Below are 54,655 nucleotides of genomic sequence, written 5' to 3' on the forward strand. Positions count from 1 at the left end.
ATGGGCGAGTCTTCGGCCGTCAGCAAGCGCATGCAACCGCCGTGCGTGCCCACCGCCAGCTTCACGTCAAAGCCCTGCTCCAGCGGCTTGAGCCACCGCAGCGCCATGCCGATGCCGCCGTCGGCATGGCCGGTGGCGATCGCCTCCAGCAGCTGGTCGGTCGACCCGCTGAAATTGATGCGTTCGACCTTCAACCCATATTTTTCGAAGAAGCCGCGCTCAAGCGCCACCGACACGGGCGATTGGCAGACGGCGGTCTGGCTCCACGCGATCTTGAACGTGCGCGGCGCCGAATCGGCCGCCAGTACGCGAGAGCCCAGCATGCCCAGCGGCGCGGCCAATCCCGCGACGCTTGCCGCGCGCAACAGGGCGCGGCGTGAAACTCCCCGCGCGGTAAGCGCTGGAGCATGGACGTTCGTATTCATCAACCTTCCTTTTGAGCAGACTGTGAATGGCGATGATTGCCATGCGGCATCATCAGCCTGCTGTCAGGGGTTCGACAAATACAAAGTCGGGATAACAATATGGGGTCCGACGCCGGCAATCACCGTTGCCGACCCGACTTCGCCCGCCCTCGCGCGCTATTCGGGCAGGGGGTCCGGTACCCCCTCCTCGTCCACGTTTTTGACGCGATCCAATGCGTTGCGCGCCGCCGACATAGCTTCGATCGTGCTGCGAAAGCGCCGGCTGACGAAGATTTCGAAAGGCTGGCCTTCGGGCTTGTCCGCTTCCGGTTGCGCCGGCTCGGCCGCCTCGGCACCCGCGTCTGCAGGCTTCGCCTTGGGCGCAAGACGCCGCGTCTCCAGAAACGCCCGCGGGGGGATGCGGCCCTCGGGTTGCGTCGCGTACGCAACCACCGAAAATCCGTTGATCGTCTTCTCTAGCATTACGGTTCCCTATCGCCGCGGCCAAGATCGGCGCAGCTCGTTGTTAGCGACAACGGCCCGGCAGAAGAAAACTTAAATGCCCGAAAACCCTGCTGCCACGCCGTTCCCGTCGACGCAGGGCCGCCGCCCCAGGAGCAAGCGCTTGTTCGCTCGGACAAGTGCGCTGGAAAAAATAAACCGGAATTGATCTGCATCAATTCCGGCTTCGGGCACCGCAACACACACGCGAATCTATTTTGTCGACGTAACGGCATTCATGCGCACGCGCACATAGTCCGCCACCTGCTCCAGCACCTGCGACAGATGCCCGCGCAACAGCTCGAATCCTGCGTTGCGCTCGCGCGTGGCCTCGTCCATGTACAAGGGACGCCGGATCTCCACTTGCAGGCTGTGCCGGTTCAGCGCCGGTTGCCCGATCTGCGCGATCAGCTGCACGCCCTTGTAGGGGTCGTTACGCGCCACCGTGTACCCCAGATCGCGCAAGGCCTTCTCGATCAGCGCAATGAACTCAGGCTCGCAGGTCGTGCCGTCGCGATCGCCCAGCACGAAGTCCGCCAGCGGATGCTCGCTTTGCCGGCCCAGGCGCTCGTAGGCGTCATTGGGCATGGAATGCAGGTTCAGGTGCCAGACCGCGCCAAACCGCTCCTCGACCCGGCTGATCGCCTGCGACAGCGCCGCATGGTAAGGCTCGTAATACGCCTGGATGCGGTGCCGTACTTCTTCCAGCGTCAGCTTGCGGTCATAGATCGGCGTGGCCTTGTCCATCCGGCGCCAGATCAGGCCCTTGCCCAAGCGGGTCTTCTCGCCCGGCGCAATCGGCTCGGGCCAAGGCTCGGCCAGCAGTTCCGGGTCCAGGTCCTGCAAGGTCCGGTTCGGGTCGATATACACGCGCGGGAAGTTGGCCGCGATCAGCGTGGCTCCCAGCTGAGGCGCCGCCGACCACAACGCGTCCACGTGCGTGTCTTCGCCCTGGCGCAGCTGCGAACGCGTCGCAGCGGCCCCGAAGTCATCCGGATAGTGCTCTCCGCTATGGGGCGAATCACAGACCAGCGGCAAGGCCGGCCCTTGGGGTTCATGCACGGAAACCGCGTTGAAATCGGCGTGTGTCATTGTCAGTCAGCCTGAATGTTGGCGGCCTTGGCCACCTTGGCGTATCGGGCCAGGGCCTGTTCGATCTGGACCTGGAACTCTTGCGGGGTCGTCGGCATCAGCGTACCACCCACATCCTCGGCCTTCTTGCGGAACTCGGGGTCCTTCATCGCCGCACGCACCGCCTGGTTCAGGCGATCGACCACGGCAGGCGGCGTGCCCGCCGGCGCCACCAGGCCAAACCAGCCGCCCGTGCCCATGTCGGGGTAACCCAGCTCGATATAGGTGGGCACGTCAGGCAGCAGCGGCGAGCGCTCGGCGCCCAGCACGGCCAGCGCACGCAGCTTGCCGCCCAGCACTTGCGGCAAGGTCGACGACAGGTTGTCGGTGATGGCATCCACCTGGCCGCCCATCACGTCGTTCAGGGCCGGCCCCGCGCCGCGGTAAGGCACGTGCAGCAGCTTGATGCCGGACAGCATCATGAAATTCTCGATGTTCACGTGGCCCAGCGATCCCACGCCCGGCGACGCGAAGCTGTACCGGTCAGCCGGCGCCTTCTTGGCCAAGGCCACGAATTCCGCCATGTTCTTGGCCGGCAGGTTCGGATTGATCGCAAGGATGCTGGGCACGGCCAGCACATTCGCCACGGGCACGAAATCCTTGACCGGGTCATAGTTCATCTTGCGGTAGACGGCCGGGTTCGAGCCATGGGTGCTCATCGTGGCCATGCCGATGGTGTAGCCATCCGGCGTGGCCCGGGCCACCTGTTCCATGCCCATCGAACCGCCCGCGCCCGCCTTGTTTTCGACCACGATGGTCTGCTTCAGATCGCGGCCGGCGTATTCCGCCACCAGACGGGCGACGATGTCGGTCGATCCACCGGCGGCGAACGGCACCACCAGCTTGATGGGACGGGACGGATAGTCGGCGGCTTGGGCCAAACCGGCAAAGGACAACGTGGCGAACATGCCGGCAAGCGCGAAACGCGCGGACCGGCCCAACAGGCGGCGGGACATGGGGCTACTCCGAAAGAAAAAAGTCGTTATGGATCTGCAGAGACGGCCGCCAGTGTCCAAACTTTACGATCTCCTTTCAAACGACTATATTGCACTCCTTCATTACCAAAGATCATGCTCAATGCGCCTGCACTCGCCGTCCATGTCGGAGCTGCATGCCTTCATCACGGCAGCGCGCCTGGGCAGCTTCACGCAAGCGGCACAGACGCTGTGCGTGACCCAAGGCGCCATCAGCCGCGCCATCTCCCGCCTGGAAGCGCATTTCGGCCAGCCCCTGATGCACCGGAACGCGCACGGACTGACCCTGACCGACACCGGCCGCAAGCTCTACGACGGGGCGCAGACGCCGTTACAGGCGATTGAAGCGCTCAGCACTGAGCTGCGGGCCGACGAGCGGCGCTTTCGCCTGACGCTGTCCACAGTACCCACGCTGGCCAGCGCCTGGCTGGTGCCCCACCTGCCGGATTTCCACCGGCGCCATCCCGAAATCCAGCTGAGTTTCGCGGCCTACCGCCGCAACGAGGATTTTTCCGGCGCAACGCCCGATGCCAGCATCCTGTCCGGCACGCCCGAACAGTGGCCGGGCTGGCATGCCGACTACGTCATCGGGCGGGAAATGGTGGTGATCTGCCACCCGGGCAGGCTGGCGGCAAGGCAAGCCCAAGGCCTGTGGAACACGCCTCACGGGCTGCTCGGCGAACCGCTGCTCTACCACTCCAACGGCAAGGACAATTGGGCGCAATGGTTCACCGCGGCGGGCGTGCCGCGCGACGACGTAACGCTGTCCAATGGATTCGACCAGGTGTCCATCCTGGTCCGTGCCGTCATGACCGACATGGGGATCGCGGTATTGCAACGCTGCCTGGTGCGTGACGAGCTTCAGTCGGGCCGCGTGGCTGCGCCCTTCCCCCATCTGCCCATCCGGCTACGCCGTGGCTACCACCTGTGCGCGCCGGCCCAGCGCCGCGACCACTACGCGCTGGCCTGCTTCCGGCAATGGCTGCTGGAGACCGCCAGCGCAGATCCGGATGTCGCGGCGGCGGATCCCGCCCGCTAGAACCCGCCGGCAGCAGGATGGATGCACGAAGTTTCAGATGGCGGCCGCAATATATTGCAAAATGAAACGGGCCTCTTTCCAGAGGCCCGCTTTCAATGCGACAACGCAACGCGACTCAGGGCGCCAGCTTGAAGCCCAAGTCCACGCCCCACTTGTCGGTTTCACGCAGCCATTTCGCGCCGCAGTTCAGGCAGCGGAAATGGTCTTCACGGCTTTCCTCACGCCCTTTCTGGGTCGGATTGGTGAAACCTTGATGTCCCAGGTGCGAATGCGGCGCAACGCCCGACAGCCCCGGGTTAATGCGTTGGCAAGCCAAGCACATAACGCTCATTGATGCTTCCCCACAAACAGTGTTAGCAAATTGTAAGGGATTTCACCAATGTTTTTCTATCAATTCATGACAACACAAGGACAATAATTGTTAACGGGGCAATTAAACAACGCCCGGCAACGCCGCTAGACAGGTCGCCAAATGGTAGGGCGACGTCGACGGCATGTCGGCGCGCACCACCGCCCCGCTGGCATCCAGGCACTCGAACCAGCCCCCGTCGTGCAGGAATCGGGCCCGGAAACTGGCCAACCCTGCCGCCAGCGCCGGCCAATCGCCCAGCACCGCCAGGACCCGCAGGTACTCCGTCTGGGCCCAGATCCGCCGCGTATCGTCAATGACCGCGCCGGACTCATCCAACGACGCCAGCACGCCAGCCCCCCCGACATCCGCGCCATGCCGGCGGGACCACTGCACCGCGCGCGGTAGCGACTCCGCCAGATCCAGTCCGTCGAACACCTCGGCCGCGCCGTGCACCAGCGACAGCCACTCGAACTGGTGCCCAGGCTCCAGCCGGTTGTCTGCCGTGCCCTGCAACGCTTCAGAAATGCACTGGGTGGGCGGATGCACGAAGAACTGGCTTATCGCTTGCGCGAGCCCGCGCAAATGTTGGGCGAACAGCGCCGGCTCGGCCACCTGGGCCGCGGCCAGATAGGCCTCGGTCAGATGCATCATGGGATTCTGCGCGGGCGGTCGCAGCGGCTGGCTCAGGTCAGAGCTGAGCGCGGCGTGGTATAGCCCGTCACGGGTCTTGAAGCGCGCCTCGATCGTCGAGGCGGTCGTCAGCATGAGCTTGCGCGCATCGGCGTTGCGGCTGCGCTGGAAATAGGCCGCGCAGGCCAGCACGACGAACGCATGCGTGTACAGATCCTGGGTTTCATCAAGCGGACGCGCATCGGCGTCCACGCTGTATCGCCATCCGCCATGAGCCTCGTCGCGGAACACGCGTCGCAAGGAATCAAACAGGCGGTCGGCATGCTGAGCGCAGGCCGCGCCCGGCGCTTGCGCAAACACATACAACTGGCGTGCGCACGCCATCGCGCGATAGCGCACGGGCGCAAGCGGCGCACCCGTCGCGGCGTCCAGCGATTCATAGGGCAGACCGGTTGCGTCATTGAAGCCCTGCCCCATCCATAAGGGCAGGATGACACCGTCGAAATGCTCGCGCAGCGCGCGGATGTGCTCCGCGAGAGAATGATTGGTCTGTGCGGCAGTCATCTTGGAACGACGCATACCCGAATAGGGCCCCAGGTTTTGGAGCAGCAACGATAACCGAAATTTTCGTCGCAAACTTTCGAGCATTCTCCGCAGCGTCATGCGCGCACAGACCGGTTTGACCGCTTAGCTTCGCCCAGGGCGGAATGCCCTATCGGAAGATATTTTCCTCGACCCAGTTCTGCGCGAAGATTTCCGCGCGATCACGTGCTTCGTCCAAGGAAGCGCAGTTGCCCAAGTGGGAAAATGCGGCATCCACTTCGGTGCCGCCCTCGGCCGTTACCGTCAGCAAAACGCCATATCCGCCGGTATCCATGGCCGCTGTGGAAACGTCGATCAGTACTTCCTGGTCACGATGCTGCATGTGCTACCTCCCAGTCGGTTACCTAAACGCGTGAACCACGCGTGACGTGGCGGGAGCAGAAATCCCGCATGAATGAATAGACCTGAAAGCGTCACGCAAGTTCATCTTACTGGCGACGCAGCATGTGCGATACGTCTGGAAGATGCCAAATCGAACATTCCGTCTCAGGAGATTCCCGTACTGCCCCGCCAATACCCATGAACTCGCGACATACAGCGAAATCATTCGCAAACTATGCGGAAATTCGGGTGTCTGCGCGCAACACGCCGCCTTTGCTGAGAGGATTGATTGGGGGCAGGAATGGGGAGTCGAGTCGCCGGCAATCACTGCCAGCGTCCTATCCCGTCAGCGCACATGTATAGCGCCGGGCTCTTCCATGCGGAGGGCCAGCTTGCCCTTTTCGGTGATCAGCCAGCGGCCATCTGGGCCCGCCTGAACGCAACGCAAGGTCACCAGCGCCTTCGCGACTTCGTCGGGCACGTCGACTTGAGCGGTATCAGGCTCGGAATTGTCAGCGACAAGTCGCAGCCAATGACCCAATTCGCCCTTCTGGAAACGATGCAATGCCATGCGTGATTCTCTCTTGAATGCCTCAACGATAGCATGCCGGCCCAGGCGCTTGCCGCTAGGCCAGCAGCTTAGGCACGGACGAGGCCAGCAAGGCAATGCCCGACAGCGTCAGCAGGCCCAGCACAATCCGGCGAAAGGCAAGATCGCTGATGCCGACGTACAGGCGCGCCCCCAGCAAAGTGGGCACCAGCATCGCGGGCACGATCATGGCGAACAGCGGCAACATGTCCCGCGTGACCACGCCCGTGAACACATAGGTCGCCATCGTCACTGCCAGCATGGACAAATTGAAATTCTGGATCACCGAGCGCTGCACGTCGCGGTCGAACCCCCGCAAGGTGCACCACAACGTCGGGATGACGCCCGTGAACCCGCCGATGCCGCCCATGATGCCGCCCACCGCGCCCGCCACGCCGTCGGCCACTTTGCCGCCAGCGGTGATCTTCGGCAGGCGCGTCGCGAACAACATGACCGGGCACCAGATGCCCAGCAGCGCGCCGATGAAAGCCTTGAATATCAACGGTTCCAGATGCGGCAAGAGCATGACGCCCAGCGGGATGCCCAACAGCCCGCCTGCGATGAAAGGCAGCAGATGCGTCATCGCGAAACCGCGCCGTACCGTGAACGCGGCCAGCAACTGTCCGGTCAACGAGCCGAACACGGCCATCGCGGCCGCCAGCCTGGGGTCAATGGTCCACGCCCAGAACGACATGGCCACCATCCCGAACCCGAATCCCGACAAGCCCTGCACAAACCCTGCGGCCATGGCGCCGACCACGACCAACACATATAGCGAATCCATTTACGCCCTGCACCCAGATCACGTGCCAGGCCCTCCCCGGCGCGAAACCATTCTAGAGCGTTCTAGGATGGACGCAGCACCATCGGCCGCTTCAAGCGCGACGCCACGGCAGACGCAGCCACGCTCGCACCGATCAGCGACAGGCCCAGCGCCAGGTCGGCCGAGATGCGCTCATGGAACACCACCGACGACACGACCAGGCCGATCACCGGTACGCACAGCATTGCGATGGACGTGGCCACGGGCGGCATCTTCTGCGTCATGCCCAGCACGACGATGAAGGTCAGCGCGGTGGCCAGCGGACCCGTGTAGAGGATGATGGGCCAGGCGTCCGGCACCGCCAGAAAGGCTGGCGCGCCGTCGCGCACCCAGGCCAGCACGGCCAACGGCACGGTGGCGATGGCGGTCTGCCACGGAATCATGTCCGCCCCCAGTCGCACATGGCGATTGCCGCGCAGCTGGATGATGTTGCACGCCCACGCGAACGAGGCGCCCAGCAGCATCACCAGCCCGATCACCGTATGCGCCTGCCACGGGCTGAAGGCCGGCGCGACGATCACGCCGATGCCCGCATAGCTCAGTGCGGTGGCCAGCCATTGCCCCGCCGACAGGCGTTCTTTCAGGATCAGCGCCGACAGCGGTATTACCCAGATCGAGGTGGCGTACGCAATGACGGACGCACGCCCGGGCGCCACGTATTGCAGGGCCCACAGCGCCAATGCCGTGAAGGCGCCCATCTGCAGCAACGCCACGCCCGCCACCAGCGGCCATTCCTGGCGCGTCGGCAAGCGCAAGCGCCCCATTGCACCCAGCACCAGCACGCTGATCAGCGCCGCCGATCCGAAGCGGCTGGCGGCCAGCCACAGCGGGCTCATGTGCGCCAGGCCCAACTTCATGACCGGCCAATTACCGCCCCAGACCATGACCGCCCCGATCAATGGCAAAAACTTGCGCAACGTGCTTTGCTGACTCATTACTGCTCGATCTACCGCTTGATTATTCTGCGCTTTGGCCGATTGACCAAAGGAAGAAATAGTCTATAGGGTAAACCCCGGCATATTTCACCTCAATTCACTTCGATACACTACATCCCCAGCACAAATGAACTGTCAATCGATTCCACCTAGGTGACTTATGCCGGAAATTAACCTGGATGCCACTGACATCCGAATTCTGAACGAACTCCAGCGCGATGCGCGCCTGACCAACGTCGAACTTGCCGCGCGCGTAAACCTGTCGGCCTCGCCCTGCCTGGCCCGGGTGCGCCGCCTGGAAACCGAGGGTCTGATCGATCGCCGGGTCACGTTGCTGAACGCGCGCAAGCTGGGGCTGAAAGTCAACGTGTTCATCCAGATCTCATTGGACAAGCAGCGCAAGGCGGCACTCGACGTCTTTGAACGGGAAATCGCGGTGCTGCCGGAAATCATGGAGTGCTATCTGATGTCGGGCGACGCCGACTACCTGATCCGCGCGTTGGTGCCGGACGTGGATGCGTTGGAACGCCTGATCGTCGAACACATCACGCGCATCCCGGGGGTCGCCAGCATCCGCTCAAGCTTCGCGCTCAAGCAGGTGCTGTACACCACCGCCGTTCCGCTCGCCTGATACGGCGCGTCGCTTTCGGAAACTTGCGGGATGCCGCCCGCGCCCGCACAATGAACGCGTCGGCGCGATCGCGCGCCGGCATCCCTCCCATCGCTTAGCAAGGAGCAAACCATGCCCGAAACTGAATGGTTCCCCGGCGGCACGCTACCCGATCGTCAGGGCTACTTTGAAGTGGAATTCGACACAGGCGAAACTGAAATCACGCGCTACGGCATGCTGGGTTGGGAACCCGAGCAAGACCGCGGCCGTATCGTGCGCTGGCGCGGCCTGGACCCGAACATCGAAGAAGCCGAAATGCAACGCGAAAACGCCGTACGCAACAACGGCGACACCCTTCTCGGCTGAAGAGCCACGCAAAACAAAACGCCGCGGAAATTTCCGCGGCGTTTTGTTTTTCAGCGTTGCGCGCTTACCAGTCGAGCTTGGAGATCTTGGTGCCGGCCAGCGACACGCCTGCCATCAAGCCGCCGTTGTTCATCACGAAGCCGACAACGGGCTGCTGCGCCGTATTGGTGTCGATACGGCCGTTCGCGCCGATATTCACAACGGCCACCGTGGCGTCGGCGCCGACGGTCCAACCGCTGCTATTGCGGAACTTGTTCAATGCATCGTCCGTCATGAACAGCAGGACCATGGCCTTGGATTGCGCACCGGCCTGGAAGCCGACGGAACCCGCAGTCGTGCTGTAGTAGCCCGCATTGGCGCCGCCCACGCGCAGCACCCCATTACCATGCTCGGCGCCCACAATGAAGCTGCCGCTCAGGACGTCAGGGAACACCAGCACGCCCCTGGCGCGCGCCACCAGTTCCTTGGATTGCGGCGAGGCCGCGTACAGCTTGGTCAACGTGGCATTGGCCGCGCTGTTCATCGACTCGCGCTTCTCCGATGATGTCGCGGTGTTTTTGGGGGTGTTGGTGGTGCAGCCCGCGAACAGCAGGCCTGCTACACCGATGGTCGCGGCCGCCAGGCCAACACGACGCAGGACAGGAAAAGTATCAAACATGGAACTCTCCTTTATTGTTGTCTTCCACTAGCACTGTACCGGCCAAACTAGTCGGCACAAGGCACACGTTGTGATAAACGAAACAAAACCTACCTGTTGCCGCTTTCCACACGCGGGCAGCAACATTTGGTAGGGCAATTGCCCCGGCCCGCGCAGTTATAGGATGCCATAACGCGGCTCGCCCGTCGCCTCGTCCACCGAAACGATCCCGGAGAGGACCAGTTCGGCATGGCGCCTGGCTACCGCCGCATCTGCGAATGTCACGAATCTGGGTAATGACCAGCGCTGTTGAAAATCGCCATCGCCTGATCGGCGAACCGTGACCTCGATGGCCAGCACCCCGGCATCCAGACTCACGATCTCGCATCCCACTTGAAAGCCATCGATATGGCGCTGCGGCCACGCGCTCATGCTTATTGCTCCTGAAATGGGTGTATCCGGGCGCAATATGCCAAAAAAAAAAGCGCTTGAAAAGTGATCCTTTCAACGGGTCACAGTGCACTAATCGAGGTAGTGCAAACGCATCTTGCAGACGAGAAAAAACAGGTGAAAACGGGCCTTTGAATGCCAACGGACCATTTTTTCGGATTGCCCCAAACCGAGGGAGGATTCCGTTACTTCGCGGACGAACCCTCGTTCGCCGGCCGGATCCACTTTGACTCCCACAGGTCTTCGCCGCGCTCCAACGCCGCGCCCAGCTCTTTGCGGCGGCGCTGCGCGACAGCGGCCAGCAGCGCATTGCATACCGAGAAGGCCGCGGTATAGGAATCGAACGGCGATGCGCTGGAGCTGCGTGCGACCAGCACGTGATGGGCGGACGCGGCCGCGGGCGCGGACGCCGCATCCGTGATCAACACCACTTTACCCCCGCGCTGCCGGAACACCTTCACCGCATTCGCCGTCGCAACCGAATAGCGTCTGAACGTGAATGCCAGCAGCACATCGTTGCTGTCGATCCAGAGCAGTTGGTCTTCCAGGAACATCGGCCCTGCGCCGCCCATCGGCCTGACCGACGGCAGGCACAGGTTCAGGTAGAGCGCCACATGGCTGGCCAGTGGCGCGGCCTGCCGCAAGCCCAGCACATGCACGCGGCCCTTGCGTTGGGTCAGCAGGCGCACGGCGGATTCGAACGCGGCCACATCGATCGCCGCAAAGGTCTCTTGCAGGTTGTGCTGGTCATGCAGCAGCGCGTTCTGCAGACAGGCCCGCGCCGACGGATTGTCGGCGCTGACCGCATCCGCGCGTTCGCCCGGCGAGGCCAGGCGCGCGGTCACCTCCGAGCGCGCTTCCATTTGCGCCTGCGCATAGCTGTCGTAGCCCAGCTTGGCCAGCAAGCGAACAACCGTGGACGCGCTGGTGCCAACCCGCTTGGCCAGCGCGGTAGCGGATTCCAGCAGGCTTTGCGGGTAGCGCGCCTGCATTTCCTCGACCAGCAGGCTTTCCGTCTTGCTGAGTTTCTTGGCGTAGGTGGCGATGCGTTGATTCAGATTCATGATGGCAGCGATTCCGCAAGGGGCAGCTCTAGGTGATAACCCCAAATTCCACAATATTCTTTGCATCTTATATTTGACTCTGCAATGCATATTGCAAAATAGACCAATCTGACCGCCTTCACAAGAGAGCTTCATGAAGCACCACTCCGCTGCGCCGTCCCTGATGCGCCGCAGCCTCGTCCTTGCCGGCCTGGGCGCCGCAGTCCTGCCCCTGGCCGCGCGTGCCAACGCCTATCCTTCCCGCCCCATTACGCTGGTCGTGCCGTTTCCCGCAGGCGGATCCGTCGATCTGATCGGCCGCATCTATGCCGAAGCGCTGGGCAAGGCGCTGGGCACCACGGTCATCATTGAGAACCGCGACGGCGCCGGCGGCGCCATCGGCAGCCAGCGCGTGGCGCGCGCCAAGCCGGACGGCTATACGCTGGTCGCCTCGTCGCAAAGCTCGCATCTGGCCAACCCGCTGATGCGCAGCGACCTGGGCTACGACCCGATCAAGGATTTCACGTCCATTTCGCAGTTGTCGCGCACGCCCAATGTGCTGGTGACCAACATCGACGTGCCCGCCAAGACCTTGGCCGAATTCGTGGCCCTGCTCAAGGCACGGCCCGACGAGTTGCACTACGCCACGGCCGGCATCGGCAGCATGGGCCAGCTCAATGCGGAACTGTTCAAGAACACGCTGCAGGTCCAGGCCATGCACGTGCCCTACCGCGGCGGCGCGCCCTTGATCAATGCCCTGCTATCCAACCAGGCACAGTTCGCGCTGGACAACCTGGCGCCCTTCCTGCCGCACATCCAGGTCGGCAAGATGCGCGCCCTGGCCGTGGCGGCGCCCAAACGCCTGGACGCGCTGCCCGACGTACCCACGTTCGCCGAACTGGGCTACCCGGTGCTCAACGCGATGTCGTGGATCGGGTTGGCCGCCCCAGCCGGCACGCCGGACGACATCATCCAGACCCTGCTGGCCGCGGTGCGCACCGTCGCCAGCCAGGACGGCATGCCGCAAGCCCTGGAGAAGGCCGGCGCCCTGCCCCCTGAAAACCAAACCCCGCAACAGTTCACCACCATGATGAGCGAACGCCTGGCGCTGTATAAAGACCTGATCGACCGCGCCGGCATCCGCCCCGAATAGGCTTCCATCCCATGCAAAACCCCGCTTTCGAACCCGACACCGCCCCCCTTGAAGTCTTGCCCCGCGACCTCTCGGCATACCGCGAGGGCAACACCGGCATCCCGTACGTCCACCGCTTCGAGTCGGGCGTGCCCGGCCCCCACGTGCTGATCAACGCCATCACCCACGGCAACGAGATCTGTGGCATGGTCGCCGCGACCCATCTGCTGGACACCGGCGTGCGACCCAAGATCGGTACGCTGACGGTCAGCTTCGCCCACGTCGAAGCCTACGAGGCCTTCGACATCAACCAGCCCTATGAAAACCGCCAGCTCGTTCACAACCTGAACCGCATCTGGTCGGCCGCCATGCTGGATGGCACTGAAGACAGCCCCGAACTGCGCCGCGCCCGCGAACTGCGCCCGGTGCTGGACGCCGCTGACTTCGTGCTGGACATCCACTCGACCCGCGCGCCCGTACAGCCCTTCTGGGTCTACAACGAGATGGACCGCAATACCGCGCTGGCCTCCGCCGTCGGCGCGCCGCTCGTGCACCTGGTGATGCCGCAGCACAAGTTCCCGGGCACGGGCGTCATGGGCTACGGCCATCACGGCGATCCGCTGTCCGACAGCGGCGGCGCGCTGGTGGTGGAATGCGGCCAGCACTTCGCCAAGTCCGCCGCTGAACTGGCGACCGACGTCACGCTGCGGTTCCTGGCGCACACGGGCCTGATCGATGCCCCGGCCGACGCCACGCCACCGCCCGCGCCGCAGCGGTACCGGCTGCTGGAAGTCCACATGGTGAAGTCCGAAGACTTCCATTTCACCCGCCCGGTCATCGGCTTCGAGACCTTCGACAAGGACGAGCTGATCGCCATGAACGGCACCGAAGAAATCCGCTCGCCGTGCAACAACTGCACGATCTTCATGCCGACCCGCATGCCGATCGTCGGCCGCGAAGCCGTCTACCTGACGGTCGCGATCTAAGCTGAATCGCCGGCAGCGTGCTGCCGCGCACATGAAAAAGTCCGACACCAGCGCGTGCCGGACTTTTTCATTTCAAATATCCGGGATCAAGCGCTTGCCCAGGCTGATCACCTCGTCGCACGAAAAGCCCAGCGATTCGTAAAAGCCTTGCACCGCGACGTTGCCCGAGCGGATCAAGAGGTTGATCTTGGGGCACCCCATCTCCAGCAGCTTGCGCTCCACCGCGCGCATCAGCACGGTGGCATAGCCGCGCCGCTGATGTGCGGGCGATACGGCCAAATAGTTGATCCAGCCGCGGTGGCCGTCATAACCGCCCATCAGCGTGCCCACGATCACGCCGTCCGCTTCACCCACCAGAAACAGGTCGGACTGCACGGTGAGCTTGCGGGCGATGTCTTTTACCGGATCGTTCCACGGCCGCGTCAGGCCGCAATCGCGCCATAGCTGGACGATGGCCGACTCGTCGGCGGGATGGTAGGGCCGGATGGATAGGGCTTGCTGGGTCATGCTTCGTTCCTTGGATGAGGGAAACGAAGGCCTTGCGATACGCCTCGCGAGCGGGAACGGATAAAGCACAAACAAAAAGGCCACGAGGGGTATCGTGGCCTTCAAGGTGAAGCGCCGAAGACTCGGCGCCTGAACGTGACTTGCCACTCAACGTAGTCGTCGAGTGATTCGTCGGTTATCTGCCCGGCACGCCGGCGCAAAGGGGATCGCGTTCATGCGAAAGAGCATACACGAGCCCGCGCGCGGCAGGCAAGATCCGGCTAGTGCCCGTCAGGCGATGGCAGGCGTGGGCAGCGTTCCTTCCATGACGATGACCGCCTGGCCCGCCACCCCCGCCCATACGCCGTCGGCGCGCGGCTCGGCATGCGCCAGCAACAGGCTGGCGCGGCCCATGTCCACGCCCTGCCCCACGCGCAAGTGCAACGTCCCCTCGCCGCGCAGCGCCGCGCGCAACGCCGTCATCGCCGCCGTTGCGCTGCCCGTGGCGGGATCTTCCGTCATGCGTCCGGTGAACATCCGAGCCTGGATGTCCGTCGGCGCGTCCACGGTGTCCCCCCCGGTATCGGTCGTGTACACATAGATGGACTTCGCGCCATCCAGCGGCAGCAGGGCCGCATAGCCATCAGAATCCGGCGCCGCGCGGCGCAGGGCATCCCGGCTGCGTAATTGCACGACCAGGAAGATCAGCCCCACCGAGACCACCTGCGGAGCGTGCTCGGACGTGTCGATATCGGACGGCGCAAGCTTCAACGCCCGGGCCACCGCCGCCACCGGCGCCTCGCTGGCGCGGGACAAGGGCTGCGGCGCCAATAGCTCTACGCCTTCCACGCCCTTGGCGCCCGATTTCAACGAGATCCGGACCAGGCCGGCAGCCTCTTCGAAAATGAACGAGTCCGGCGCCGGGCGTCCAGCGGCGATCATCTCGCGAGCCAGCACCACCGCAGTGCCCACGTTCGGGTGCCCAGCGAAAGGCACCTCACGATCCGGCGTGAAGATCCGCACCCAAGCGGTATGCGCAGGGTCTTTCGGCGGCAGCACGAAGCTGGTCTCCGAATAATTGAATTCACGCGCAATACGCTGCATCTGCGCAGTTTCCAAGCCGTGGGCATCCAGCACCACCGCCAATGGGTTGCCGCTATAGGGCTGGGTGGTGAAAACATCGGCGGTGACGTATCGGTAGCACATGGGAGCTTCTCTTGTCCAAGGGGAAAGCGGCAGTATGCAAGGCCTCCGCCTGCTCGCGACAGGCACAGATCGGAAGAACTTTCGTCATAACAGCGCTGTCCCCCGCCTGCTCAAACACCCGGCCCGGCGCCCGCGTCGAGTAACCTGTCTTCCAAGGACGCATCTGCGCCCCGATGCACGCTTACCCGAAAGGAATACACCATGGAAAACCCTTTTGGCGACTCCGACGAACCCTCCAGCGACCACCGGCAATATCTGGTCCTGATTTCGGCTTCGAAAGACAACGCCTCACTCGCCCAGAAGCTGCTGGAAAACCTGAAAAAACACGTCGACGAACGGGCCGCGCCCTTGTGGATCGACGCCAAGGGCATCGGCGTGCTGCTAACGACGGATCTGGTCGCGTCCGACATCTGGCGTGAAATGTTCCAGAAGGAACCGGGCCAGGACTACGGCGACACCCGCAACATGCTGGTGCTGGAAATCGGCAAGGATTGGGCCGCCCGCCGGGACGACAAGATCGAACACTGGTTGGCCAGCCATGTCGGCAATCCGCTGCCACCCGCGCCACGGCGGGCAGACAAGCGGCGCTAAATGAAATCCGCCAGCAGGCGTGAGATCACTTCGGGCTGATCCAGGCTGGGCAAGTGGGCCGCGCCAGGTACTTCTTGCCCGGCGCCGTCGCTGATCAGCGTCGACACCCGCCGCGACCGCTCCTGGATGTGGGGAAAGTCGAAACTTCCCCACATCACCAGCGTCGGCACGGTGATCTCTCCTATTCGGCCAAACGTATCCACGGCATCCAGGCTGGCCCCCGCCGGCGTCGATCGCATTGCGGTGCCATGCATGTCCAGGAACAGTTGCCTGGCTGAGCCACCCACTCGTCCTTCGGCTTCTCGCGGCCCGTCCAGAAACAGACGCGCCTTCATCGCATTCACCTGGTCCAGGTCCCCGCTGACTTCGGCCTGCTTCAACGCCGCCATTTGCGCCTGCACGCCGGGCGGATAAGCCGCCTCTGGCGCGCCCGGCACCGTCGGCGCAATCAGCGCCAGGCGACGGACCCGGGCGGGATGCAGAAGCGCCGTGTCCAGCGCGATGCGCCCGCCTTGCGAGCACCCCACCAGCGTCACCGCCTTGCCATCTGCAACGGCATCCATCACCGCCAACAGATCGCCCACGGCTGAATGGTCCTCCGTTTCTGCGCGCGTCTCGCCGAAGCCGCGACGGTCGTACGCAATGGCTTGATGCGTCGCGCCAACGGCGGCCATCTGCGCCCGCCACATCCGGCGGTCACAAATGGCCGCGTGCAGGAAAATGACCGGATCACCGGCGCCAACAACTTCCACGGCCAACAGGGCGCGGCCGGATTTGATCTGATGCGTGAAAGCCATAGTGGATGACGTCAGGCGTCGGGAGGGAGGGCGAAGCGACCAATATACCCCTGCCCCACACAACACCTCTGGCTCATGGGAAACTGGTGCCCAGCGCAACTTCATCACACCCAACACCCATGATCCGCCCGCTGACCGCCCTTGCCCTATTGCTGATGGCCACCGCCACACACGCCGCCGGCGCGAAAGACTACACCGCCCAATACAACCGCTGCCTGTCGGAGGCCGGCGCCACCAACAATACTTCGGTGCTGAATTGCTCCAGTACGGTGTCCGCGTCGGTCAAAGCGGAAATCAATGCGCTGTACGGCAAACTGCATGCGCGCCTGGCGCAGCAATCGGCGGAAGACGCCAACAAGCTGGAGCAAACACAAAAGGCATGGCTCGCGTACCGCAATGGCCAATGCGACCTGGCGACATCCTATGTGGGCTCACCGATGTTCGGTTATTGCCCCATGCTGTTGAACATTCAAAGGGCCGACGAATTGCGCGAACTGCTGGGGGAATAAACCCCGGTGCGTACGGCGTGAACTGCTGGCGAATCAATCCCCGGCGCCAGCAACCTCCGCCGCCTGCTCGCGATACGCCACGGCGGACATCGTCGTGGCCATCATCACCAGCGCGATGCACAGCAGGATGCCCACAAGACCAAGCGCGATCGCGGCCGCCGACATGTCAGAAACGGCGGTGGATAGCAAGGCGCCCGTGATCACCACGAACACCGCCAGCAGGAACAGCATGCTCATCATCGGCCACGCATGCACGCGCCGCGCCTGACGCGTCCGCCAGAAATCGTACTGGCCCGATACCGCAACGCGTGCAAGGCTCGGCGCAAACGTGCTGACCCCATACAGCACAGGCGCCCATATCGCCGCAAGCGCCAAAAACAGGCACACAAAGAACACGCTATCGGCGTTGGCGCCCAATGAAAAATAAAGAAGGATCGGCACTCTAGCGGTGGCGTACATCAACCCCATGCCTATCGCGATAAGCAGCGCAAGCAAGGCAACGACCCTCCACTCCGGTTTGCCCAAGCGCCAATCCGCATCATCCGCGTGGCCGCCCGCCACGGTCTGCCGAAGCCACGAGACCGACAGGCGCGTCAACGCCAGTACGTTCACGACAACAAGCAAGAAGAATGGCGAGTACACCAAGGACAGGTGCGGCAACAGCAGCGCGATGGGCAGCGTCAAGACGAACACGGCGAACGCCCAAGGCGTAGACCGCCATAGCGCGCCGCCCCGTTGCCAGAGCGTACTTGCCGTCAATGCGAAATAGCGGCTTGCCGGAAGCTTGGTCGTCACGGGGATCCTTTGCGCGAAGAGATTTGGCCTAATCCGCTGGTGTTATACCAGCACTTCCCGTGTTCGGCATGTCGACGCGATGCGCCCACAATACTGACGATGCTTGGCCTTATAACGCGCATCGCAAAGAGCTGAGTGAATGCTCGTAATGTCTGCGACATCAGCAATGCTTGTCCATCAATATGATGGTTCTGAAGCGCCAATGAGAAAGGGGGTTAGTGATTTTCATCACTAACCCCCTAGGGTATTGCTGGTCGGGACGGCGGGATTCGAACTCGCGACCCCTTGCACCCCATGCAAGTGCGCTACCAGGCTGCGCTACGCCCCGAAAGAAAAAGAGTATAGCAGAACAAAAATAAGTTTGCACGCATTGGTGCAAAAAAAGTGCTGAATACTCAAAAAAATTTGCGCCTCATGTTCGTCGCCTGCACGAGCTTCGTGCAAGGCGGCGCGCGCGAGGCGCAACGTACTGCTTGATGCAATGCGCGTTGCTTCAAGAGCCACGCGCGTTGCAGATACTGCGTTCAATCAAACAATCTTGCACGACAAGAAATTCAGCGCTTAAACGGCCGAGCCCGCGTTGCTGGGGGTGACACTGGCGGCGGCGTTTGCCGGCATGCCCAACGCGTCGGCCAGCATCGTCGAAACGTTGCCGAGCTCGTTGCGCAAAGCTTGCATTTCGGCGCCCGACAAACGCACGGCGGCATCTTGATCATGCGGCATGTCGCGCGCATCGCCCAAGCGATTACGCGCGCCGCTGATGGTGAAGCCTTGTTCGTACAGCAACGAACGGATGCGACGGATCAGCAGCACTTCGTGATGCTGATAGTAGCGACGGTTGCCGCGGCGCTTCACGGGTTTGAGTTGCGTGAATTCCTGTTCCCAGTACCGCAAGACGTGGGGCTTGACGCCACACAGCTCGCTGACTTCACCGATGGTGAAGTAACGCTTGGCGGGAATGGGCGGTAAGGTAACGGTGGGTTCAGTACGTGTCATAAGCGAATTTTATGCCGCGCGGGCGCTGGAAGCCGATAACAATTACCGACAAAGCGTATCACTCCGCGGCGTCGGGTGCAGCAGGGGTCGCCTGCTCCACCACGCTCTTGAGTTTCTGACTCGCGTGGAACGTGACCACGCGGCGTGCGGCGATAGGAATGGTCTCGCCGGTTTTGGGGTTGCGGCCAGGGCGCGGCGGCTTGTCGCGCACCTGGAAATTGCCAAAGCCCGAAAGCTTGACCGAGTCTCCGCGAGCCAGGGCATCGCGGATTTCCTCGAAGAACGTATCGACGATGTCCTTGGCTTCGCGCTTGTTCAGGCCGACCCGCTCAAAGAGCAGTTCGGCCAGCTCAGCCTTGGTCAGAGTGCGCGGCTCGGCAGCAAGCATACTGTTCCCCATGGTTCAAGCACGCTGGCGCGCGCCGTGAGCACTGACCAATGCATCCTTGATGCGGGACAGGCAATCCGCCACACGGGCTTCGTCCAGCGTGACTTCAGTGTCCTGTAGCCAGAAACGGAAAGCAAGGCTTTTCTCGGTGACGGGTTCGCTGCCCTGGGCCTTCTCGCGCCACACGTCGAACACGCGCACATCCTGCACCACGGCCAGTTGCGCATCCGCCTTGACGGCCGCGGCCACGGTGTCCAGCATCGATTGCGTGGACACGGGAGCATCGACCCACAACGCCAGATCGCGCACCACCACCGGTTGGCGCGACAGTTCGCGCACCTGCGGCAACTCGCCTTCGGACAACGCATCCACGTTCAATTCGAACACCACGGGCGCGTGCGCCAGATCGGCTTGCTGCGCCCAACGCGGGTGCAGTTCACCGATCCAGCCAATCGCGCGACCGTCGAGTTCGATGCGGGCGCTACGGCCCGGATGCAGCGCCGGATGCGCAGCGGGTTCGAAACGCAGGCGGCGGCCGCGTGCGCCGAACAGCGCTTCGACATCCATCTTCACGTCATAGAAGTCCACCTGGCGCGTCGGAACGCCCCACTGCTCTTCCATGGCCGGCCCCCAGGCCGCGCCCGACAGGCGCATCGGCTGATTCACGCCCGCCACTTCCAGCGGACCGTCCTCGACGGACGCGTCACGCATGAATACGCGGCCCAATTCAAACAGGCGCACGCGCGACTGCTTGCGGTTGGCGTTGTGGCGGATGTTGGCGACAAGGCCGCCGATCAGGCTGGACCGCATGACCGACAGGTGGCTGGCGATCGGGTTCACCAGACGAACCGGCGTCTCGTTGCCTGCGTAGTCGCGCTCCCAATCCGCTTCGACGAAGCTGTAGTTCACGACTTCCTGGTAGTCCTGCGCGGCGGCCAGGCGGCGCAGCGCATGCGCGCCGCGATGCACTTCCGGCTGCGAGAACATCTTGGCGCGCGCCATCGGCGGCACGTCGGGGATGCTCTCGAAACCGTAGATGCGGGCCACTTCCTCGATCAGGTCTTCTTCGATCACGAGGTCGAAACGGTACGACGGCGGGCTGACGACGAAGTCATCGCCTTCAACCGCGAACTCCAGCCCCAAGCTGCCGAAGATCTTGGCGACCTGCTCTTGCGTGACGGGAACGCCCAGCACGCGATGGCAGCGCGCCAGGCGCATGCGCACGGGCGGACGAGCCGGCAGGTTGACGATTTGGTCGTCGATGGGACCGACCTGGCCGCCGCAGATATCGACGATCAGGCGGGTGATGAATTCAAGGTGCTCGGGAATGCTGGCGTAGTCCACGCCACGTTCGAAACGGTGGCTGGCTTCCGAACTGAACTTGTAGCGGCGCGCGCGGCCGGCAATGGCTTGCGGCCACCAGAACGCGGCTTCCAGATAGATGTTCTGCGTGTCCAGCGTCACGGAGGTGGCTTCGCCGCCCATGATGCCGGCCAGGCTTTCCACCTGATCGCCCGCCACCACCACGCCGACCTTCGGGTCCAGCGTGACGGTCTGGCCGTTCAGCAGTTCCAGCGTTTCGCCTTCATGCGCCCAGCGCACGCTGATGTCGCCGCCGATCTTGTCCAGATCGAACACGTGCGACGGGCGGCCCAGTTCCAGCATGACGTAGTTGGAGATGTCCACCAGCGCGGACAGCGAACGCTGGCCGGCGCGTTCAAGACGCGACTTCATCCAGTCGGGCGTTGCCGCGCGGGCGTTCACGCCGCGGATCACGCGGCCGCCGAAACGGCCGCACAGGTCGGGCGCTTCAATCTTGACGGGCAGACGCTCATCCAGCGTGACAGGCACGGCGACGGCGGTCGGCACCGACAGCGGCGCGCCGGTCAAGGCCGCGACTTCGCGCGCCACGCCCAGGATCGACAGGCAATCGGCGCGGTTGGGCGTGAGCTTGAGCGTGAAGAGCGTGTCGTCCAGGTCCAGCGCGTCGCGGATGGACTGGCCGGGCACCATGTCGGCAGGCAGCTCCAACAGACCGGCATGGTCTTGCGACAGACCCAGTTCGCGGGCCGAGCACAGCATGCCCGACGATTGCACGCCGCGCATCTTGGCCACGCCGATCTTCATGCCACCAGGCAGCTCCGCACCCACGCGGGCCAGCGGCACCTTCAGGCCGGCGGCCGCGTTCGGCGCGCCGCACACGATCTGCAGGCGTTCGCCGGAACCGTCGTCCACTTGGCAGACGCGCAGCTTGTCCGCGTCGGGGTGCGGCGCGATGTCGACGATATGGCCCACGACCACGCCGGTGAAGGCGGGCGCGGCGGGCACGGTCTCTTCGACTTCCAGGCCGGCCATGGTGAGCCGGTGCGCGAGTTCATCGGTTGCGATCGGAGGGTTGACCAGCGTACGCAGCCAGGATTCGGGAAATTGCATGATCAGCCGTCTGTTATTCGTTGAACTGGCGCAAGAAGCGCAAATCGCCTTCGTAGAACTGGCGCAGATCGTTCACGCCGTAGCGCAACATCGTCAGGCGCTCAAGTCCGGAGCCGAAGGCAAAGCCGATGTAGCGCTCGGGATCAAGACCGAAATTGCGCACCACTTCGGGGTGCACCTGGCCCGAGCCGGAGATCTCCAGCCAGCGGCCACGGTTGGGCCCCGAGGTGAACATCATGTCGATTTCGGCGGACGGTTCCGTGAACGGGAAGAACGACGGACGGAAACGCACGACAAGATCGTCGCTTTCAAAGAAGCAACGCAGGAAATCGGTGTACACGCCTTTCAGATCGGCAAACGAGATGTCCTCGGCGATCCAGAGCCCTTCCACCTGATGGAACATGGGCGAGTGCGTGGCGTCGCTGTCGACGCGATAGGTGCGCCCCGGCGCGATGACCTTGATGGGCGGCTTGTGCATGCGGGCGTAACGCACCTGCATGGGGCTGGTATGCGTGCGCAGCAGCAGCGGCAGGCCGTCGGCGTCGTTCATGTCGACGTAGAACGTGTCCTGCATGGAACGCGCCGGATGGTCCAGCGGGTTGTTCAGCGCGGTGAAATTGGTCCAGTCGTTTTCCACTTCGGGGCCGTCGGCCACATCGAAGCCAATGGAACGGAAGATGGCTTCCACGCGTTCCCAGGTCCGGATCACCGGATGGATACCTCCCGGCGCGCGACCACGGCCAGGCAAGGTGACGTCAATGGTTTCAGAGGCCAGTCGGGCATCCAATTCCGCCTGCGCCAATGCGGCGCGGCGAGCAGTCAGAAGCTCTTCGACTTTTTGCTTGGCCTGATTGATCCGGGCGCCCATTTCGCGCTTCTGCTCGGGATCGAGTTTGCCCAGGCCTTTCAGCAGCACCGTCAGTGCGCCTTCCTTACCCAGGAATCGAGCCTTTGCGTTCTCAAGCGCGGCGGCATCCGTAGCCGCGGCGAACCGTTCTTGCGCCTGGGAGACCAGGTCGTCAACCAATAGAGTCATGAAATCCAGCCTTCAAAACGCAAACGGGGCTATTACAGCCCCGTTTGCAGCGATGCGCGATGAGTTAAAGCGCGCGATCAGGCAGCCAAGGCAGCCTTGGCTTGCTGCACGATGGCGGCAAAGCCGGCCTTGTCGCGCACGGCCAGATCGGCCAGGACCTTACGGTCGAGTTCGATCGAAGCCTTCTTCAGACCAGCGATGAACACGCTGTAGCTGACGCCATGTTCGCGGACGGCGGCGTTGATACGCGTGATCCACAGAGCACGGAACGTGCGCTTCTTGTTACGACGGTCGCGGTAGGCGTATTGGCCAGCGCGCATGACTGCTTGCTTGGCAATACGGAACACATTACCGCGGCGGCCACGGTAACCCTTGGCGGCGGCAATGACTTTTTTGTGACGTGCGCGGGCAGTTACGCCGCGTTTGACGCGAGGCATATTAGATCTCCCTTATCAAGCGAAAGGCATCATGGCCTTGACGGAGGCCACGTTGGATTCATGAACCGCTGCCGAGCCACGCAGTTGACGCTTGGCCTTGGTGGTCTTCTTGGTCAGAATGTGGCGCTTGAACGCCTGACCGCGCTTGATGGAGCCGCTGCCGCGAACCTTAAAGCGCTTGGAAGCGCTTTTCTTGGTTTTCATCTTGGGCATGATGATTCCCTAAACTTAAACTCGTAGTTGATTTGACATGACGCGAGGTGCTTGGCGTTGCTGGCAAAAAGCCCTAGGGCTAGCACCGATGCAACGGCAAAACTTGTAGACCTGTTGTCACTTCTTGGGGGTACTTCGGGGTTACTGCTGGGTCGATTCCCCCCGGGCTGTGGCATCGCTGCCAGGCACGGGTTCCTCCCAGCTCTTGGCAAAAAGGTACGCCAGATCCGGGAAAGCCTTTGATTATATGGTGATTTCCTGGTCTTTGTCGAGTCGGGCGCGGCAAAAAGCGGAAGGGACCGCCTCTGACACCCAACCAGGAGTTTCAGCGGCCCATCATACCCCCGGGCGCCGGTACTGCACCGCCTGCGCCACATGCCCAGCGCCCAACACGTCCGCCCCTTCCAGATCGGCGATCGTGCGGGCCACCCGCAACGTCCGGTGCAGGGCCCGCCCGGACCCCGCCATGCGGCGCATGGCCTGAAACAGCAGCGCCTGTGCTTCGCCATCCATGGCGCAATGCTGGTCGAGTTCCGCCCCGGCCAGCGCCGCGTTCGGCTTGCCTTGGCGGGCCTGCTGGCGGTCGCGGCAACGGATCACCCTCTCCTGAACCGGGCCGGAGGCCTCGCCGGGCGCACCGCCCATGGATTCGGGGTCGGATGGCGGCAGCGCCACGTGCAGGTCGATGCGGTCCAGCAAGGGGCCCGAAATCTTTCCCGCATAACGCGCCACCTGGTCCGGCGTGCAAATGCAGGCGCGCCCCGGGTGCCCGCGCCAGCCGCAAGGGCACGGGTTCATGGCGGCGACCAATTGAAAGCGGGCGGGGAACTGGGCGGCATGCAGGGCACGGGCGATGACCACCCTGCCCGTCTCAAGCGGCTCGCGTAATGCCTCAAGCGTACGTCTGCTGAACTCGGGGAGCTCGTCCAGGAACAGGACCCCGTGGTGAGCCAGGCTGATCTCGCCCGGACGCGGACGGCTGCCACCGCCCACCAGCGCCGCGACGGACGCGGAATGATGCGGCGACCGGAACGGAGGATGGCCCATCAGCGCCTCGGGCAACCCTGCCAGCGCGGCCACCGCGGCGGCTTCCAGCGCCTGGCTGCGCTGCAGGGGCGGCAACAGGCCCGGCAGGCGAGACGCCAGCATGCTTTTACCCGCGCCAGGCGGCCCGATCATCAACAGGCTATGGCCACCGGCCGCGGCCACTTCCAGCGCCCGCCGCGCGCCGGGCTGCCCCCGCACGTCCGACAGGCATGGCGCGGGCGGCGATGCCGGCCACGCCTTCGGCACTGCATCTGGCAACCGGCACGCACCCGCGACGTGTGCGGCAACGTCCGCCAGGCTTCGCGCCGACAGCACGCCTAGCCCCGGCACCCAAGCCGCCTGCTCCGCGCTGCCTGCGGGCAGGATCAGGATGGCATCAGGCGCCTCCCGCGCCACGCTCAGCGCAATCACCAAGGGAGCCGCCACCGGCACCAGCGCACCGGTCAAGGACAGCTCGCCTGCCAGCACCAGGCCAGCCAGGGAAGGATCAGCCGCGGGCAGATCAGGGCCGCCGCCGTCGGCGGGCGCGGCCAACTGGCCCGAGGCCAGCAACAACCCCAGCGCAATGGGCAGGTCGAACCGGCCGGATTCCTTGGGAATATCAGCAGGCGACAGATTCACCGTGATACGGCCGGGCGGAAACTCGAAACCGCTGTTTAGAATGGCGGCGCGCACGCGCTCGCGGCTTTCGCGCACCTCGGTGTCGGGCAACCCCACAACATTGAAGCTGGGCAGCCCAGGCCCCAGATGCGTTTCAACCCGGACGGCGTGCGCATGCAACCCACTGAGTGCCCGGCTGGCAAGAACGGCAAGCGTCACGACGCTCTCCCGAAGGAACAAGGCCGTCAGTATCGGCAATCAGCAGAACGCCGTGGCCAAGGCAGGGACGTATTCGTCCCTTGCCCGCCGGGATCTCAAATGAAAAACGGCCGCGCTTGGCGGCCGTCAGTGCAGCGATGCAGACAGGCGGGAGCTTACTTGTCCAGCGCCGAAAGACGCTCTTCCAGTTGCTGCACTTGCGCCGCCAGCTGATCCACGCGGGCGCGGGTGCGCGCCAGCAGATCCGATTGGACGTCAAACTCTTCGCGCGTGACCAGATCCATCTTGGTGAACGCCTGCGCCATCATTGCGCGCACGTTCTTTTCCACGTCGGCAGCGGGGCTGCGGGCGATCAGGTCGGAGATGTTCTTCTGGATGTCTTCCATCCACTGGGTGCGATTGTTCATAGCGGCCTCTCGGTGTTCTTGATGCCTCAAGTGTAGTGCTTCGGGCCCCGCGCTGCAGGACGAATGGGCAAAAAAGAGGGCGGGCCGCATGCGGTGACCGCCCATCAAAGCACAGGAGAAAACCGGGCTGCCATGGCGGCAACCCCCTACCAACATCGTTACGGGCAGCCCATCTGGGATGCCGACTGCGAGAACAGGTCAGACGATTGCTTGCACTGCGCTGCCAATTGGGTCTTGTCGGGGATCGCCGCCCACTGCGACTTGGCCGATTCGAGCTGCTGCTTGATACTGGCCGCTGCCGGGTTGCTGCTGCCCAGCTTGTCCATGCACGCGTTGACCTTGGCCAGATACGCTTCGCACTCCGCAGGCACGGAAGGCGAGGTGCTGGCGGTCGGCGGCGTGGAGGCGGTGGGTGGTGCCTGCGTCGTCGGCGCGGGCGTCGCCGCAGGCGGCGTCGAAGCCGGCGGGGTGGCAGTCGGTGCCGGAGTCGTCGACGCGGCCGGCGGGGCCGCCTTTTCGTCGCTCTTGTTGCAACCAGCCAGCACGCCCACCGATGCGGCCAGCGCCAGGATGCCAATCATCTTGCGTTGAATCTTCATGGTGTCCTCTTTCCGTTCTTGCTTCTTATTAGGGCGGGCCGCCACACCGGGAACGTCTCCAGCGACCCGATTCGCCCTGGTCCTTTTGGATGAGCCATGAGCTGTTGTTGATTCTTCTTCAGTGGCCCCTCGGCAACAAGCGTATCCGTGTAAACCCCGGTATCAAGCGCATCCCTGTTTTCGGGCGGCCAGTCCCTTGGCTGGCAGGCGGCTGAATCGCCCCCTGATTCAGGCCACACCCACGGCCTGTAACGCTGTGCGGCCCGAAGCGAGTCAACGTGCAGCAAGCCCGTCCGCGCAAAAATTCACGACAAACCGCAACAATGGCAGCATCAACTGGCTACAAATGTCGGCCTTGAAACATATTTCGTTGCAAGCCGCGATTCCCCACGTTACGCACCATCTTGAGGCTGATGCGTGGTGCATGACGCACCACATTGGTGCTTTCAAGCACAACTCGAGCGCCTCCGCCCCGCTTCCCCGGGTTCAACAAACATGGCATGGAACTTGCTTGATAGACGAAGCCAACGTGCAACCATGAGAGGAAATGCCATGAAACTCATCATCGCCATCATCAAGCCCTTCAAGCTCGACGAAGTGCGGGTGGCTCTATCCGGAATCGGCGTCCAAGGTCTGACTGTTACCGAAGTCAAAGGGTTTGGACGCCAGAAGGGTCACACCGAGCTGTATCGCGGCGCTGAATACGCCGTCGACTTTTTGCCCAAGCTGCGGGTTGAAGCCGCGGTGCCCGACCACCTTGTCGATCAGGTCATCGAAGCGATCGAACAAGCCGCCCGTACCGGAAAGATCGGCGACGGCAAGATCTTCGCCGCCCCCCTGGAACAGGTGATCCGTATCCGAACGGGTGAAGCTGGCGAAGCTGCGCTGTAAATAAATAAAGAAGACTCATTGGAGCCTGAAAATGGATAAAGCAGATATCTCCTGGTTGCTCGTCTCTACCCTGCTTGTATTGATGATGGCCGTACCCGGTCTGGCGATGTTCTATGGCGGCCTGGTACGCAGCAAGAACGCGCTCTCTGTGTTGCTGCAAGTGCTGTGCACGTTCGTGCTGGGCCTGGTTCTCTGGTTCATCTACGGCTATTCCCTCGCGTTCACCGAGGGCAACGCCTTCTTCGGCGGCCTGTCGCGCGCCTTCTTCTCTGGCATGTTCACGCCGGCTGACGGCAAGTACGCCATGTCGAACACCCTGACCGAGCTGCTGTTCGCATCGTTCCAGGCCACGTTCGCCGGCATTACCTGCGCGCTGATCGTCGGCAGCTTCGCCGAACGCGCCCGCTTCTCGGCGGTGCTGGTATTCACGGTGATCTGGTTCACGTTCGCCTATGTGCCGATCGCCCACATGGTGTGGTTCGCCTCCGAAACGGCGCCGGGCCTGCTCAATGCCAAGGGCGCGCTGGACTTCGCCGGCGGCACCGTGGTGCACATCAACGCTGGCGTGGCCGGCCTGGTGGGTGCTTATGTGGTCGGCAAGCGCGTGGGCTACGGCCGCGAAGCCATGCAGCCGCATAACCTGCCGATGACCTTTGTGGGCGCTGCCCTGCTGTGGGTGGGCTGGTTCGGTTTCAACGCGGGTTCGGCCCTGGCCGCCAACGAGAACGCCACCCTGGCCTTCTTCAACACGATGATCGCCACCGCTGGCGCCGTCCTGGCCTGGCTGTTCACGGAATGGGCCGTCAAGGGCAAGCCCTCGATGCTGGGCGCCGCTTCGGGTGCGATTGCCGGCCTGGTGGGCATCACCCCCGCCGCTGGCCTGGTGGGCCCGGTTGGCGCGCTAGTCATCGGTGTGATCGCCGGTATCGTCTGCGTGTGGGGTGTGAATGGTTTGAAGCGCCTCTTGCGTGCCGATGACGCGCTGGACGTGTTCGGCGTGCACGGCGTGGGCGGTATCGTCGGCGCCCTGCTGACCGGCGTGTTCAACGCGCAGATCCTCGGTGGCCCCGGTCTGGCCGAGCCCGGCATGATCGCCCACCAACTGTGGGTCCAGCTGGAAGGCGTGCTGCTGACCATCGTCTGGTCCGGCGTGGTGGCGTGGATTGCCTACAAGATCGCCAACGCCCTGTGCGGCTTGCGTGTGCCGGAAGACCAGGAACGCGAAGGCCTGGACGTCACGAGCCACGGCGAATCGGCGTACCACAGCTGATTCATCGAAGGACGAGAAAAAGCCCGGACCTTGCGGTTCCGGGCTTTTTTTCATTTCACTGACTTGGCGTTGCCGAAGCGTGATTCAGGCGGGATCCAGTGCGTCCAGATCCACGGGCAAGGCGCGGTTCAGCGCGGTAGCCACTTTGATCCGCAAGGCGTTGGAATGCGCACGGCGCACCTCGCGCTTGACGTCCAGCAGCTGCTGCGGGTGCATCGAAAACTCGGTCAGGCCCAGACCCAGCAATAGCCGGGTCATGCGTGAATCGCCCGCCATTTCGCCGCAGACCGCCACCGGCTTGCCGGCACGCTCGCCCGCATTGATGGTATTGGCCACCAGGCGCAGCACGGCAGGATGCAGGGGATCGTAGAGCGTGGCCACATCGTGGTCGCCGCGATCGATCGCCAGGGTGTATTGGATCAGGTCGTTGGTACCGATCGACAGGAAGTCCAGCGCCTGGACGAAAGGCTCGATCGCGATCGCGATGGCGGGCACTTCGACCATGGCCCCCACTTCCATATGCGGCGCATACGCTTGGCCGCGTGCATCCAGCTCGCGCCGCGCGGATTCGATCGCCGCCTTGGTCGCCACCACTTCGTGCATGTGGGCGATCATGGGGATCAGCAGGCGCACCGGCCCGTGAGCCGAGGCCCGCAGAATGGCGCGCAACTGCGTCGCGAACATTTCCGGACGCGCCAGGCAATAACGGATCGCCCGCTGGCCCAACGCCGGATTGGTGGCGACCGTGGCCTCGCCATCCAGCGTCTTGTCCGACCCAATATCCAGCGTGCGGATGGTGACGGGCCGGCCAGCCATGACTTTCACGACCGACGAATAGGCTTCGTACTGCTCTTCTTCGCCGGGCAGGTCCGGACGCCCCATGAACAGAAATTCGCTGCGGAACAAGCCGATGCCGTCGGCACCGGAAGCGAGCGCCAGCGCGGCCTCTTCGGGGAGTTCGATGTTCGCGTGCAGGACAACGTCGATACCGTCCAGCGTGATCGAGGGTTCGTCGCGCAAGAGGCCAAGCTCGGCCCGCTCGTCGGCGTACACCGCCTGGCGGCGGCGATACTCTTGAAGAATCCGGTCCGACGGGTTGACGACCACGGCGCCCGCGGCGCCATCGATGATCAGCATGTCGCCGTCACGGACCAGCTCGCGCACATTGCCCATGGCAACGACGGCGGGCACGCCCATGCTGCGCGCCACGATGGCCGTATGCGAGGTCGGGCCGCCCAGATCGGTCACGAAAGCCGCGAAGCGGCCGCCGCGCAAGCGCAGCATGTCTGCGGGCGAAATATCGTGCGCCACGACCACCAGCGCATCATCGCCGCCCATGTGGGACATGTCCGGCAAGATGGCGGAGGTGCCGGCCAGCACGTGCAACACGCGCTCAATCACCTGGCGGACGTCCGCCCCGCGCTCGCGCAGGTATTCGTCCTCCATGGCGTCGAACTGCTGGCCCAGGATCTGGCCTTGCGTGGTCAACGCCCACTCGGCGTTGTAGTGGCGCTCGGCAATCAGGGCCAGCGTCTGCTCAGCCAGCAACGGATCGCCCAACAGCAGGCTGTGCACGTTCAGCATGGCGCCCAACTCGCGCGGCGCATCGGCCGGCAAGGTGTCGGCCAGTTGCCGCAGTTCATGCTGCGCCGAGGCCAGGGCATCGGTCAGTCGGGCACTTTCCGTGGGCACGTCTTCCGGCGATATCCGGTAGTGCGCCACTTCCAGCGCGGCAGCGCCCATGACGACGGCGCGCCCGATGGCGTATCCCTTGGCAACCCCTTTGCCGTAAAGACAAACGACGGGCCTGGCAGCGCCAGATCCGTCGTATGCGGGGTCCAGGGTCGTGGACGAGCCGGCCCGAGCAGCGCTCAGGCCGGCTGTTTCAGAGGGGGTTCTATTCCTGCTCACCGAATTTGCTGTCGAACAGAGTTTCGATTTCGGAAAGGGCTTGCTCGGCGTCGCCGCCCGAAGCCTCCAGCTTGACCGTCACGCCCAGCCCGGCCGCCAACATCATGACGCCCATGATGCTTTTGGCGTTCACACGCTGCGCGCCGCGCGATATGAAGATCTCGCTTGAAAACTTACTGGCAAGTTGCGTCAGCTTGGCGGCCGCCCGCGCATGCAAACCCAATTTATTGCTGATGACGATGTCTGTAGTAGGCATAGGAAATATTATGACCGCGGATGAACGCCGCGGTGTTGATCACAGCAAAACGCCAAACCGCCAACTGCTTTTCGGCTTGAATTATCAGCCGACATAATAGGGCAAATTCCCGCCCGTCAGTCTACACGCAAGACACCCTGCACCCCGCCGGCCAAGGCCTTCTCACGGGTTTCCGCCAATGGCAGGTTGCGATAAGTCAGCGCCCGCAGCAGCATGGGGGTATTCAGGCCTGCCAGCACGCAGCATTGAATGCCTTGGGCCTGGGCGTCGGCCACCGCCCGCTTGGAGATATTGGCGGGCGTGGCGCCGATCAGGTCCGTCAGCACCAGCACGCCGGCGCCGTGATCCTGCCCCAGGATGTCTTTCAAGACGTCCGGCGCCAGGTCATCCGGCCGGTCTTCGGGCTGGATATCGTGAATGGCCAGCATGCCGTCAAGGTTGCCCATGACGTGGCTGGCGCATTCGCGCATCGCCGCGCCCAAAGGCGCGTGCACGACGATAACAATACCCGTGGTCATGACGGATTCCAGAGAGATCAGGCCGCCACGGCAGTGGTCGCCACGGCTTTTTCAAGCGCCTGGACGAACATGCCTGCGACATCGAAGCCGGTCTGTTCGGCAATCTCTACGAAACAGGTGGGGCTGGTGACGTTGACTTCGGTGACGTAGTCGCCAATGACGTCCAGGCCGACCAGCAGCAGGCCGCGGGCGGCCAGCTTGGGGGCCACGGCTTCGGCGATTTCGCGGTCGCGCGCGGACAATTCCTGCGCGACACCGCGGCCGCCTGCGGCCAGGTTGCCGCGCGTTTCGCCGGCCAGCGGGATGCGGGCCAGCGAGTACGGCACCGGTTCGCCGCCAATCAGCAGGATGCGCTTGTCGCCCTTGACGATGTCGGGGATGTAACGCTGGGCCATGATGGTGCGCGCGCCGTTGTCGGTCAGCGTTTCCAGGATGGCGTTCAGGTTGGGATCCTTGGGCTGCAGGCGGAATACGCCCGTGCCGCCCATGCCGTCCAGCGGCTTGACGATCACGTCGTGATGCGTGTCGTGGAATGCCTTCAGGCGAGCCATGTTGCGGGTCACCAGCGTGGGCGCGGTGAACTCGCTGATCTCGGTGATGGCCAGCTTTTCGGGATGGTTACGGATGGCCGCGCCGCTGTTGAACACGCGGGCGCCTTGCGCCTCGGCATATTCGAGCAGGTGCGTGGAATACACGTATTCCATGTCGAAAGGCGGGTCTTTGCGCATGACGACTGCCCCGAAGTCCGCCAACGGCAGATCCTGGGCGGCGGATTCCGTCCACCAGTCATGGCCGTGCAGGTCGGCGTCGGCCACCAGCGCGATCGGCGTGGTGACGGCCTTGACGATGCCCGCCTCGATGTAAAGGTCGCCCTGCATGGCCACGCTAAGCGTATGGCCGCGCGCCACCAAGGCACGCATCATGGCGACAGAACTGTCCTTGTACGCCTTTAGCAGCGGCAAGGGATCCAAAACGAACAAAACATGCATCGCGACACCCCGAACGTACGCCGCCTTCCCTAGTGGGAAGGCGGCTTTATGACATCGTAGCGCAGAGCCGCCCAATAAGCGAACCCGCCGGTCACAGGACGGACGGCGGGTCGGAAGCGGAGCGGCCTAGCCCTCTAGAGAAGGCTGCGGCTGGAACTCAGGCGGCCGATTCAGGCTTGCCCGCAGCGGGCACTGCCTTCTTCTTGGGCGCCAGCACCATGACCATCTGACGGCCTTCGAGCTTCGGCATGGCTTCGACCTGGGCAAGTTCCAGCAGATCGTCGCGCACACGTTCAAGCACCCGCATACCGAGTTCCTGGTGAGCCATTTCGCGGCCCCGGAAACGCAGCGTCACCTTGGCCTTGTCGCCCTCTTCGAGGAAGCGGCGCAGGTTGCGCAGCTTGACCTGGTAGTCGCCCTCGTCGGTGGCCGGACGGAATTTGACTTCCTTGACCTGAATGACCTTCTGCTTGGAACGAGCTTCGGCTTGGCGCTTCTGCTCTTGGTACTTGAACTTACCGTAGTCCATCAAACGGCAGACCGGCGGCTCGGCGTTCGGCGCGATTTCCACCAGATCCACGTCGCTTTGCTCGGAAAGACGGAACGCGTCGGCGATCTTGACGATGCCCAGCTGTTCTCCTTCCAGACCTATCAGGCGCACCTCGGGGACGCGGATTTCACCGTTGATGCGATTGGCTTTTTCAGTGGCGATGTTGAAAGCTCCTAGAAATGTTAAGCAGCACTGCTATCAGGTTGATTGACGTCGCGACGGGTGGACACATCCTCGGTCAAGCGCGCGACGAACTCGTCGTATGCGATTGCGCCAAGGTCCAGTCCGCCCAGACCGCGTACGGCTACGGTGCCGTTTTGCTTCTCCTTGTCGCCGACGACAAGAATGTACGGCACCTTTTGCAGGCTGTGCTCCCGAATTTTACGAGTGATTTTTTCACCACGCAAATCGGACTCTACTCTAAAGCCTTGTTTTTTCAGGCTTTGTGTGATTTCAGCCGCATAATCGGCCGAAGGTTCGGAAATGCAGCATACGACAGCCTGCACCGGAGCCAGCCAGGGAGGCATCGCGCCGGCATGATTTTCGATCAGCATGCCGATAAAACGCTCGAGCGAACCCAGGATGGCACGGTGCAGCATGACCGGCGGACGGCGCTGGTCGTTCTGGTCCACGTACTCGGCGCCCAGGCGCACAGGCATGGAGAAGTCGACCTGGATCGTACCGCATTGCCAGTGACGGCCAATGGCGTCCTTCAGGGTGTATTCCACCTTCGGGCCGTAAAACGCACCTTCTCCGGGGGAAATCTCGAATTCGCAGCCGGTGCGGCGCAGGCTTTCCATCAGCGCCTGTTCGGCCGTATCCCAGACTTCGTCCGAGCCGATGCGCTTTTCAGGACGCGTAGCGACCTTATACAGCACTTCGGTAAAGCCGAAGTCGCGATAGACCTTCTGCAGCAGGGCCGTGAAGTCGGCGCACTCGTCCTGGAGCTGTTCTTCGGTACAGAAAATGTGGCCGTCGTCCTGCGTGAAGCCGCGCACGCGCATCATGCCGTGCAGCGAACCCGAGGGTTCGTTGCGGTGGCACTGGCCGAATTCGCCATAACGCAGCGGCAGTTCGCGGTAGGAATGCAGGCCGGAATTGAAGATCTGCACGTGGCCCGGGCAGTTCATCGGCTTCAGGCCGTAAACGCGGTTTTCGGACTCGGTCGTGAACATGTTTTCACGATAGTTGTCCCAGTGGCCCGTCTTCTTCCACAACGACAGGTCCAGGATCTGCGGTGCCTTGACTTCCTGGTAGCCGTTGTTGTTGTAGACGGCGCGCATGTATTGCTCGACCTGCTGCCACAGGGCCCAGCCCTTGGGGTGCCAGAAGATCAGGCCAGGCGCTTCGTCCTGGAAGTGGAACAGGTCGAGTTCGCGGCCGATCTTGCGGTGGTCGCGGCGTTCGGCCTCTTCCAGCATATGCAGGTAGGCTTCCTGGTCTTCCTTGGTCGCCCAGGCGGTGCCGTAGATGCGCTGGAGCATCTCGTTCTTGCTGTCGCCGCGCCAGTAGGCGCCGGCCACCTTCATCAGCTTGAAGACCTTCAGCTTGCCGGTGGAGGGCACGTGGGGGCCCCGGCACAGGTCAATGAAATCGCCTTCGCGGTACAGGCTAAGCGGCTCGTTCGAAGGAATCGAAGCGATGATCTCGGCCTTGTACGTTTCGCCAATGCCCTTGAAGAATTCGACGGCGTCGTCGCGCGACCATTCTTCGCGCGTCACGACTTCGTCCTTCTTGGCCAGTTCGGCCATCTTCTTTTCGATGGCGGCCAGGTCTTCAGGCGTGAACGGGCGCTTGTACGAGAAATCGTAGTAGAAGCCGTTGTCGATCACGGGGCCGATGGTGACTTGGGCGTCGGGGAACAGGGACTTGACGGCATAGGCCAGCAAGTGGGCCGTGGAGTGGCGGATCAAGTCCAGGCCGTCGGCGTCCTTCGCGGTCACAATCGCCAGGCGCGCATCGCCTTCGATGCGGAAGCTGGTGTCGACCAGCTTGGATTCCGCGCCTTCAACCGTCACGCGGCCGCCCAAGGCGGCCTTGGCCAAGCCCGTACCGATCGATTGCGCCACTTCGGCAACCGTTACCGGCCCCGGAAATTGGCGCTGCGAACCATCGGGCAATGTGATCTGTACCATCGGGAGTGCTTCCTGGGGTTCTGGGAACTAAAAATTCGAAAATCGGAAACGAAAAACGCGGCCTGAGAGCCGCGTTCTAGTGGTTGTCTTGCTGAGTCCTACCGCTGACCTGACACGGTGAAACCCGACGCACGAAAAACTAACGCGGCATAGGGCGAAAGTTCCGGGTCGTAGTTCGTGCCAGCGGGAAAAACATGGTTCTAAGCCTGTGGTACGCGCCCGAGGCGGCGCGGAGCAAGTGTTGCGCAATCGGAATAACGGATCAATTGCGTTTATCGTTGCCGATTGTAGCACCATTTGCGCCCTTTCCGTAGCGTAAGCGAGACAAATCGGCACGTTCACGCCAGGTTGCGGCTGCCCGCCATGGCTGCCAACGCGTGCCGGACGCCCTCTTGCCACGGCGGCGCGTGGATCCCGAATTGTTGCGTCAGCAGACGGGTATCCAGGCAAGAATTCAACGGCCTGCGCGGCGTGGACGGGGACTGGCTGGACGGGACCGGCTGGATATCGGCCGGCACCAGCGTGACGGGCAGCCCTGCCATCCGGGCTTGCTCGGCCACGTAGCAGGCGTATTCGTGCCAGGTGACCTGACCTGCGGCCGCCAAATGGTACAGCCCGAACGGGAACCCCGCCTCCCCGCCCAGGTAGCGCGCCACCGCCAGCGCCGTCACGTCAGCAATGAACGCGGCGCCTGTCGGCGCGCCGCGCTGGTCGCTGACGACACGCAACGGCTCAGGCTGGCGCAGCGCCATCAGCATGGACTTCAGAAAGCTGTTGCCGAACACGCCATAGATCCATGACGTACGGAACACCAGATGTTCGGCGTTCATGGCCTGGACGGCGCGCTCACCCGCCAGCTTGCTGCGGCCATAGGCATTCAGCGGCGCCGGCACGTCGGTTTCGACGTAGGGATCTTGCTTCTCGCCGTCGAACACGTAATCAGAGGAGTAGTGGACGATAAGCGCGCCCCGGCTTGCGGCCAGGGCGGCAAGCTCGCCCGCCGCTTCAGCGTTGATCCGCATGGCGCGCACCACGTCCTCTTCGGCACGTTCGACCGAGGTCAGGGCGGCGGCATTGACGATAACGTCAGGCTTTTCACGGCGCACCACTCGCGCCAGCTGCAGGGGATAAGTCAAGTCGCACTCGCTCCGGCCCACCGCCGCCACATTGCCCAGGGGCGCAAGGCTGCGCCGGAGTTCAAAACCCAACTGGCCGTCCCGACCTAAAACCAGAATCTTCTTGGGCATGCGTACGCTCTTTGTCAGGCCAAGGGTGCAACAGTCTGATTTTGGCGCGTTTCCCATCCGAACAACCGTAGGGAAACGTAATCTGCCTTCGCAAATTTCAGACAACCCGCGACGCGTGCATAGGATTTCGCCCAGAACCGGATGAAACCACCACCGGCGTTCCCTTTTACCGGCCTATGGGGCATCGATGAAACCTGTTTCAACGCCTGGAACCGTGGCGTCATTCTTTTCAGCCCCCGCGCGCGGCGGCGACGCCGATGATCGCCCTCCGGGCGCACGCCGGCATCTGCTGCTGTCGCGTCCTCCCCCCTCCATCCGGGTCGCCGTGCTGGATGACCACCCGGTCGTGACGCTGGGCGTTGCCGCCCACCTGGAAAGCCGGCCGGGATTCCGGGTCGTGCATCGGGAAACGTCGGCGCGCGCCCTGTTGGAAAAATTGAGCCATGCGCCCTGTGACGTCGCCCTGATCGATTTCTATCTACCCCAGGAGCCCTGGGACGGCGTCAACTACCTGAGGCGCCTGCGCCGCTATCACCCTAACCTGGCGATCATCACGTTTTCAGCTGGAAACCTTCACGAAACCCAATATGCCGCGTTCCGCGCGGGCGCCAATGGCTACCTGGCCAAGCAGTGGGGCATGGCTTTCCTGGCGGACATGATCCGCGGCGTGCTGAACGGCAGGGATCCCTTCCTGACGGTGGTGGAAGGCAAGGTCCGCCCCCTTCAGCCTACGCACCCGCATGCGCTGCTGACCACGTCCGAGGTCGAGATCCTGCGCCATATCAGCCAAGGGCTGTCGGTGACGCAGATCGCGGTCCGGCTCATGCGCAGCAAAAAGACGGTCAGCACGCACAAGCGCCGCGCCATGCGTAAGCTGCGACTGGCAGACGACCTGTCGCTGGCGCTGTACCTGCGCGAGAAGTTCGCCGAATGACCCCGAAGCTGCGCCCCCCCCCTACCTTGGTCAGATGATCCGGGAATAGCTGGCGCTGGTCGTGACGCTGCGCAAATAGCCGTCGAAAGCCATGGCGACCGCGCGCACGAAATACCAACCCAGGCCGGTCACCTGGACCTCGCTGGAACGCAGATTCACCAGGCCCAATTCGGCCAGATTGGCCATTTGCAGCAGTTCGCGGCTGAAGTAGTCGCCAAAGCGCAAGCCATGGCGCGCTTCGATCCGCGCGAAATCCACGCGGCCCTGGCACATGATGTCCATGATGACCTCGCGCCGGACCAGGTCGTCGGCATTGAGTGCCAGCCCCCGCTCGACCGCGAAATCGCCGGATTCAATGGCGGCGTAGTACTCGTCAAGCACTTTGGCGTTTTGGCTATAGGTATTGCCGATGCGGCCGATGGCCGATACGCCCAGCGCCACCAGATCGCGGTCGGGCTGCGTGCTGTAGCCCTGAAAATTCCGGTGCAGTTCGCCCCGCTGCTTGGCAATCGCCAGCGCGTCCGTGTTCAGCGCGAAATGATCCATGCCGATGTACGTGTAGCCCTGCTGCAAAAAGCCGTCGATGGCCGAGCTGAGCAGGCCGACGCGCGTGGCGCGGTCGGGCAGATCGGCTTCATTGATACGGCGCTGCGGCTTGAAGCGTTCCGGCAGATGCGCATAAGCGTACAGCGCAATACGGTCGGGCCGCAGCGTCACCACTTGCGAGATCGTGCGCGCGAACGATTCGGTGGTCTGCAAGGGCAGCCCGTAGATCAGGTCCACATTAACCGAGTCGTAGCCCAGGGCTCTGGCGCTTTGCATCAGCGCCCGCACGTCCTCGAAAGACTGCACGCGGTGCACCGCCACCTGCACCCTTTGGTCGAAATCCTGCACCCCGAAACTCAGCCGGTTAAAGCCCAGCTGGCGCAGATGGGCCAAACGCGCCGGCGTGGCCGTGCGCGGATCGACTTCGATGGAAATCTCGGCGTCTGCTTCAAACCGGAAGCCCGCGCGCAGGTCCTGCATCAGCCGGGTGAGTTCGTCGTCGGACAGGAAGGTTGGCGTGCCACCACCAAAATGCAATTGAGACACCGGAACGCCCGCGCCCAGTTCCTGGACATGCAACGCGATGTCTTGCGCCAGCGCATCCAGATAGCGGGCGGCGCGTTCGTGATGACGCGTCACCACCTTGTTACAGGCGCAGTAGTAACAGACCGAGTCGCAGAACGGGATATGGACGTACAACGACAGGGGCTCGTCCGGGCTGGAGACGCGCCGCTGCTGCAGCGCCTGCCGGTAGTCCTGCTTGCCGAATCCGGCGTGATAGCGATCAGCCGTGGGGTAAGAGGTGTATCGCGGCCCATTCTTGTCCAGCCTTGCCAGCAACTGGGGCGGGAAAAAGGGCTCGGCGGCGGCTGGAGCCGGCGGTTCTGAAACGAGTGGGCGTAGGGCGGCTTGCATACCCTGGATTATTCGCCTGTGGCGCCCCACCCACCTTGATCTTGCGCAAACCCCGCTGCCGGTGCAGGCGCAGGCGGTCTGGCCCTTAAAATGCGTCATTCACGATGCAGAACAAGGACACACCTCATGGGCACTGAACTGGAAGGCCGCTTGCTGGCCATGCGCCAGGCGTTGGCGATTGCCATCGCCCTTTCCACCCGCAGCAGCCCCCAGGCGACCGACATGGCGCTGGAACTGCTGGACGACCTGAAAGCCAACCTGGATAAGACGCCGTCTGACAGCCCGTTCGAAAAGCCGGAATGGGTCGTGGGTGCGCACGACGAACTGGACGGCATTGCCCGCCTGGTGCGCGCCTTCACGCAAACGCCAGAACCCGACGCCGACCCGCAGTAGCGGCCTGCCCCTACGCGCCGCAGGCCGCTGCCGGTGGCAGCACCCGCCAGTACAGGCCGGGAAAATCGACGCCAACGGGATCAAAGCCCTCGGGGCGCGTGTTCAGGCTCAGCTCCAGTGCGCCGCATGCAGCCGCCAGCCCGGCTGGTACCCAGGGGCTGTGGCGCGCCTGCCCGTCGATCAGCACCAGCGGCTGTTCGGGCAAGCGCAACGCCAGCGCGCCGGCTTCGGCCGGCGGCCCCGATATCACCCGTACCGGTCCGCCCAAGGCAAGCGTCGCCCGTTTGTGCAGGGTCTGGGCCAGCGCCTGGGAATCGAAGTACCGCCAATCGGCCGGCCGCCGCGCCAGTCCCGCCCCCAAGGGCGAGGTCAGTTCCATCCGCGCCATCAGCGCCAACTGGATCAGCACGAAGGCCACCAAGGCTTCCCGCGGCCTGACACACCGCCACCCTGCGCGACCCCGCAGCAGTTCCATCACTGCCGGCACCGCAAACAGCAGATACGGCGTTCCCCAATGCAGCTGGATGTGGGAACCAGTGGCCAGTGTCATTACACTGACGAAGACGAGCGGCGTGAAGCCGAACGCCAGCAACAGTGCGCGGCCGGGGTCCCGCGCTACCGGGGCGGAAGCCGGGCCAGGCGCCGCGGCGTCGGCGGCCAACATTGACCGCCTGCGCCGCGCCAGCATCCAGAACACCCAAAGCAGCACCCACGCGGGCATGGCCCGGTTGAGCATCTGATCGCCCCACCACCGCGCCACCTCTTGCGCGCGGGCCGGCCAGGACAGGCTGGCCGCCAGCGACGAGGTCATGGCATAGCCCAAGGATTCGAAATCGTTTGCCGCCAACCAGATCAGATGGGGCGAAAACACGGCTAAGGCCGTCAACCCGGCCACCTGCAGGCCGAACACCTGCATCGGATCGCGCCAGCCCCGTTGGCTTAGCCAGAAGACCAGTACAGCCACGCCCGCCACCACGATCTGGTATTTGGCCAAAGCGCCCAGTCCCAGGCAGACGCCCAACACGATCCACCAGCCGATGCGGCGCGTGGCGTAGGCCTTCCAGCAAGCCACCGCGCAGCCCACCGCCAACGGGATCAGCACGATCTCGTGGTTATAGAAGTACAGCCGTCCGTTGTAGAAGGTGACGCACAGACCGGCCAGCAAGGCAATCATCGCATAGGCGCGGCCACGCAGTTCGCGCAGCAGGCACCAGAGCAAGGCAAAGGCCCCCAAGGTGCACAGCGCCCCCGCAAAATACGTCGCCCACGCCGACCACCCCAGCACGCGGACAAATGGCCACAGCAACCACGTCGGCAACGGCGGGTGCTTGTAGTAACCCCATTCCAGGCTGCGCACCCATGTCAATTGCTCGATGTTGTCGGTCGGCGGCGCCAGCGCTCCCCGGTCAAGCAGCGGCAGCCACAACAAGGCGAACACCAGCAGTCCCGCCACTATCCCCCACCGCTCCATCCGGGCCGACCGCACTGCACGCATCCCCACCCGCATCTCCCCCGCCACCTTCTGGTGGACCACCTTGGCTCGCCCGGCATTGGGCGGGGGAATTATGGATTTGCGCGACGCGGCAAGGCCGGGAGTTTTGTTCGCCAATTGTTCGAAAACTGTAAAGCGGCGCCGGCCGCCAACGAGCGCTCTAACTGGCCTGACCACTTGATAGGAAGACGCGTATTCCCTCTGATCGTTTTCCCTGAATATTCAAGATTTCCCTTCTATTTCAATAACGACATGCCTATATTGGTGGCCTGACCACCAGGCCATTTTGATCGCCAAATCCGTCATGAGTTCGTTCCAGGCCGTCGCCGCTACCCGTCTGTACCGCATGATCGCCGACCAGATCGCCGGCCGCATCCGGGCGGGCGATTTCCCCCGCGGCGCGCGCCTGCCGTCCGAACGCGAATTGGCGGAACAATTGCAAGTCAGCCGGGCGTCGATCCGCGAAGCCTTGATCGCGCTGGAGATCGAGGGCTATGTCGAAGTGCGGGTCGGGTCGGGGGTGTTCGTCACCATCGCCCCCGACGGAGCCGGGTTCCCGCCGCCCGGCGGCCCGTCCCCTGCCGGCACCGCCGATCGCGACGACATCGGCCCCTTCGACCTGCTTGAAGCCCGCATGCTGATCGAACCGGATTGCGCTGCGCTAGCCGCCCACCAGGCCACGCCCGCCCAGATCGCCGCCATCCGCGACGCGCATGCGGACATGTCCCTGACCGACTCCCCCGGCCGCCACGACCGCGAATTCCACAGCGCCATCGCCGCGGCATGCGGCAATGCGGCGCTGGCTTCCGCAGTGGCCCATCTATGGAACCTGAGCCAGGCCAGTCCGGTGTACAGCCGCATGCAGGACTACTTCGTCACCACGCAGGCCTGGGCCGCTGCCCATACCGAACATCAACGCATCCTCAACGCCATCGTGGCACGGGATCCGATCCGCGCGCGCCACGCCATGCACACGCACCTGCTGGGCATCCTGGCGCGCCTGCGCGAAGACTTCGATTCATTCACCGACCTTCGAGGCAATCCATGACATCGTCTTCCCTTTCCATCAACGGCAAGCGGCTGTGGCAATCATTGATGGATCTGGCGCAGATCGGCGCCACGCCCAAGGGCGGCAACTGCCGCCTGGCATTGACCGCCCTGGATGGCCAGGGCCGCGACCTGGTGACGGGATGGATGCGCGACGCGGGCCTCAGCGTGCGAGTGGACCAAGTGGGCAACATCTTCGCGCGCCGGGCCGGGCGCAACAACGATCTTGCGCCTGTCATGACGGGCAGCCATATCGACACGCAGCCCACGGGCGGCAAGTTCGACGGCTGTTACGGGGTGCTGGCCGGCCTTGAAGTCATGCGCACCTTGAACGATGCTGGCATCGACACCGAAGCGCCGCTGGAATTGGCCATCTGGACCAACGAGGAAGGCTCGCGCTTCGTGCCCGTCATGATGGGTTCGGGCGTATTCGCGGGCAAGTTCCCGCTGGAAACAGCGCTGTCGGCCCGCGATGCGCAAGGAATTGCCGTGCGCGACGAATTGCAGGCCATCGGCTACGCGGGCGCCGATCCCGTTGGCGGACGGCCGGTCGACGCGTACTTCGAAGCGCATATCGAGCAAGGCCCGATCCTGGAGCACGAAGAGAAAGTCGTCGGCGTGGTGACGGGCTCATTGGGCCTGCGCTGGTACGACATCACAGTGACGGGCATGGAAATGCATGCGGGGCCCACCCCGATGGCGATCCGCCGCGACGCCCTGTTCGCCGCCAGCTTCCTGGTGCAGGCCGTGATCAACATCGCGAACGCGCACCAGCCGCACGGACGCGGCACGGTCGGCGAAATCCACGCGCATCCGGGCTCGCGCAACGTCATCCCCGGCCAGGTCCGGTTCACGGCAGACCTGCGCCACGAAGACGAAGCGACGCTGACGCGCATGGACCAGGAATGGCGCCGTGTCTGCGACGACATCGCCGTGGCACATGGCGTGCAGGTCGACCTGAAGGACGTGCAGTACTTCCGCCCCACGCCCTTTGACCCCGACCTGGTGGACAAGGTGCGCCAGGGCGCTGCCCGTCGCAGCCTGCCCGCTATGAACATCGTGACGGGCGCGGGACACGACGCTGTCTACATGGCCGCGGTGGCACCCACGGCGATGATCTTCGTGCCCTGCAAGGACGGCATCAGCCACAACGAGATTGAAGACGCGCAGCCCGAACACCTGGAAGCCGGCTGCAACGTCCTGCTTGACGCCATGGTGGCGCGCGCCAACGCCGCGCGCTAGCACCGCCGATTTCGCCGCAATGGTGCGCGGCCGCCTTACCCAGCACCTGTATGAAGCATGGTTGTAGCGGCTTCACCCGTAGTACCCCTGAGAAATGCAGGTGGCACGAGGTTTGCTTGTTATTTGCCCGGCATCCGCCGCGCAACGGCGGTCACCTGTCAGTCCCTTTCCAGCCCGGAGGCTCGCAGTGAAATCGAAGAAATGGTTCTCCCTCAGCATCGGCGCATTGGTCCTTGCGGCCGCGCTGCCCGCCACGCAAGCCCTGGCCCAGACCAAGGGCGGTACCTTGAACATGATCGTTCAGCCGGAGCCGCCCGTGATCGTCACGGCCATCAACCAGCAGGGCCCCACGCAATTCGTCGCGGGCAAGATCTACGAAAGCCTGCTGACCTACTCCACCGACTTGAAGCCGCAGCCGGGCTTGGCCAAATCCTGGGAAGCCGCGGCCGACGGCCTGACCTACACCTTCCATCTGCAAGAGAACGTCAAGTGGCATGACGGCAAGCCGTTCACGTCTGAAGACGTCGTGTTCTCGCTGGCAGACATGCTGCCCAAGACGCATGCGCGCGCCCGCGTCATCCTGAACAAGTTCGTCGAGTCGGTTCAGGCGCCCGACGCGAAGACTGTCGTCGTCAAACTGAAGACGCCCTTCCCGGCGTTCATGCTGATGTTCGAACCCGGCTTTGCGCCGATGATGCCGAAGCACCTCTACGCCGGCACCGACTACATGACCAATCCGGCGAACCAGAAGCCGGTGGGCACGGGCCCCTTCATGTTCAAGGAATGGAAGCGCGGCGAATACATCAAGCTGACGCGCAACCCCGACTACTGGAAGCCGGGCATGCCGTACCTGGACGAACTGGTGTTCAACGTGATTCCCGATGCGGCCTCGCGCGCGGTGGCGTTCGAGCGCGGCAGCGTGGACGTACTGCGTGGCGGCGACGTGGACAACGTCGACATCAAGCGCCTGCGCGCCTTGCCCAAGGTGGAATACACCACGGCCGGCTGGGAGATGTTCTCGCCGCAGGCCTATTTGATCTTCAACATGCGCAAGCCGCCATTCGACAACCTGAAGGTTCGCCAGGCGGTCATGGCGGCGATGAACCGCAACATGGTCGTCAACAACATTTTCTTCGGCCTGGGCAAGGTGTCGACGAGCCCCTTCGTGACGACCGAAATGTTCTATGACAAGAACATGCCACCCATGCCGTTCGACATGAAGAAGGCGCGCGCGCTGATCAAGGAATCGGGCATCAAGCCGGAGGACTACACGATCCGCCAGCTGAGCTTCCCGTACGGATCCACGTGGGACCGGCTGGGCGAATACACCAAGCAGGCGCTGGAGCAATTGGGCTTCAAGGTCAATCTGGAATCGACGGACGCAGGCGGCTGGGCGAGTCGCACGGGCAACTGGGATTTCGACATGACGACGACCTTCACCTACCAGTACGGCGACCCCGCGCTGGGCGTGCAGCGCCTGTACATCACGTCGAACATCGTCAAGGGTTCGCCGTTCGCCAACGTGCAGGGCTACAGCAACCCCGAGACCGACAAGCAGTGGGAGGCCGCGGCCTCTGAAGTCGATCCGGCCAAGCGCCAGGAGCTCTACACCAAGCTGCAGACGACGCTGGTCAACGATGTGGCCAACGGCTTCCTGGTGGACATGGAATTCCCCACCCTGTATCGCGCCAACGTGAAGAACCTGGTCAAGACCGCCATCGGGCTTAACGAGTCGTTCGACGACGTGTACATCGAGAAGTAAGCGCAGCAAGACGCCGCCGCGGAACCCCCGCGGCGGCAGAGCCCGGCCGCGCGAAGGGCGTTGCCCAGGCAGCCCGCGCCCGTCCAGAGAGGACCCAGAGCATGAAATTCCTGTCTTTCCTTGTTTCCCGCATCGGCAAGGCCCTGGTGGTCGTGCTGGGCGTGGTGATCATCAATTTTTTCCTGATCCGCCTGGCGCCTGGCGATCCTGCCGCCGTGCTGGCCGGCCAGGCCGGCGCGGGCGACGCCGCCTATGTGGACCAGTTGCGCGTGGCCTTCGGTTTGGACAAGCCGATCCTGACGCAACTGATGCTGTACCTGAAGGGCGTGGTCCAGCTGGACCTGGGCTTTTCCTACCGCAACCACGTGCCTGTTCTGGACCTGATCGTGGAGCGCCTGCCGGCGACTTTCCTGCTGATGTCCTGCGCCTTCGTATTCTCCATTGTGCTGGGCGTGTTCCTGGGCGTGGTCGCCGCCAAGGCCCGCTATCGCAACAAGCGCCGCTGGATCGACAGCTCGGTCATGACCGGCGCGCTGTTGCTGTACGCCACGCCGCTGTTCTGGTTGTCGCTGATGGGCATCCTGCTGTTTTCGGTCGTGCTGGGCTGGTTGCCCGCCTTCGGCATGGAAACCGTAGGTTCCGGGCTGACCGGCCTGGCGCGCGCGGCGGACATCGCCCAGCACCTGGTCCTGCCCACGATCACCCTGGGCTGCTTCTTCATGGCCGTGTATGTGCGCCTGACGCGCGCGTCGATGCTGGAAGTCATCGGGATGGATTTCGTGAAGACGGCGCGCGCCAAGGGTGTCAGCCCAAGCCGCGTGATCCGCACCCATGTGCTGCGCAACGCGCTGCTGCCCGTCATCACCTTCGCCGGCATCCAGCTGGGCCAGATGGCCGGTGGCGCGGTGCTGACCGAAACCGTGTTCGCCTGGCCCGGCATCGGCCGCCTGATGTTCGATGCCCTGCTGCAACGCGACTACCAGCTGCTGCTGGGCATTTTTCTCGTCACTTCCATCATGGTGGTGGTGTTCAACCTGCTGACCGACGTGCTGTACCGCCTGATCGACCCCCGCATCGGCGCCGGTGCGCAGCAAGGAGCCGCCGCATGAAGTCATTCGCCCAACGGTACATGCGCAACTACGGCGCGGTGGCCGGCCTGATCATCATGCTGATCGTGGTCGTCGTGGCGCTGGCCGCCCCCCTGCTGTACGAGGAATCCCCCTGGATGATGGTGGCGGACCCGCTGATCCCCCCCTTCACCAATGCCGACTATCCATTCGGCACCGACATGCTGGGCCGCGACATCACGGCCGGCCTGGTCTGGGGCGCCCGGGTGTCGCTGATGGTGGGCCTGCTGTCGACGGCCGTGGCCCTGCTCTTCGGGATTCTGGTGGGGTCAGTCGCTGGTTACTGCGGCGGCCGCGTCGATGATGCGCTGATGCGTTTCACCGAATTCTTCCAGACCATTCCGCAACTGGCGATGGCGGTGGTGCTGGTGGCCATCCTGAGCCCGTCTGTCTATTCCATCATGGGTGCGATCGCCATCGTGTCTTGGCCCCCGGCCGCACGCCTGGTGCGGTCGGAATTCATGACGCTGAAGCAGCGCGAGTTCGTGCAGGCGGCTATCGTCATCGGCCAGACGCCCGCGCGCATCGTCAGCACGCAGATCCTGCCCAACGCCATGTCGCCCATCATCGTGTCGGCGTCGTTCATGGTGGCGACCGCCATCCTGACGGAGTCGTCGCTGTCCTTCCTGGGGCTGGGCGACCGCAACCTGATGAGCTGGGGCTTCATGATCGGCGCCGCGCGCACGATGATCCGCGAAGCGTGGTGGATGAGCGTCTGGCCCGGCGTGGCGATCCTGCTGACCGTGCTGGCCATCAACCTGATCGGCGAAGGCTTGAACGACGCCCTCAACCCGCAGCTGCGCAAGCGCGGCGAATAGGAGGCCGACATGACCGAAGCCACGCCCCTGTTGTCCATCCAGAACCTCAGCATCGCCCTACCCCGCGGCGGCGACCGTCCGTTTGCCGTCCAGGACGTCTCCTACGACATCCGAGCCGGCGAGATCCTGTGTATCGTCGGGGAGTCCGGTTCGGGCAAGTCCATGAGCGCCAACGCCATCATGGGTCTCTTGCCTGACTACCTGACGCCGCAGCAAGGCCGCATCCTGTTCCGCGGCAAAGACCTGCTGCAGCAAGACGAAGCCACCCTGCAGGCCATGCGCGGCAAAGACATGGCGATGATCTTCCAGGAGCCCCTGTCGGCCCTGAACCCACTGATGACCGTGGGCGACCAGATCAGCGAAGTCATGCGCGTGCACAACGCCTACCCGGGCGCCGAACGCTTGAAGCGCACGCTGGAGCTGCTGGCCTTCGTGGGCTTGCCGGATCCAGCCACGCTTTATCACGTCTATCCGTTCCGCCTGTCCGGCGGCCAGCGGCAACGCGTGATGATCGCGATGGCGTTGGCGCTGGAGCCGGCGCTGCTGATCGCCGACGAGCCAACGACCGCGCTGGACGTCACCACCCAGGCGCAGATCCTGGCGCTGATCGCCCGCATCCAGAAGGAAAAAGGCATGGGCGTGATGTTCGTCACGCATGACTTCGGCGTGGTGGCCGAAATCGCCCACCGCGTCGCCGTCATGGAAAAAGGCGTGCTGGTGGAACAGGGCCCCGCCGACGACGTGCTGAACCGCCCACGCCACCCCTACACCCAACGCCTGATCGCGGCCGTGCCGCACCGGCGCGGCGAAGAACGCGTTGCCACCGCGGACGACAAACCCGTGCTGGAAGTGAAGGACCTGAAGAAGACCTACGTGATCGGCCATGGCTGGCTGGGTGGCAAGCGCGAAGTGCACGCGGTGGATGGCGTGAGCTTTGCCGTGCGCCGCGGCGAGACGCTCGGTATCGTGGGCGAATCCGGATCGGGCAAATCCACCATCGGCAAATGCCTGCTGAAGCTGGTGGGCATCAACGGCGGCCAGCTGATCTTCAACGGGCAAGACATTGCCACGATGTCGGAGTCGCGCTTCAGGCCCATGCGCCACGACATCCAGATGATCTTCCAGGACCCGTTCGCATCGCTCAACCCCCGCCATACGGTCGGGCGCATCATCAGCGACGGGCCTGTCGCCAACGGCGTGCCTCGGGCGCAAGCCGAAGCCCGCGTGCGCGAACTGCTGTCGCTGGTGGGATTGGACCCGTCCGCGTTCGACCGCTATCCCAACCAGTTCTCGGGCGGCCAGCGGCAGCGCATCGGCATTGCCCGCGCGCTGGCGCTTGAACCCAAGGTGCTGGTGGCCGATGAATCCGTATCGGCGCTGGACGTGTCCGTGCAGGCCCAGGTGCTGCAACTGCTGCACGATCTGCAGCAACGCCTGAAGATCGCGCTGGTGTTCATCACCCACGATCTGCGCGTCGCGGCCCAGATCTGCAATTCCGTGCTGGTCATGCACCGCGGCAAGGTGGTGGAGTACGGCTCGCCCGCTCAGATCTTCGACAATCCGCAACACGCCTACACGCGGCAATTGATCGCCGCCGTGCCCGGCCAGCACTGGGACCCGACCCAGGCGACAATGGCCTGATTCCCCGAACCGATGACAACACCAGGAGATACCACCGTGCAACGCCCCGCCGCCGTCCCCACCGTGCAGATCGACAACGACATGGTCACCGTCACCGAATGGCGCTTTCCGCCGGGCGGGGAAACCGGCTGGCACCGGCACGGCATGAACTACGTGGTGGTGCCGCAAACCACCGGCCCGCTGTTGCTGGACACGCCAGACGGCCAGATCACCAGCCAGCTCACGACCGGCATCGCCTACTATCGCCCCGTTGGCGTCGAGCACAACGTCATCAACCCCAGTGACACCGAATTCGTTTTCGTCGAGATCGAAATCAAGCAGGCTTGACGCGTCAGCGAGGACCATCATGAAGGCGTTTTTTTCGGAAGAGCAATTGCTGCACACCCCGCAGCAGTTCATGCGGTTGGGCCGCCTGAGCGCGCCCACCGACCTGCCGTCGCGGGCTGAAAGCCTGCAAGGCGCGCTGGCGTCCCGCGGAATCAAGGTCGAAGCACCTGCCGACTACGGCCGCAAGCCGTTGGAAAGCATTCACAGCGCCGACTACCTGAACTACCTGGAAACGGCCTATGCCCGCTGGCAGTCGCTCAAGGCGCCCGGCGTGGACCCGGGCCCGGAAGTCCTGCCCAACCTGTCGCCGTACTACAACGGCCGCATTGAACAGGCGGGCCGCGGCCCCTGCCCGTCGCCATCCATCGTGGCGCAGACGGGCTACTACCTGAGCGACCTGTCCTGCCCCATCGGCCCCCAGACCTGGCGGTCGGCGCTGCGGTCCACCCACAGCGCGGTCGCCGCCGCCGATCACGTGGCCAGCACCGGCGGCATGGCCTATGCCCTGTGCCGCCCCTCGGGCCATCATGCGCACCGCGACCGCGCCGGCGGCTTCTGCTACCTGAACAGCAGCGCCGCCGCGGCCAGCCGGCTGTTGCAGACCTGGTCCAAAGTGGCCGTGCTGGATGTGGACGCGCACCACGGCGACGGCACCCAGAACATCTTCTATCACCGGTCGGATGTGATGACCGTATCGTTGCATGCGGACCCCAGCGCCTACTACCCGTTCTACACGGGCTATGCGGAAGAGCGCGGGCAAGGCCAGGGAGAAGGCTACAACTTGAACCTGCCGTTGCCGCACGGTTCAGGCAACGATCCCTTCCTGGCCGCGCTGGATACGGCATTGACGGCGTTGCGCGGCTACGCGCCCGAAGCGCTGGTGCTGGCCTTGGGCTTCGACACGTATAAAGACGACCCCATCAGCGTGCTGAAGCTGGACATCGACGCCTACCGCGACATCGGCGCGCGCGTCGCCAGCCTGGGTGTGCCCACCGTGGTCGTGCAGGAAGGCGGCTACATGGTGCAGGCGATCGGCCCGGCGTTGGACGCCTTCCTTCAAGGCATGGGACACGCCGCCCCCTGACATGTCCTCCATCCCCACCGCCGTCCTGCCCGCCTCTTCCTCCGCCCGCAACGCCGGCATCCTGTTGTTCTTCGCCGCGCTGGTGGCGTTCGCCACCTTCGACGCCGGATCCAAGCATATGCTGGAGCGCTACCCCGCGCCCTTCCTGAATGTGATGCGATATCTGGCGGTGATCTTCCTGGCGATGGCGATGCTTTTCCGGCACGGCCGCGGCATGCGCCTGCGCGATGCGCCGGAAAAGCCCTTGCTGGTGCTGCGCGGCGTGATGCTGGCGACCGTGGCCTCGTGCTTCATGACTGCGCTGATCTGGATGCCGCTGTCCGAAGCCACGGCCATCTACTTCACGTCGCCATTGATCATGGTGGCGCTGTCGCCCTGGCTGCTTGGCGAACGCGTGCGTCCCGTGCAGTGGGCAGCGGTGGCGGCCGGGTTCGCGGGCATGTTGCTGATCGTGCGGCCCGGTTCGGACTTGCCGCTGCTGGGTACCGTGCTGATGGCGGTGTCCGCCGTCAGCTATGCCATCTTCCAGGTGCTGACGCGCAAGCTGTCGGGCAAGGTCTCCGGTCCGGTGCAATACGCGTACACCGCGATTATCTGCCTGGTTGTCACGGCATTACCCGCCCCATTCTTCCTGCCCGACCCGTGGCCGGACCTGACCGATGCGGTGCTGATCATCGCCCTGGGCGCATGCAGCGGCCTGGCGCAGATCCTGCTGATCGCCGCGTTCCAACGCGTGTCGGCCGCCACGCTGGCCCCGCTGAACTACTTCCAATTGCTGCTGGCGGTGCTGTTCAGCACCTTCTGGTTCCAGCGCCCGCCAGACAGCCTGGCCCTGGCGGGCATGGCGCTCATCATGGCCGCCGGCGTCTTCCTGGCCATGCGCCGCGCGGCGTGAACACGGACTTAGCTGGTTTCCCGCTGCACCAACGTAAAGCCCAGGTCCACATGGCGCTCGGCGACCTCGTCGCCCGCCAGATGCCGCATCAGCAGGCCTGCGGCCGCCGCGCCGATCTCGTAGCGCGGCGTGGCGATCGTTGACAGGGGCGGCGTCGTCCAGGCCGTGCCGGCCAGATCGTGGAAGCCGATGATGGCCATCTGGGCGGGCACGCTCACACCCAGGCGCCCGCACTGGAATACCGCGCCCTGCGCCAGGTCGTCATTGCAGAAAAAGACCGCGTCGCAATCGGGATGGCGCGCACGCAGGTCTTGCAGCAGCGACGCCCCCAGGCTGATCGACGACTTCTCGGGCGTCATGATTTCCAGCGCCGGATCATGGCAGCCCGCATCCCGCAGTGCCTGCCGCGCGCCTTCGCAACGCCGCAGCGACCGCGGGTCCAGCTGCGCGCCGACGATGCCGACACGGCGGTGGCCGCGTTCCAGCAGATGGCGCACCGCCGCGTACCCGGAATCGAACTGCGAAAAGCCGACGCTCATGTCTTCGCCGGCCGGTAGGGTTTCGATCGTGTGCACCGTCGGGATCTCCTGCGCGCGCAGCAGGTCCCACACGCCGGGATTGTGGTCGATGCCAGTCAGGATCAGCCCGTCCGGCGAATGCTGCAGGTACTTCTGCAGCAGCGCCTCCTCTTCGTCGGGCGAGTATCCCGTCACGCCGATCAGCATGTGATAGCCGTGGCGGTCCAGCACGTCCTTGATCCCCGTAATGATGTCCACGAACACCACGTTGCTCAGCGACGGGATCAGCGCCACGATAGTTTGCGAACGCGCCGACGCCAGTGCGCTGGCGGCGTGGTTGGGCACGTAGCCCAATTCCTGGCAAACCCGGGCGATGCGAAGGCGCAGCGCTTCCGCAACCTTGTCCGGCGTGCGCAACGCGCGCGACACGGTAATGGCGCTGACGCCCACGCGGCGGGCGACATCCTGCATGGTGACGCGGCCGGCGCGGGTGCTTCGGGGTTTACGGACGGACATTGGCCCTCGCGGTGGAGTCGGAAGCGCGTAGTCTGACGCAAAAAACAGGGGGTTGCCAAACCGAAAATGTTAGCGCTAACATCACCGAAAGCATAATCCAGAAAATTCCGGGAAACGGATAGGAGACAACAATGCGAGCTAGCCCTTCGGGCCGGCCGGGCGGCACGCCTCTGGCCCGCGCCGCCGACTGGTGTTTCGCCTTGCAGACCTGGCTGATGGTGGCCTGTCTGGTCGTCATGGTCGTACTGCTATTCGGCAATGTGGCACTGCGCTACCTGTTCAATTCCGGCATCAACGCCTCCGACGAAGTCGCCCGCCTGGCGTTCGTCTGGATGATCTTCCTGGGCTCGGTGATCGCGCTGCGCGAGCGCCAGCACATCGGCGTGACCATGCTGGTGGAACGCTTCGGGCCGGCCGCGCGCCGCGTATCCCACGTGTTCTGCCAACTGCTGGTCCTGTGGGTGCTTTGGCTGATGGCGGAAGGCAGCTGGGTGCAGACCGTCATCGGCATGGACACCGTGCTGCCCGTCACGGGCATGCGCCTGGCGGTATTCAACTCGGCGGCGCTGTACGCGGCGGCGGTCATGGGCATCCTGACGGTGATCGACCTGGTCCGGGTGCTGGCCGGGGGCCCCTTGCCGGCGGAATCCAGCCCTGAAGACCCGTTGGTCTGACGCCAAGCCTCCGCTGGCCTGACACCGCGCGCCGCCCCTTCCCCCCATCCCGCCCGGACACCCGCAATGATCCTGACCGTTTTCCTGCTTGTGCTGCTGGGGCTGATCGCCCTGGGCATGCCGATCGCGTTCGCCTTGCTGCTCAGCGCGCTGGCCATGATGTTCCAGCTGGACTTCTTCGACACCCAGATCCTGGCGCAGAACATGCTGTCAGGCGCCAACAGCTTCACCCTGATGGCGGTGCCGCTGTTCATGCTGGCGGGCGAACTGATGAACGCGGGCGGCATTTCGCGCCGCATCGTCAACCTGGCCAACGCATTCGTCGGCCATATCCAGGGCGGGCTGGGCTATGTCGCCATCTTCGCCAGCGTGCTGCTGGCCTCGCTGTCGGGCTCGGCCGTGGCGGACGCCGCCGCGTTGGGTTCGCTCCTGATCCCGATGCTGCGCGAGAAGGGCTATGAGGCCGGCCAGGCCTCTGGGCTGATCGCGGCTGGCGGCATCATCGCCCCCATCATTCCGCCTTCCATTTCGTTCATCATCTTCGGTGTTGCCACCAATGTATCCATCACCAAGCTATTTTTCGCGGGCATCGCGCCCGGGCTGATGATGGGCCTGACGCTGATCGCGGTGTGGGCGTGGGTGGCGCGCAAGCACGGCAGCATCAAGCCGTCGCCGCGCGTGCCGTGGGCCAACCGGCTGAAGGCGCTGCGCGATTCGCTCTGGGCGCTGATGCTGCCCGTGATCATCATCGGCGGCTTGCGCGGCGGCATCTTCACGCCCACGGAAGCCGCAGTGGTGGCCGCGGTCTATGCATTGCTGGTCAGCCTGTTCGTCTACCGCGAGATCGGCGTGCGCGACCTGGGCCGGCTGTTCGTCAACGCCGCACGCACCACGGCCGTCGTCATGTTCCTGGTGGCAGCCGCCATGGTCTCGTCCTACATGATCACGCTGGCCGACATGCCGCAGGATTTGATTGCCCTGCTGGAGCCGGTGATGGACCAGCCCAAGCTCCTGATGTTCGCCCTGCTGATCCTGTTGACGCTGGTGGGCACTGTCATGGACCTGACGCCCACCATCCTGATCCTGGGCCCGGTGCTGATGCCCGTCGTCGTCAAGGCAGGCATCGACCCCGTCTACTTCGGCGTCATGTTCGTCATGGTGGGCAGCGTTGGGCTGCTGACCCCGCCGGTGGGCACGGTGCTCAACGTGGTCTGCGGCGTGGCCCGCATCAATATGGAAACCATCTGCAGGGGCGTGTGGCGCTACGTGGTCGCCTACACACTCTTGCTGGTCCTGCTGGTGATCTTCCCTGAACTGATCACCGTACCCGCACGTTGGATGCACTAACGGCATAGAGAAACCCCAAGGAGGAGCACCATGATCACCCGATTCAAAACCCGTCTACTTGTGCTGGCGACCGCGCTGTCCTGCGCGGTTGCCGGCGTGGCCGCCGCGGCGGACGTCAAGCCCCGCCTGATCCGCTTCGGCTATGGCCTGAACGAAGAAAGCGTCCAGGGCCGCGCCGCGCGTTTTTTGGCGCAGGAACTGGAGAAAGTCAGCGGCGGAAAACTCAAGATGAAGACCTTCGGCTCGGCCAACCTGGGGTCCGACGAACAGATGCAAGGGGCGCTGGCCGGCGGCGCCCAGGAAATGATGGTGGGTTCCACCGCCCCGCTGGCCGGCATGGTCAAGGAATTCGGCGTGTTCGACCTGCCCTTCCTGTTCAACAGCGAAAAGGAAGCCGATGCGGTGCTGGACGGGCAGTTGGGCCAGGACCTGCTGAAAAAGCTGGAAGCCCGCGGGCTGGTCGGCCTGGTCTATTGGGAGAACGGCTTTCGCAACATGACGAATTCCAAGCGCCCCATCAACCGCGCCGAAGACATGCAAGGCATCAAGCTGCGCGTCATGCAGAACCAGATCGCACTTGGCGTCTTCAACACGCTGGGCGCAAACGCCGTCCCCATGCCGTTTTCCGAACTGTTCACCGCGCTCGAAACCCGTACGGTCGATGGTCAGGAAAACCCGATCACCACCATCCAGAGCAGCAAGTTCTACGAAGTGCAGCCCTATCTGACGATCTCCCGCCACGTCTACACCCCCTGGGTCGTGCTGGCTTCCAAGAAATGGTGGGACACGCTGTCGCCCGACGAGCAGAAGCTGATCCGCCAGGCCGCCGCCGCATCGCGCGACTTCGAACGCAAGGACAGCCGGGCAGATTCCGCCAAGGCCATGACGACGCTTGAACAGGCCGGCATGAAGATCAATACGATCAGCCCCGAGGAAGTGGCCCGCATGCGGCAGAAGGTGCAGCCCGTCGTGGACAAGTACACGCAGGAACTCGGACCCGAGCTCATCAAGCAGCTCAATGACGAGATCCAGAAGGCGCGCAACTAGCGCCATCCCACCGAAGCAAAGCGAGCCTCCATGTCCCAGACACCCCGCAAGTTGCGTAGCCAGAAATGGTTCGACGACCCCGCGCACGCCGATATGACGGCGATCTACGTCGAGCGCTATCTCAATTACGGCCTGACGCGACAAGAGCTGCAATCCGGACGGCCGATCATCGGCATCGCCCAGACAGGCAGCGATCTGGCGCCCTGCAACCGCCATCACCTGGCGCTGGCCGAGCGCATCAAGGCGGGCATCCGGGACGCGGGCGGCATCCCGATGGA

The 54,655-nt window shown here is 63.9% G+C and carries 61 protein-coding genes and 1 tRNA gene (2 of these 62 only partly in view); 25 read left to right on the forward strand and 37 right to left on the reverse strand.

The window, feature by feature from the left end; translation table 11 throughout:
- The 4 genes from AC3WMU_RS11010 to AC3WMU_RS11025 form a co-directional block, all read right to left on the reverse strand.
- A protein-coding gene (locus AC3WMU_RS11010) for an ABC transporter substrate-binding protein (protein ID WP_035213963.1) crosses the window boundary here: on the reverse strand, positions 1-425 show its start. 607 nt of this gene lie to the left of the window's left edge; the window shows 425 of its 1,032 coding nt (coding positions 1-425); the start codon lies at positions 423-425; its stop codon lies beyond the left edge, outside the window.
- Positions 426-581: 156 nt separating this feature from the next.
- Positions 582-887 carry a hypothetical protein gene (locus tag AC3WMU_RS11015; RefSeq protein WP_006226930.1) on the reverse strand — a complete coding sequence of 102 codons (306 nt, stop codon included), beginning with the start codon at positions 885-887 and terminating at the stop codon, positions 582-584.
- Between the two features lie 231 nt (positions 888-1,118).
- Positions 1,119-1,997: an N-formylglutamate amidohydrolase gene (locus tag AC3WMU_RS11020; RefSeq protein WP_280027804.1), complete on the reverse strand. Its 879-nt coding sequence runs from the start codon at positions 1,995-1,997 to the stop codon at positions 1,119-1,121.
- Positions 1,998-1,999: 2 nt separating this feature from the next.
- Positions 2,000-2,992: a Bug family tripartite tricarboxylate transporter substrate binding protein gene (locus AC3WMU_RS11025; RefSeq protein ID WP_006226932.1), complete on the reverse strand. Its 993-nt coding sequence runs from the start codon at positions 2,990-2,992 to the stop codon at positions 2,000-2,002.
- Between the two features lie 121 nt (positions 2,993-3,113).
- Between AC3WMU_RS11025 and AC3WMU_RS11030 the strand changes: the two genes are divergently transcribed.
- On the forward strand, positions 3,114-4,049 hold the full coding sequence (locus AC3WMU_RS11030; protein ID WP_280027805.1) for a LysR substrate-binding domain-containing protein: 936 nt from the start codon (positions 3,114-3,116) through the stop codon (positions 4,047-4,049).
- Positions 4,050-4,164: 115 nt separating this feature from the next.
- Here the strand turns inward: AC3WMU_RS11030 and AC3WMU_RS11035 are convergent, their stop codons facing one another.
- From AC3WMU_RS11035 to AC3WMU_RS11060, 6 genes are all read right to left on the reverse strand, one after another.
- Positions 4,165-4,380, reverse strand: coding sequence for a hypothetical protein (locus tag AC3WMU_RS11035; RefSeq protein ID WP_006226934.1), 216 nt, complete (start codon positions 4,378-4,380; stop codon positions 4,165-4,167).
- A 102-nt stretch (positions 4,381-4,482) separates the two neighbouring features.
- Complete coding sequence (locus tag AC3WMU_RS11040) at positions 4,483-5,595, reverse strand: AGE family epimerase/isomerase (protein WP_492282329.1); 1,113 nt, start codon at positions 5,593-5,595, stop codon at positions 4,483-4,485.
- A 148-nt stretch (positions 5,596-5,743) separates the two neighbouring features.
- Entirely contained in the window at positions 5,744-5,956 is a 213-nt protein-coding gene (locus tag AC3WMU_RS11045) for a hypothetical protein (protein WP_006218759.1), read from the reverse strand.
- A gap of 345 nt (positions 5,957-6,301) precedes the next feature.
- Positions 6,302-6,526 (reverse strand): hypothetical protein, encoded by a 225-nt coding sequence (locus AC3WMU_RS11050; RefSeq protein ID WP_006226936.1) that lies wholly within the window; start codon positions 6,524-6,526, stop codon positions 6,302-6,304.
- A 55-nt stretch (positions 6,527-6,581) separates the two neighbouring features.
- Complete coding sequence (locus AC3WMU_RS11055; protein WP_006226937.1) at positions 6,582-7,328, reverse strand: sulfite exporter TauE/SafE family protein; 747 nt, start codon at positions 7,326-7,328, stop codon at positions 6,582-6,584.
- Positions 7,329-7,390: 62 nt separating this feature from the next.
- Positions 7,391-8,302 (reverse strand): DMT family transporter, encoded by a 912-nt coding sequence (locus AC3WMU_RS11060; protein ID WP_088590400.1) that lies wholly within the window; start codon positions 8,300-8,302, stop codon positions 7,391-7,393.
- 160 nt (positions 8,303-8,462) lie between these two features.
- On the opposite strand from AC3WMU_RS11060, the gene AC3WMU_RS11065 reads away from it, so the two are divergent.
- Both AC3WMU_RS11065 and AC3WMU_RS11070 read left to right on the forward strand, forming a co-directional pair.
- A complete protein-coding gene (locus AC3WMU_RS11065) occupies positions 8,463-8,933 on the forward strand; it encodes an Lrp/AsnC family transcriptional regulator (protein WP_006226939.1) in 471 nt (156 codons plus the stop codon).
- A gap of 111 nt (positions 8,934-9,044) precedes the next feature.
- Positions 9,045-9,278: a hypothetical protein gene (locus AC3WMU_RS11070; RefSeq protein ID WP_088590399.1), complete on the forward strand. Its 234-nt coding sequence runs from the start codon at positions 9,045-9,047 to the stop codon at positions 9,276-9,278.
- Between the two features lie 64 nt (positions 9,279-9,342).
- Here the strand turns inward: AC3WMU_RS11070 and AC3WMU_RS11075 are convergent, their stop codons facing one another.
- From AC3WMU_RS11075 to AC3WMU_RS11085, 3 genes are all read right to left on the reverse strand, one after another.
- Positions 9,343-9,936 carry a BPSL1445 family SYLF domain-containing lipoprotein gene (locus AC3WMU_RS11075; RefSeq protein WP_006226941.1) on the reverse strand — a complete coding sequence of 198 codons (594 nt, stop codon included), beginning with the start codon at positions 9,934-9,936 and terminating at the stop codon, positions 9,343-9,345.
- Positions 9,937-10,092: 156 nt separating this feature from the next.
- Positions 10,093-10,347, reverse strand: a complete 255-nt coding sequence (locus tag AC3WMU_RS11080) for a hypothetical protein (RefSeq protein WP_006226942.1) — start codon at positions 10,345-10,347, stop codon at positions 10,093-10,095.
- A 203-nt stretch (positions 10,348-10,550) separates the two neighbouring features.
- The gene (locus AC3WMU_RS11085) at positions 10,551-11,429 is read right to left on the reverse strand and encodes a MurR/RpiR family transcriptional regulator (RefSeq protein ID WP_006226943.1); all 879 of its coding nucleotides are present in this window, start codon (positions 11,427-11,429) and stop codon (positions 10,551-10,553) included.
- Positions 11,430-11,562: 133 nt separating this feature from the next.
- On the opposite strand from AC3WMU_RS11085, the gene AC3WMU_RS11090 reads away from it, so the two are divergent.
- On the forward strand, positions 11,563-12,561 hold the full coding sequence (locus AC3WMU_RS11090; protein ID WP_006226944.1) for a Bug family tripartite tricarboxylate transporter substrate binding protein: 999 nt from the start codon (positions 11,563-11,565) through the stop codon (positions 12,559-12,561).
- Between the two features lie 11 nt (positions 12,562-12,572).
- On the forward strand, positions 12,573-13,526 hold the full coding sequence (locus AC3WMU_RS11095) for a M14 family metallopeptidase (RefSeq protein ID WP_006226945.1): 954 nt from the start codon (positions 12,573-12,575) through the stop codon (positions 13,524-13,526).
- A 72-nt stretch (positions 13,527-13,598) separates the two neighbouring features.
- Here the strand turns inward: AC3WMU_RS11095 and AC3WMU_RS11100 are convergent, their stop codons facing one another.
- Positions 13,599-14,033 (reverse strand): GNAT family acetyltransferase, encoded by a 435-nt coding sequence (locus AC3WMU_RS11100; protein WP_006226946.1) that lies wholly within the window; start codon positions 14,031-14,033, stop codon positions 13,599-13,601.
- Positions 14,034-14,303: 270 nt separating this feature from the next.
- Complete coding sequence (locus AC3WMU_RS11105; protein ID WP_492282330.1) at positions 14,304-15,218, reverse strand: PhzF family phenazine biosynthesis protein; 915 nt, start codon at positions 15,216-15,218, stop codon at positions 14,304-14,306.
- 201 nt (positions 15,219-15,419) lie between these two features.
- Between AC3WMU_RS11105 and AC3WMU_RS11110 the strand changes: the two genes are divergently transcribed.
- The gene (locus AC3WMU_RS11110; protein ID WP_006226948.1) at positions 15,420-15,809 is read left to right on the forward strand and encodes a hypothetical protein; all 390 of its coding nucleotides are present in this window, start codon (positions 15,420-15,422) and stop codon (positions 15,807-15,809) included.
- Here AC3WMU_RS11110 and AC3WMU_RS11115 read toward each other — a convergent pair.
- Entirely contained in the window at positions 15,806-16,498 is a 693-nt protein-coding gene (locus AC3WMU_RS11115) for an alpha/beta fold hydrolase (protein WP_492282373.1), read from the reverse strand. The two genes, AC3WMU_RS11110 and AC3WMU_RS11115, sit on opposite strands and share 4 nt — an antisense overlap.
- On the opposite strand from AC3WMU_RS11115, the gene AC3WMU_RS11120 reads away from it, so the two are divergent.
- Positions 16,400-16,615 (forward strand): hypothetical protein, encoded by a 216-nt coding sequence (locus AC3WMU_RS11120; protein WP_492282374.1) that lies wholly within the window; start codon positions 16,400-16,402, stop codon positions 16,613-16,615. The two genes, AC3WMU_RS11115 and AC3WMU_RS11120, sit on opposite strands and share 99 nt — an antisense overlap.
- Positions 16,616-16,725: 110 nt before the next feature.
- Positions 16,726-17,115, forward strand: coding sequence for a lysozyme inhibitor LprI family protein (locus tag AC3WMU_RS11125; RefSeq protein ID WP_492282331.1), 390 nt, complete (start codon positions 16,726-16,728; stop codon positions 17,113-17,115).
- 33 nt (positions 17,116-17,148) lie between these two features.
- On the opposite strand, the gene AC3WMU_RS11130 is transcribed toward AC3WMU_RS11125, so the two are convergent.
- The 11 genes from AC3WMU_RS11130 to AC3WMU_RS11180 all read right to left on the reverse strand — a co-directional run bounded on the left by AC3WMU_RS11130 (position 17,149) and on the right by AC3WMU_RS11180 (position 26,285).
- Complete coding sequence (locus AC3WMU_RS11130) at positions 17,149-17,910, reverse strand: hypothetical protein (protein WP_492282332.1); 762 nt, start codon at positions 17,908-17,910, stop codon at positions 17,149-17,151.
- Between the two features lie 251 nt (positions 17,911-18,161).
- Positions 18,162-18,238, reverse strand: a tRNA-Pro gene (locus AC3WMU_RS11135).
- Positions 18,239-18,471: 233 nt separating this feature from the next.
- On the reverse strand, positions 18,472-18,906 hold the full coding sequence (locus AC3WMU_RS11140; RefSeq protein ID WP_088590392.1) for a MerR family transcriptional regulator: 435 nt from the start codon (positions 18,904-18,906) through the stop codon (positions 18,472-18,474).
- Between the two features lie 58 nt (positions 18,907-18,964).
- The gene (locus AC3WMU_RS11145) at positions 18,965-19,306 is read right to left on the reverse strand and encodes an integration host factor subunit alpha (RefSeq protein WP_006218744.1); all 342 of its coding nucleotides are present in this window, start codon (positions 19,304-19,306) and stop codon (positions 18,965-18,967) included.
- Positions 19,307-19,309: 3 nt separating this feature from the next.
- Positions 19,310-21,727, reverse strand: coding sequence for a phenylalanine--tRNA ligase subunit beta (gene pheT / locus AC3WMU_RS11150; protein ID WP_424625794.1), 2,418 nt, complete (start codon positions 21,725-21,727; stop codon positions 19,310-19,312).
- A gap of 13 nt (positions 21,728-21,740) precedes the next feature.
- Complete coding sequence (gene pheS / locus AC3WMU_RS11155) at positions 21,741-22,763, reverse strand: phenylalanine--tRNA ligase subunit alpha (protein ID WP_035213969.1); 1,023 nt, start codon at positions 22,761-22,763, stop codon at positions 21,741-21,743.
- A 77-nt stretch (positions 22,764-22,840) separates the two neighbouring features.
- Positions 22,841-23,200: a 50S ribosomal protein L20 gene (gene rplT, locus AC3WMU_RS11160; protein WP_006218741.1), complete on the reverse strand. Its 360-nt coding sequence runs from the start codon at positions 23,198-23,200 to the stop codon at positions 22,841-22,843.
- A 15-nt stretch (positions 23,201-23,215) separates the two neighbouring features.
- Positions 23,216-23,413, reverse strand: coding sequence for a 50S ribosomal protein L35 (rpmI, locus tag AC3WMU_RS11165; protein WP_006226956.1), 198 nt, complete (start codon positions 23,411-23,413; stop codon positions 23,216-23,218).
- 336 nt (positions 23,414-23,749) lie between these two features.
- Positions 23,750-25,279 carry a YifB family Mg chelatase-like AAA ATPase gene (locus AC3WMU_RS11170; protein ID WP_006226957.1) on the reverse strand — a complete coding sequence of 510 codons (1,530 nt, stop codon included), beginning with the start codon at positions 25,277-25,279 and terminating at the stop codon, positions 23,750-23,752.
- A gap of 155 nt (positions 25,280-25,434) precedes the next feature.
- Positions 25,435-25,686 carry an accessory factor UbiK family protein gene (locus AC3WMU_RS11175; RefSeq protein ID WP_006226958.1) on the reverse strand — a complete coding sequence of 84 codons (252 nt, stop codon included), beginning with the start codon at positions 25,684-25,686 and terminating at the stop codon, positions 25,435-25,437.
- A gap of 158 nt (positions 25,687-25,844) precedes the next feature.
- Entirely contained in the window at positions 25,845-26,285 is a 441-nt protein-coding gene (locus AC3WMU_RS11180; RefSeq protein WP_006226959.1) for a DUF5339 family protein, read from the reverse strand.
- A 552-nt stretch (positions 26,286-26,837) separates the two neighbouring features.
- Between AC3WMU_RS11180 and AC3WMU_RS11185 the strand changes: the two genes are divergently transcribed.
- Together AC3WMU_RS11185 and amt are read left to right on the forward strand one after the other, a co-directional pair.
- Positions 26,838-27,176: a P-II family nitrogen regulator gene (locus tag AC3WMU_RS11185; RefSeq protein WP_006218735.1), complete on the forward strand. Its 339-nt coding sequence runs from the start codon at positions 26,838-26,840 to the stop codon at positions 27,174-27,176.
- A 31-nt stretch (positions 27,177-27,207) separates the two neighbouring features.
- The gene (gene amt, locus AC3WMU_RS11190) at positions 27,208-28,446 is read left to right on the forward strand and encodes an ammonium transporter (RefSeq protein WP_492282333.1); all 1,239 of its coding nucleotides are present in this window, start codon (positions 27,208-27,210) and stop codon (positions 28,444-28,446) included.
- An 84-nt stretch (positions 28,447-28,530) separates the two neighbouring features.
- Here the strand turns inward: amt and ptsP are convergent, their stop codons facing one another.
- The 7 genes from ptsP to rfbD all read right to left on the reverse strand — a co-directional run bounded on the left by ptsP (position 28,531) and on the right by rfbD (position 36,052).
- Positions 28,531-30,288: a phosphoenolpyruvate--protein phosphotransferase gene (gene ptsP, locus AC3WMU_RS11195; protein WP_280027964.1), complete on the reverse strand. Its 1,758-nt coding sequence runs from the start codon at positions 30,286-30,288 to the stop codon at positions 28,531-28,533.
- Between the two features lie 55 nt (positions 30,289-30,343).
- Positions 30,344-30,613 (reverse strand): HPr family phosphocarrier protein, encoded by a 270-nt coding sequence (locus tag AC3WMU_RS11200; RefSeq protein ID WP_006226962.1) that lies wholly within the window; start codon positions 30,611-30,613, stop codon positions 30,344-30,346.
- Positions 30,614-30,729: 116 nt separating this feature from the next.
- Entirely contained in the window at positions 30,730-31,131 is a 402-nt protein-coding gene (locus AC3WMU_RS11205) for a PTS sugar transporter subunit IIA (RefSeq protein WP_006226963.1), read from the reverse strand.
- Positions 31,132-31,148: 17 nt separating this feature from the next.
- Complete coding sequence (gene gshB, locus AC3WMU_RS11210) at positions 31,149-32,120, reverse strand: glutathione synthase (protein ID WP_006226964.1); 972 nt, start codon at positions 32,118-32,120, stop codon at positions 31,149-31,151.
- 157 nt (positions 32,121-32,277) lie between these two features.
- Positions 32,278-32,832, reverse strand: coding sequence for a translation initiation factor IF-3 (gene infC / locus AC3WMU_RS11215; protein ID WP_081534364.1), 555 nt, complete (start codon positions 32,830-32,832; stop codon positions 32,278-32,280).
- A 20-nt stretch (positions 32,833-32,852) separates the two neighbouring features.
- Entirely contained in the window at positions 32,853-34,805 is a 1,953-nt protein-coding gene (thrS, locus tag AC3WMU_RS11220) for a threonine--tRNA ligase (protein ID WP_006226966.1), read from the reverse strand.
- Positions 34,806-35,143: 338 nt separating this feature from the next.
- On the reverse strand, positions 35,144-36,052 hold the full coding sequence (rfbD, locus tag AC3WMU_RS11225) for a dTDP-4-dehydrorhamnose reductase (protein ID WP_280027921.1): 909 nt from the start codon (positions 36,050-36,052) through the stop codon (positions 35,144-35,146).
- Between the two features lie 187 nt (positions 36,053-36,239).
- Here rfbD and AC3WMU_RS11230 point away from each other — a divergent pair, with 187 nt between their 5' ends.
- On the forward strand, positions 36,240-36,986 hold the full coding sequence (locus tag AC3WMU_RS11230; RefSeq protein WP_280027923.1) for a response regulator: 747 nt from the start codon (positions 36,240-36,242) through the stop codon (positions 36,984-36,986).
- A gap of 30 nt (positions 36,987-37,016) precedes the next feature.
- Here the strand turns inward: AC3WMU_RS11230 and hemN are convergent, their stop codons facing one another.
- Entirely contained in the window at positions 37,017-38,447 is a 1,431-nt protein-coding gene (hemN, locus tag AC3WMU_RS11235) for an oxygen-independent coproporphyrinogen III oxidase (protein WP_280027924.1), read from the reverse strand.
- A 126-nt stretch (positions 38,448-38,573) separates the two neighbouring features.
- Here hemN and AC3WMU_RS11240 point away from each other — a divergent pair, with 126 nt between their 5' ends.
- Positions 38,574-38,840 (forward strand): hypothetical protein, encoded by a 267-nt coding sequence (locus AC3WMU_RS11240; protein ID WP_088590386.1) that lies wholly within the window; start codon positions 38,574-38,576, stop codon positions 38,838-38,840.
- A gap of 10 nt (positions 38,841-38,850) precedes the next feature.
- On the opposite strand, the gene AC3WMU_RS11245 is transcribed toward AC3WMU_RS11240, so the two are convergent.
- Positions 38,851-40,293 carry a glycosyltransferase family 39 protein gene (locus AC3WMU_RS11245; RefSeq protein WP_492282334.1) on the reverse strand — a complete coding sequence of 481 codons (1,443 nt, stop codon included), beginning with the start codon at positions 40,291-40,293 and terminating at the stop codon, positions 38,851-38,853.
- A 343-nt stretch (positions 40,294-40,636) separates the two neighbouring features.
- Here AC3WMU_RS11245 and AC3WMU_RS11250 point away from each other — a divergent pair, with 343 nt between their 5' ends.
- The 9 genes from AC3WMU_RS11250 (at position 40,637) to AC3WMU_RS11290 (ending at position 50,275) form a co-directional block, all read left to right on the forward strand.
- A complete protein-coding gene (locus tag AC3WMU_RS11250) occupies positions 40,637-41,380 on the forward strand; it encodes a FadR/GntR family transcriptional regulator (protein ID WP_006226972.1) in 744 nt (247 codons plus the stop codon).
- The gene (locus AC3WMU_RS11255; RefSeq protein WP_424626384.1) at positions 41,377-42,621 is read left to right on the forward strand and encodes a Zn-dependent hydrolase; all 1,245 of its coding nucleotides are present in this window, start codon (positions 41,377-41,379) and stop codon (positions 42,619-42,621) included. Before AC3WMU_RS11250 ends, AC3WMU_RS11255 begins: the two co-directional genes overlap by 4 nt.
- 187 nt (positions 42,622-42,808) lie before the next feature.
- Positions 42,809-44,383: an ABC transporter substrate-binding protein gene (locus tag AC3WMU_RS11260; protein ID WP_006226974.1), complete on the forward strand. Its 1,575-nt coding sequence runs from the start codon at positions 42,809-42,811 to the stop codon at positions 44,381-44,383.
- A 101-nt stretch (positions 44,384-44,484) separates the two neighbouring features.
- Positions 44,485-45,492 carry an ABC transporter permease gene (locus AC3WMU_RS11265; protein ID WP_006226975.1) on the forward strand — a complete coding sequence of 336 codons (1,008 nt, stop codon included), beginning with the start codon at positions 44,485-44,487 and terminating at the stop codon, positions 45,490-45,492.
- A complete protein-coding gene (locus tag AC3WMU_RS11270; RefSeq protein ID WP_006226976.1) occupies positions 45,489-46,328 on the forward strand; it encodes an ABC transporter permease in 840 nt (279 codons plus the stop codon). The genes AC3WMU_RS11265 and AC3WMU_RS11270 overlap by 4 nt, the downstream gene beginning before the upstream one ends.
- A 9-nt stretch (positions 46,329-46,337) precedes the next feature.
- Positions 46,338-47,969, forward strand: coding sequence for an ABC transporter ATP-binding protein (locus AC3WMU_RS11275; protein ID WP_006226977.1), 1,632 nt, complete (start codon positions 46,338-46,340; stop codon positions 47,967-47,969).
- Positions 47,970-48,005: 36 nt separating this feature from the next.
- Positions 48,006-48,296, forward strand: coding sequence for a cupin domain-containing protein (locus tag AC3WMU_RS11280; protein WP_167390146.1), 291 nt, complete (start codon positions 48,006-48,008; stop codon positions 48,294-48,296).
- Between the two features lie 19 nt (positions 48,297-48,315).
- Entirely contained in the window at positions 48,316-49,380 is a 1,065-nt protein-coding gene (locus AC3WMU_RS11285; RefSeq protein ID WP_424626387.1) for a histone deacetylase family protein, read from the forward strand.
- Position 49,381: 1 nt separating this feature from the next.
- Positions 49,382-50,275 (forward strand): DMT family transporter, encoded by an 894-nt coding sequence (locus tag AC3WMU_RS11290; RefSeq protein ID WP_492282335.1) that lies wholly within the window; start codon positions 49,382-49,384, stop codon positions 50,273-50,275.
- 8 nt (positions 50,276-50,283) lie between these two features.
- Here AC3WMU_RS11290 and gntR read toward each other — a convergent pair whose 3' ends face one another.
- Entirely contained in the window at positions 50,284-51,309 is a 1,026-nt protein-coding gene (gene gntR, locus AC3WMU_RS11295; RefSeq protein WP_492282336.1) for an HTH-type transcriptional regulator GntR, read from the reverse strand.
- Positions 51,310-51,440: 131 nt separating this feature from the next.
- On the opposite strand from gntR, the gene AC3WMU_RS11300 reads away from it, so the two are divergent.
- The 4 genes from AC3WMU_RS11300 to AC3WMU_RS11315 all read left to right on the forward strand — a co-directional run.
- Positions 51,441-51,983, forward strand: coding sequence for a TRAP transporter small permease (locus tag AC3WMU_RS11300; RefSeq protein ID WP_492282337.1), 543 nt, complete (start codon positions 51,441-51,443; stop codon positions 51,981-51,983).
- A 66-nt stretch (positions 51,984-52,049) separates the two neighbouring features.
- Positions 52,050-53,330: a TRAP transporter large permease gene (locus AC3WMU_RS11305; RefSeq protein ID WP_006226983.1), complete on the forward strand. Its 1,281-nt coding sequence runs from the start codon at positions 52,050-52,052 to the stop codon at positions 53,328-53,330.
- 30 nt (positions 53,331-53,360) lie between these two features.
- Positions 53,361-54,377, forward strand: a complete 1,017-nt coding sequence (locus AC3WMU_RS11310) for a TRAP transporter substrate-binding protein (RefSeq protein ID WP_280027937.1) — start codon at positions 53,361-53,363, stop codon at positions 54,375-54,377.
- A 30-nt stretch (positions 54,378-54,407) separates the two neighbouring features.
- On the forward strand, positions 54,408-54,655 hold the 5' portion of the coding sequence (locus AC3WMU_RS11315; protein ID WP_492282338.1) for an IlvD/Edd family dehydratase. Its footprint extends 1,534 nt past the window's final position; 248 of the gene's 1,782 nt are visible here — the first part of the coding sequence; it begins with the start codon at positions 54,408-54,410; its stop codon lies beyond the right edge, outside the window.

The sequence above is a fragment of the Achromobacter sp. FW305-C-13 genome (assembly GCF_058783475.1).

Bases quoted from the DNA above. Each gene is read 5' to 3' on its own strand.
- AC3WMU_RS11015 (WP_006226930.1), bottom strand. From the start codon at position 887: ATGCTAGAGAAGACGATCAACGGATTTTCGGTGGTTGCGTACGCGACG.
- AC3WMU_RS11020 (WP_280027804.1), bottom strand. From the start codon at position 1,997: ATGACACACGCCGATTTCAACGCGGTTTCCGTGCATGAACCCCAAGGG.
- AC3WMU_RS11025 (WP_006226932.1), bottom strand. From the start codon at position 2,992: ATGTCCCGCCGCCTGTTGGGCCGGTCCGCGCGTTTCGCGCTTGCCGGC.
- AC3WMU_RS11030 (WP_280027805.1), top strand. From the start codon at position 3,114: ATGCGCCTGCACTCGCCGTCCATGTCGGAGCTGCATGCCTTCATCACG.
- AC3WMU_RS11035 (WP_006226934.1), bottom strand. From the start codon at position 4,380: ATGAGCGTTATGTGCTTGGCTTGCCAACGCATTAACCCGGGGCTGTCG.
- AC3WMU_RS11040 (WP_492282329.1), bottom strand. From the start codon at position 5,595: ATGACTGCCGCACAGACCAATCATTCTCTCGCGGAGCACATCCGCGCG.
- AC3WMU_RS11045 (WP_006218759.1), bottom strand. From the start codon at position 5,956: ATGCAGCATCGTGACCAGGAAGTACTGATCGACGTTTCCACAGCGGCC.
- AC3WMU_RS11050 (WP_006226936.1), bottom strand. From the start codon at position 6,526: ATGGCATTGCATCGTTTCCAGAAGGGCGAATTGGGTCATTGGCTGCGA.
- AC3WMU_RS11055 (WP_006226937.1), bottom strand. From the start codon at position 7,328: ATGGATTCGCTATATGTGTTGGTCGTGGTCGGCGCCATGGCCGCAGGG.
- AC3WMU_RS11060 (WP_088590400.1), bottom strand. From the start codon at position 8,302: ATGAGTCAGCAAAGCACGTTGCGCAAGTTTTTGCCATTGATCGGGGCG.
- AC3WMU_RS11065 (WP_006226939.1), top strand. From the start codon at position 8,463: ATGCCGGAAATTAACCTGGATGCCACTGACATCCGAATTCTGAACGAA.
- AC3WMU_RS11070 (WP_088590399.1), top strand. From the start codon at position 9,045: ATGCCCGAAACTGAATGGTTCCCCGGCGGCACGCTACCCGATCGTCAG.
- AC3WMU_RS11075 (WP_006226941.1), bottom strand. From the start codon at position 9,936: ATGTTTGATACTTTTCCTGTCCTGCGTCGTGTTGGCCTGGCGGCCGCG.
- AC3WMU_RS11080 (WP_006226942.1), bottom strand. From the start codon at position 10,347: ATGAGCGCGTGGCCGCAGCGCCATATCGATGGCTTTCAAGTGGGATGC.
- AC3WMU_RS11085 (WP_006226943.1), bottom strand. From the start codon at position 11,429: ATGAATCTGAATCAACGCATCGCCACCTACGCCAAGAAACTCAGCAAG.
- AC3WMU_RS11090 (WP_006226944.1), top strand. From the start codon at position 11,563: ATGAAGCACCACTCCGCTGCGCCGTCCCTGATGCGCCGCAGCCTCGTC.
- AC3WMU_RS11095 (WP_006226945.1), top strand. From the start codon at position 12,573: ATGCAAAACCCCGCTTTCGAACCCGACACCGCCCCCCTTGAAGTCTTG.
- AC3WMU_RS11100 (WP_006226946.1), bottom strand. From the start codon at position 14,033: ATGACCCAGCAAGCCCTATCCATCCGGCCCTACCATCCCGCCGACGAG.
- AC3WMU_RS11105 (WP_492282330.1), bottom strand. From the start codon at position 15,218: ATGTGCTACCGATACGTCACCGCCGATGTTTTCACCACCCAGCCCTAT.
- AC3WMU_RS11110 (WP_006226948.1), top strand. From the start codon at position 15,420: ATGGAAAACCCTTTTGGCGACTCCGACGAACCCTCCAGCGACCACCGG.
- AC3WMU_RS11120 (WP_492282374.1), top strand. From the start codon at position 16,400: ATGGTCCTCCGTTTCTGCGCGCGTCTCGCCGAAGCCGCGACGGTCGTA.
- AC3WMU_RS11115 (WP_492282373.1), bottom strand. From the start codon at position 16,498: ATGTGGCGGGCGCAGATGGCCGCCGTTGGCGCGACGCATCAAGCCATT.
- AC3WMU_RS11125 (WP_492282331.1), top strand. From the start codon at position 16,726: ATGATCCGCCCGCTGACCGCCCTTGCCCTATTGCTGATGGCCACCGCC.
- AC3WMU_RS11140 (WP_088590392.1), bottom strand. From the start codon at position 18,906: ATGACACGTACTGAACCCACCGTTACCTTACCGCCCATTCCCGCCAAG.
- AC3WMU_RS11145 (WP_006218744.1), bottom strand. From the start codon at position 19,306: ATGGGGAACAGTATGCTTGCTGCCGAGCCGCGCACTCTGACCAAGGCT.
- pheT (WP_424625794.1), bottom strand. From the start codon at position 21,727: ATGCAATTTCCCGAATCCTGGCTGCGTACGCTGGTCAACCCTCCGATC.
- pheS (WP_035213969.1), bottom strand. From the start codon at position 22,763: ATGACTCTATTGGTTGACGACCTGGTCTCCCAGGCGCAAGAACGGTTC.
- rplT (WP_006218741.1), bottom strand. From the start codon at position 23,200: ATGCCTCGCGTCAAACGCGGCGTAACTGCCCGCGCACGTCACAAAAAA.
- rpmI (WP_006226956.1), bottom strand. From the start codon at position 23,413: ATGCCCAAGATGAAAACCAAGAAAAGCGCTTCCAAGCGCTTTAAGGTT.
- AC3WMU_RS11175 (WP_006226958.1), bottom strand. From the start codon at position 25,686: ATGAACAATCGCACCCAGTGGATGGAAGACATCCAGAAGAACATCTCC.
- AC3WMU_RS11180 (WP_006226959.1), bottom strand. From the start codon at position 26,285: ATGAAGATTCAACGCAAGATGATTGGCATCCTGGCGCTGGCCGCATCG.
- AC3WMU_RS11185 (WP_006218735.1), top strand. From the start codon at position 26,838: ATGAAACTCATCATCGCCATCATCAAGCCCTTCAAGCTCGACGAAGTG.
- amt (WP_492282333.1), top strand. From the start codon at position 27,208: ATGGATAAAGCAGATATCTCCTGGTTGCTCGTCTCTACCCTGCTTGTA.
- AC3WMU_RS11200 (WP_006226962.1), bottom strand. From the start codon at position 30,613: ATGCCTACTACAGACATCGTCATCAGCAATAAATTGGGTTTGCATGCG.
- AC3WMU_RS11205 (WP_006226963.1), bottom strand. From the start codon at position 31,131: ATGACCACGGGTATTGTTATCGTCGTGCACGCGCCTTTGGGCGCGGCG.
- gshB (WP_006226964.1), bottom strand. From the start codon at position 32,120: ATGCATGTTTTGTTCGTTTTGGATCCCTTGCCGCTGCTAAAGGCGTAC.
- thrS (WP_006226966.1), bottom strand. From the start codon at position 34,805: ATGGTACAGATCACATTGCCCGATGGTTCGCAGCGCCAATTTCCGGGG.
- rfbD (WP_280027921.1), bottom strand. From the start codon at position 36,052: ATGCCCAAGAAGATTCTGGTTTTAGGTCGGGACGGCCAGTTGGGTTTT.
- AC3WMU_RS11230 (WP_280027923.1), top strand. From the start codon at position 36,240: ATGAAACCTGTTTCAACGCCTGGAACCGTGGCGTCATTCTTTTCAGCC.
- hemN (WP_280027924.1), bottom strand. From the start codon at position 38,447: ATGCAAGCCGCCCTACGCCCACTCGTTTCAGAACCGCCGGCTCCAGCC.
- AC3WMU_RS11240 (WP_088590386.1), top strand. From the start codon at position 38,574: ATGGGCACTGAACTGGAAGGCCGCTTGCTGGCCATGCGCCAGGCGTTG.
- AC3WMU_RS11250 (WP_006226972.1), top strand. From the start codon at position 40,637: ATGAGTTCGTTCCAGGCCGTCGCCGCTACCCGTCTGTACCGCATGATC.
- AC3WMU_RS11255 (WP_424626384.1), top strand. From the start codon at position 41,377: ATGACATCGTCTTCCCTTTCCATCAACGGCAAGCGGCTGTGGCAATCA.
- AC3WMU_RS11265 (WP_006226975.1), top strand. From the start codon at position 44,485: ATGAAATTCCTGTCTTTCCTTGTTTCCCGCATCGGCAAGGCCCTGGTG.
- AC3WMU_RS11270 (WP_006226976.1), top strand. From the start codon at position 45,489: ATGAAGTCATTCGCCCAACGGTACATGCGCAACTACGGCGCGGTGGCC.
- AC3WMU_RS11275 (WP_006226977.1), top strand. From the start codon at position 46,338: ATGACCGAAGCCACGCCCCTGTTGTCCATCCAGAACCTCAGCATCGCC.
- AC3WMU_RS11285 (WP_424626387.1), top strand. From the start codon at position 48,316: ATGAAGGCGTTTTTTTCGGAAGAGCAATTGCTGCACACCCCGCAGCAG.
- AC3WMU_RS11290 (WP_492282335.1), top strand. From the start codon at position 49,382: ATGTCCTCCATCCCCACCGCCGTCCTGCCCGCCTCTTCCTCCGCCCGC.
- gntR (WP_492282336.1), bottom strand. From the start codon at position 51,309: ATGTCCGTCCGTAAACCCCGAAGCACCCGCGCCGGCCGCGTCACCATG.
- AC3WMU_RS11300 (WP_492282337.1), top strand. From the start codon at position 51,441: ATGCGAGCTAGCCCTTCGGGCCGGCCGGGCGGCACGCCTCTGGCCCGC.
- AC3WMU_RS11305 (WP_006226983.1), top strand. From the start codon at position 52,050: ATGATCCTGACCGTTTTCCTGCTTGTGCTGCTGGGGCTGATCGCCCTG.
- AC3WMU_RS11310 (WP_280027937.1), top strand. From the start codon at position 53,361: ATGATCACCCGATTCAAAACCCGTCTACTTGTGCTGGCGACCGCGCTG.